This window comes from Sphingomonas sp. CD22 (assembly GCF_034556155.1).
Taxonomy (GTDB): Bacteria; Pseudomonadota; Alphaproteobacteria; order Sphingomonadales; family Sphingomonadaceae; genus Sphingomonas.
In genome coordinates, this window is sequence record NZ_JAYDYX010000001.1 from 394224 (window position 1) to 450162 (window position 55939).

57 protein-coding genes and 2 tRNA genes (2 of these 59 only partly in view) are annotated in these 55939 nt (G+C 67.4%); 45 read left to right on the forward strand and 14 right to left on the reverse strand.

Annotation, left to right across the window (positions count from 1 at the left end; all coding sequences use genetic code 11):
• The 5 genes from SFC76_RS01740 to SFC76_RS01760 all read left to right on the forward strand — a co-directional run.
• On the forward strand, window positions 1–857 hold the 3' portion of the coding sequence (locus SFC76_RS01740) for a CgeB family protein (RefSeq protein WP_322847765.1). The gene continues 223 nt to the left of window position 1, outside the view; only the last 857 of its 1080 coding nucleotides appear in the window; its start codon lies beyond the left edge, outside the window; its stop codon occupies window positions 855–857.
• A 143-nt stretch (window positions 858–1000) separates the two neighbouring features.
• Window positions 1001–1687 (forward strand): Crp/Fnr family transcriptional regulator, encoded by a 687-nt coding sequence (locus tag SFC76_RS01745; protein ID WP_322847766.1) that lies wholly within the window; start codon window positions 1001–1003, stop codon window positions 1685–1687.
• Complete coding sequence (locus SFC76_RS01750; protein ID WP_322847767.1) at window positions 1684–1887, forward strand: hypothetical protein; 204 nt, start codon at window positions 1684–1686, stop codon at window positions 1885–1887. The genes SFC76_RS01745 and SFC76_RS01750 overlap by 4 nt, the downstream gene beginning before the upstream one ends.
• Window positions 1888–1938: 51 nt before the next feature.
• Window positions 1939–4068, forward strand: a complete 2130-nt coding sequence (locus tag SFC76_RS01755) for a M3 family metallopeptidase (protein ID WP_322847768.1) — start codon at window positions 1939–1941, stop codon at window positions 4066–4068.
• Window positions 4065–5345 (forward strand): MFS transporter, encoded by a 1281-nt coding sequence (locus tag SFC76_RS01760; protein ID WP_322847769.1) that lies wholly within the window; start codon window positions 4065–4067, stop codon window positions 5343–5345. The genes SFC76_RS01755 and SFC76_RS01760 overlap by 4 nt, the downstream gene beginning before the upstream one ends.
• A gap of 414 nt (window positions 5346–5759) precedes the next feature.
• On the opposite strand, the gene SFC76_RS01765 is transcribed toward SFC76_RS01760, so the two are convergent.
• The 5 genes from SFC76_RS01765 to SFC76_RS01785 form a co-directional block, all read right to left on the reverse strand.
• The gene (locus SFC76_RS01765; RefSeq protein ID WP_322848055.1) at window positions 5760–7091 is read right to left on the reverse strand and encodes a HAMP domain-containing sensor histidine kinase; all 1332 of its coding nucleotides are present in this window, start codon (window positions 7089–7091) and stop codon (window positions 5760–5762) included.
• Between the two features lie 71 nt (window positions 7092–7162).
• The gene (locus SFC76_RS01770; protein WP_179508821.1) at window positions 7163–7882 is read right to left on the reverse strand and encodes a response regulator; all 720 of its coding nucleotides are present in this window, start codon (window positions 7880–7882) and stop codon (window positions 7163–7165) included.
• 71 nt (window positions 7883–7953) lie between these two features.
• A complete protein-coding gene (locus SFC76_RS01775) occupies window positions 7954–8400 on the reverse strand; it encodes a hypothetical protein (protein ID WP_322847770.1) in 447 nt (148 codons plus the stop codon).
• 149 nt (window positions 8401–8549) lie between these two features.
• The gene (locus tag SFC76_RS01780; RefSeq protein WP_322847771.1) at window positions 8550–9320 is read right to left on the reverse strand and encodes a thioesterase family protein; all 771 of its coding nucleotides are present in this window, start codon (window positions 9318–9320) and stop codon (window positions 8550–8552) included.
• Entirely contained in the window at window positions 9317–10567 is a 1251-nt protein-coding gene (locus SFC76_RS01785) for a TetR/AcrR family transcriptional regulator (protein ID WP_322847772.1), read from the reverse strand. Before SFC76_RS01785 ends, SFC76_RS01780 begins: the two co-directional genes overlap by 4 nt.
• Window positions 10568–10721: 154 nt before the next feature.
• On the opposite strand from SFC76_RS01785, the gene SFC76_RS01790 reads away from it, so the two are divergent.
• The 5 genes from SFC76_RS01790 (at window position 10722) to SFC76_RS01810 (ending at window position 16269) form a co-directional block, all read left to right on the forward strand.
• Complete coding sequence (locus SFC76_RS01790; protein ID WP_322847773.1) at window positions 10722–11984, forward strand: acyl-CoA dehydrogenase family protein; 1263 nt, start codon at window positions 10722–10724, stop codon at window positions 11982–11984.
• 127 nt (window positions 11985–12111) lie between these two features.
• Window positions 12112–13194: a Zn-dependent alcohol dehydrogenase gene (locus SFC76_RS01795; RefSeq protein ID WP_322847774.1), complete on the forward strand. Its 1083-nt coding sequence runs from the start codon at window positions 12112–12114 to the stop codon at window positions 13192–13194.
• Between the two features lie 43 nt (window positions 13195–13237).
• Complete coding sequence (locus tag SFC76_RS01800) at window positions 13238–14290, forward strand: phosphotransferase family protein (protein WP_322847775.1); 1053 nt, start codon at window positions 13238–13240, stop codon at window positions 14288–14290.
• 4 nt (window positions 14291–14294) lie between these two features.
• On the forward strand, window positions 14295–15110 hold the full coding sequence (locus SFC76_RS01805; RefSeq protein ID WP_322847776.1) for an SDR family oxidoreductase: 816 nt from the start codon (window positions 14295–14297) through the stop codon (window positions 15108–15110).
• A gap of 40 nt (window positions 15111–15150) precedes the next feature.
• Window positions 15151–16269 (forward strand): energy transducer TonB, encoded by a 1119-nt coding sequence (locus tag SFC76_RS01810; RefSeq protein ID WP_322847777.1) that lies wholly within the window; start codon window positions 15151–15153, stop codon window positions 16267–16269.
• Here SFC76_RS01810 and SFC76_RS01815 read toward each other — a convergent pair.
• The 5 genes from SFC76_RS01815 to SFC76_RS01835 form a co-directional block, all read right to left on the reverse strand.
• Window positions 16266–17144: an acyl-CoA thioesterase gene (locus SFC76_RS01815; protein ID WP_322847778.1), complete on the reverse strand. Its 879-nt coding sequence runs from the start codon at window positions 17142–17144 to the stop codon at window positions 16266–16268. The genes SFC76_RS01810 and SFC76_RS01815 overlap by 4 nt on opposite strands.
• A complete protein-coding gene (locus tag SFC76_RS01820; protein WP_322847779.1) occupies window positions 17144–18268 on the reverse strand; it encodes an acyl-CoA dehydrogenase family protein in 1125 nt (374 codons plus the stop codon). Before SFC76_RS01820 ends, SFC76_RS01815 begins: the two co-directional genes overlap by 1 nt.
• Before the next feature lie 97 nt (window positions 18269–18365).
• Window positions 18366–19556 (reverse strand): acyl-CoA dehydrogenase family protein, encoded by a 1191-nt coding sequence (locus tag SFC76_RS01825; protein ID WP_322847780.1) that lies wholly within the window; start codon window positions 19554–19556, stop codon window positions 18366–18368.
• A 100-nt stretch (window positions 19557–19656) separates the two neighbouring features.
• Window positions 19657–21669 (reverse strand): 3-hydroxyacyl-CoA dehydrogenase NAD-binding domain-containing protein, encoded by a 2013-nt coding sequence (locus tag SFC76_RS01830; protein WP_322847781.1) that lies wholly within the window; start codon window positions 21667–21669, stop codon window positions 19657–19659.
• A gap of 21 nt (window positions 21670–21690) precedes the next feature.
• Entirely contained in the window at window positions 21691–22911 is a 1221-nt protein-coding gene (locus tag SFC76_RS01835; RefSeq protein WP_322847782.1) for a serine hydrolase domain-containing protein, read from the reverse strand.
• A 186-nt stretch (window positions 22912–23097) separates the two neighbouring features.
• Here SFC76_RS01835 and SFC76_RS01840 point away from each other — a divergent pair, with 186 nt between their 5' ends.
• The 4 genes from SFC76_RS01840 to SFC76_RS01855 all read left to right on the forward strand — a co-directional run bounded on the left by SFC76_RS01840 (window position 23098) and on the right by SFC76_RS01855 (window position 26389).
• Window positions 23098–24804: a class I adenylate-forming enzyme family protein gene (locus SFC76_RS01840; RefSeq protein WP_322848056.1), complete on the forward strand. Its 1707-nt coding sequence runs from the start codon at window positions 23098–23100 to the stop codon at window positions 24802–24804.
• A 52-nt stretch (window positions 24805–24856) separates the two neighbouring features.
• The gene (locus SFC76_RS01845) at window positions 24857–26092 is read left to right on the forward strand and encodes an AI-2E family transporter (protein WP_322847783.1); all 1236 of its coding nucleotides are present in this window, start codon (window positions 24857–24859) and stop codon (window positions 26090–26092) included.
• Window positions 26093–26144: 52 nt separating this feature from the next.
• A tRNA-Asp gene (locus tag SFC76_RS01850) sits at window positions 26145–26221 on the forward strand.
• A gap of 91 nt (window positions 26222–26312) precedes the next feature.
• Window positions 26313–26389 (forward strand) — tRNA-Asp (locus tag SFC76_RS01855).
• A 45-nt stretch (window positions 26390–26434) separates the two neighbouring features.
• Here SFC76_RS01855 and SFC76_RS01860 read toward each other — a convergent pair.
• From SFC76_RS01860 to SFC76_RS01875, 4 genes are all read right to left on the reverse strand, one after another.
• Entirely contained in the window at window positions 26435–26641 is a 207-nt protein-coding gene (locus tag SFC76_RS01860) for a DUF2842 domain-containing protein (RefSeq protein ID WP_322847784.1), read from the reverse strand.
• Window positions 26638–27174 carry a 5-formyltetrahydrofolate cyclo-ligase gene (locus SFC76_RS01865; protein WP_322847785.1) on the reverse strand — a complete coding sequence of 179 codons (537 nt, stop codon included), beginning with the start codon at window positions 27172–27174 and terminating at the stop codon, window positions 26638–26640. The genes SFC76_RS01860 and SFC76_RS01865 overlap by 4 nt, the downstream gene beginning before the upstream one ends.
• Window positions 27175–27427: 253 nt before the next feature.
• A complete protein-coding gene (locus tag SFC76_RS01870; protein WP_322847786.1) occupies window positions 27428–27733 on the reverse strand; it encodes a cell division protein ZapA in 306 nt (101 codons plus the stop codon).
• A complete protein-coding gene (locus SFC76_RS01875; protein WP_322847787.1) occupies window positions 27733–27915 on the reverse strand; it encodes a hypothetical protein in 183 nt (60 codons plus the stop codon). The genes SFC76_RS01870 and SFC76_RS01875 overlap by 1 nt, the downstream gene beginning before the upstream one ends.
• Window positions 27916–28090: 175 nt before the next feature.
• On the opposite strand from SFC76_RS01875, the gene gap reads away from it, so the two are divergent.
• The 31 genes from gap to SFC76_RS02030 form a co-directional block, all read left to right on the forward strand.
• Window positions 28091–29101 (forward strand): type I glyceraldehyde-3-phosphate dehydrogenase, encoded by a 1011-nt coding sequence (gene gap / locus SFC76_RS01880; RefSeq protein WP_322847788.1) that lies wholly within the window; start codon window positions 28091–28093, stop codon window positions 29099–29101.
• A gap of 4 nt (window positions 29102–29105) precedes the next feature.
• The gene (locus SFC76_RS01885) at window positions 29106–29588 is read left to right on the forward strand and encodes an MOSC domain-containing protein (protein ID WP_322847789.1); all 483 of its coding nucleotides are present in this window, start codon (window positions 29106–29108) and stop codon (window positions 29586–29588) included.
• An 11-nt stretch (window positions 29589–29599) separates the two neighbouring features.
• Complete coding sequence (locus tag SFC76_RS01890; protein WP_322847790.1) at window positions 29600–30793, forward strand: phosphoglycerate kinase; 1194 nt, start codon at window positions 29600–29602, stop codon at window positions 30791–30793.
• 607 nt (window positions 30794–31400) lie between these two features.
• A complete protein-coding gene (locus tag SFC76_RS01895) occupies window positions 31401–31625 on the forward strand; it encodes a ribbon-helix-helix protein, CopG family (protein WP_322847791.1) in 225 nt (74 codons plus the stop codon).
• Window positions 31616–31942 (forward strand): type II toxin-antitoxin system PemK/MazF family toxin, encoded by a 327-nt coding sequence (locus tag SFC76_RS01900; protein ID WP_322847792.1) that lies wholly within the window; start codon window positions 31616–31618, stop codon window positions 31940–31942. The genes SFC76_RS01895 and SFC76_RS01900 overlap by 10 nt, the downstream gene beginning before the upstream one ends.
• A 26-nt stretch (window positions 31943–31968) precedes the next feature.
• Window positions 31969–32892: a class I fructose-bisphosphate aldolase gene (locus SFC76_RS01905; RefSeq protein WP_322847793.1), complete on the forward strand. Its 924-nt coding sequence runs from the start codon at window positions 31969–31971 to the stop codon at window positions 32890–32892.
• A gap of 4 nt (window positions 32893–32896) precedes the next feature.
• Complete coding sequence (locus SFC76_RS01910; RefSeq protein WP_322847794.1) at window positions 32897–33427, forward strand: hypothetical protein; 531 nt, start codon at window positions 32897–32899, stop codon at window positions 33425–33427.
• Window positions 33424–34107, forward strand: coding sequence for a thiamine phosphate synthase (gene thiE, locus SFC76_RS01915; RefSeq protein ID WP_322847795.1), 684 nt, complete (start codon window positions 33424–33426; stop codon window positions 34105–34107). The genes SFC76_RS01910 and thiE overlap by 4 nt, the downstream gene beginning before the upstream one ends.
• 162 nt (window positions 34108–34269) lie before the next feature.
• Window positions 34270–35292, forward strand: coding sequence for a L,D-transpeptidase (locus tag SFC76_RS01920; RefSeq protein WP_322847796.1), 1023 nt, complete (start codon window positions 34270–34272; stop codon window positions 35290–35292).
• Between the two features lie 259 nt (window positions 35293–35551).
• Complete coding sequence (locus tag SFC76_RS01925; protein ID WP_322847797.1) at window positions 35552–36136, forward strand: M23 family metallopeptidase; 585 nt, start codon at window positions 35552–35554, stop codon at window positions 36134–36136.
• Between the two features lie 64 nt (window positions 36137–36200).
• Window positions 36201–36764, forward strand: a complete 564-nt coding sequence (gene efp / locus SFC76_RS01930; RefSeq protein ID WP_037530700.1) for an elongation factor P — start codon at window positions 36201–36203, stop codon at window positions 36762–36764.
• Window positions 36765–36911: 147 nt separating this feature from the next.
• Entirely contained in the window at window positions 36912–37724 is an 813-nt protein-coding gene (locus tag SFC76_RS01935) for an inositol monophosphatase family protein (RefSeq protein ID WP_038660333.1), read from the forward strand.
• 544 nt (window positions 37725–38268) lie between these two features.
• Window positions 38269–38643 carry an NADH-quinone oxidoreductase subunit A gene (locus tag SFC76_RS01940; protein WP_322847798.1) on the forward strand — a complete coding sequence of 125 codons (375 nt, stop codon included), beginning with the start codon at window positions 38269–38271 and terminating at the stop codon, window positions 38641–38643.
• Window positions 38644–38648: 5 nt separating this feature from the next.
• Window positions 38649–39200, forward strand: coding sequence for a NuoB/complex I 20 kDa subunit family protein (locus SFC76_RS01945; RefSeq protein WP_322847799.1), 552 nt, complete (start codon window positions 38649–38651; stop codon window positions 39198–39200).
• Window positions 39197–40051: an NADH-quinone oxidoreductase subunit C gene (locus SFC76_RS01950; protein ID WP_322847800.1), complete on the forward strand. Its 855-nt coding sequence runs from the start codon at window positions 39197–39199 to the stop codon at window positions 40049–40051. The genes SFC76_RS01945 and SFC76_RS01950 overlap by 4 nt, the downstream gene beginning before the upstream one ends.
• Before the next feature lie 59 nt (window positions 40052–40110).
• A complete protein-coding gene (locus SFC76_RS01955) occupies window positions 40111–41322 on the forward strand; it encodes an NADH-quinone oxidoreductase subunit D (protein WP_038666501.1) in 1212 nt (403 codons plus the stop codon).
• Window positions 41319–41546, forward strand: coding sequence for a hypothetical protein (locus tag SFC76_RS01960; protein ID WP_322847801.1), 228 nt, complete (start codon window positions 41319–41321; stop codon window positions 41544–41546). The genes SFC76_RS01955 and SFC76_RS01960 overlap by 4 nt, the downstream gene beginning before the upstream one ends.
• Entirely contained in the window at window positions 41546–42214 is a 669-nt protein-coding gene (locus SFC76_RS01965) for an NAD(P)H-dependent oxidoreductase subunit E (RefSeq protein ID WP_322847802.1), read from the forward strand. Before SFC76_RS01960 ends, SFC76_RS01965 begins: the two co-directional genes overlap by 1 nt.
• Entirely contained in the window at window positions 42211–42441 is a 231-nt protein-coding gene (locus SFC76_RS01970) for a hypothetical protein (protein WP_322847803.1), read from the forward strand. Before SFC76_RS01965 ends, SFC76_RS01970 begins: the two co-directional genes overlap by 4 nt.
• Complete coding sequence (nuoF, locus tag SFC76_RS01975; protein ID WP_322847804.1) at window positions 42441–43745, forward strand: NADH-quinone oxidoreductase subunit NuoF; 1305 nt, start codon at window positions 42441–42443, stop codon at window positions 43743–43745. Before SFC76_RS01970 ends, nuoF begins: the two co-directional genes overlap by 1 nt.
• On the forward strand, window positions 43745–45748 hold the full coding sequence (nuoG, locus tag SFC76_RS01980) for an NADH-quinone oxidoreductase subunit NuoG (RefSeq protein WP_322847805.1): 2004 nt from the start codon (window positions 43745–43747) through the stop codon (window positions 45746–45748). Before nuoF ends, nuoG begins: the two co-directional genes overlap by 1 nt.
• Before the next feature lie 26 nt (window positions 45749–45774).
• Window positions 45775–46800: an NADH-quinone oxidoreductase subunit NuoH gene (gene nuoH, locus SFC76_RS01985; protein WP_322848057.1), complete on the forward strand. Its 1026-nt coding sequence runs from the start codon at window positions 45775–45777 to the stop codon at window positions 46798–46800.
• Between the two features lie 124 nt (window positions 46801–46924).
• Window positions 46925–47410, forward strand: coding sequence for an NADH-quinone oxidoreductase subunit NuoI (gene nuoI, locus SFC76_RS01990; protein ID WP_038660298.1), 486 nt, complete (start codon window positions 46925–46927; stop codon window positions 47408–47410).
• Between the two features lie 43 nt (window positions 47411–47453).
• Window positions 47454–48065 (forward strand): NADH-quinone oxidoreductase subunit J, encoded by a 612-nt coding sequence (locus tag SFC76_RS01995; protein ID WP_322847806.1) that lies wholly within the window; start codon window positions 47454–47456, stop codon window positions 48063–48065.
• Window positions 48062–48367, forward strand: coding sequence for an NADH-quinone oxidoreductase subunit NuoK (gene nuoK / locus SFC76_RS02000; RefSeq protein ID WP_038660292.1), 306 nt, complete (start codon window positions 48062–48064; stop codon window positions 48365–48367). The genes SFC76_RS01995 and nuoK overlap by 4 nt, the downstream gene beginning before the upstream one ends.
• A gap of 6 nt (window positions 48368–48373) precedes the next feature.
• Window positions 48374–50533, forward strand: coding sequence for an NADH-quinone oxidoreductase subunit L (nuoL, locus tag SFC76_RS02005; protein WP_322847807.1), 2160 nt, complete (start codon window positions 48374–48376; stop codon window positions 50531–50533).
• Window positions 50530–52059 carry an NADH-quinone oxidoreductase subunit M gene (locus SFC76_RS02010; protein ID WP_322847808.1) on the forward strand — a complete coding sequence of 510 codons (1530 nt, stop codon included), beginning with the start codon at window positions 50530–50532 and terminating at the stop codon, window positions 52057–52059. The genes nuoL and SFC76_RS02010 overlap by 4 nt, the downstream gene beginning before the upstream one ends.
• The gene (gene nuoN / locus SFC76_RS02015; RefSeq protein ID WP_322847809.1) at window positions 52059–53513 is read left to right on the forward strand and encodes an NADH-quinone oxidoreductase subunit NuoN; all 1455 of its coding nucleotides are present in this window, start codon (window positions 52059–52061) and stop codon (window positions 53511–53513) included. Before SFC76_RS02010 ends, nuoN begins: the two co-directional genes overlap by 1 nt.
• A complete protein-coding gene (locus tag SFC76_RS02020) occupies window positions 53510–54217 on the forward strand; it encodes a biotin--[acetyl-CoA-carboxylase] ligase (RefSeq protein WP_322847810.1) in 708 nt (235 codons plus the stop codon). The genes nuoN and SFC76_RS02020 overlap by 4 nt, the downstream gene beginning before the upstream one ends.
• Window positions 54218–54219: 2 nt before the next feature.
• On the forward strand, window positions 54220–55002 hold the full coding sequence (locus tag SFC76_RS02025; RefSeq protein WP_322847811.1) for a type III pantothenate kinase: 783 nt from the start codon (window positions 54220–54222) through the stop codon (window positions 55000–55002).
• Between the two features lie 57 nt (window positions 55003–55059).
• Window positions 55060–55939 carry the 5' portion of a ribonuclease J gene (locus SFC76_RS02030; RefSeq protein WP_322847812.1) on the forward strand. It continues 776 nt past the right edge of the window, so only the first 880 of its 1656 coding nucleotides appear in the window; the start codon lies at window positions 55060–55062; its stop codon lies off the right edge, out of view.

Below are 55939 nucleotides of genomic sequence, written 5' to 3' on the forward strand. Positions count from 1 at the left end.
CTCAGATCGCCGCTGCCGACGCGGTGATCGTCGGCTCCTACGTGCCCGAAGGCGTCGCGGTCGGCCGTTACGTGCAGCGGCAGGCGAGGGGCACCACCGCCTTCTACGACATCGACACCCCGGTGACGCTCGCCAAGCTCGCCCGCGGCGACTTCGAATATCTCGACCCGGCGATCATCCCCGGCTACGACGTCTATCTCAGCTTCACCGGCGGCCCGACGCTCGACCGGTTGGAACGCGACTTCGGCTCGCCTGCCGCCCGCGCCCTGTTCTGCTCGGTCGACCCCGCCGCCTATCATCCGCTCGACGTGGCCAAGCGGTGGGACCTCAGCTATCTCGGCACCTATAGCGACGATCGCCAGCCGACGCTCACTCGCCTGCTGATCGACGTCGCCCGCGCCCAGCCGCAGCGGCGCTTCGCCGTCGCCGGCCCGCAATATCCCGCCGGCATCGATTGGCCGGCGAACGTCGAGCGGATCGACCATCTCCCGCCCGCCGATCACGCCGCTTTCTACTCCGCCTCGCGCTTCACCCTCAACGTCACCCGCGCCGACATGATCGCCGCCGGCTGGTCGCCCTCGGTGCGCCTGTTCGAGGCGGCGGCGTGTGGGACGCCGATCATCTCGGATCGCTGGCCTGGGCTAGACGCGATCCTCGTCGACGGCAGCGAGATCATCCTCGCCGACACCAGCGCAGACGTCGTTGCCGTGCTCGACCGCGACGCCGCCGTGATCGGCCACGCCGCGCGCGCGCGCGTCCTTGCCGAACACAGCGCTGACACCCGAGCCGCCCAGCTCGAAGCGCATCTCGGCGTCAGGACAGACACGCCGGCGAGGCTGGCTTGCGCAGCGACGTGAAGCTTGCGATGGAACGTTACGCCACCGACCCGTGTTAGAGTGTATCGATGAGAGACGACCCGAAGGATAGTGCATCGACCCAGGACGATGTCGCGCAATTCCCACGAACCGGCCGCTTCCTGATGGGTCGGGGACGCACGGGTATGACGATCGAAGAGCGCCGCGTGCTCGAAGAGGCGGCGACGACGGTGAAGGACTATCCTGCGCGTCATCAACTGGTCCGCCGCGGCGAGCCGGTCGAAACCAGCATGATGCTGATCGACGGCTACGTCACCCGCTACATGGACGATCGCGAAGGCTATCGGCAGCTCGTGTCGGTCCATATCCCGGGCGACTTCGTCGATCTCCACGGTTTTCCGACCGGACGGCTCGATCATGACGTCGGCACGCTCGGGCCGGTCAGGATGGCGCTGTTCGATCATCAGACGCTGGTCGGGATCACCGAGCGTCATCCGACGCTGACCCGCTTCCTGTGGTTCGCGACCCTGATCGACGCGGCGATGCACCGCGAGTGGATCTTCCGTCTCGGCCGCCTCGGCGCCGACGGGCGACTGGCCCACTTCTTCTGCGAGCTGTACGCGCGGTTGCAGATGGTCGGGCTGGCACGCGACGGACGCTTCGACCTGCCGCTCACCCAGCCCGATCTCGCGGAGGGGTGTGGGTTGACGGGTGTGCATGTCAATCGCACTCTGCGGACGTTGCGGGAACGGGCGTTGCTCACCTTCAAGAACGGGCGGGTGGAGATACTGGACCTTCCCGGCCTGTGCGCCGTCGCCGAATTCGCCAGCGACTATCTCTATTCGGATGCCGGCGCGTGGAAGACGGGATGACGCCGAGCGACGATCCCGCCGGCCGGCCCTATCGCGTCAATACCGAAGCCGGCATCGTCACCGTGGAACACGGACAGGTCCTCCTCGACGGCCCCGGCGGCGTCGCGGTGGCGATGACGCCGGCGGCGGCGGCCGAGACCGGTCGCCGCCTGCTCGCCGCGGTGCACGAGGCGCAGCTGCAGGCCAATCAGCCGGGGTGACGTGCCGGGATCAGCGGCTATGCTAGGCGGCCGAACGATCCGGAGAACGTCTTGCTGCATATCCTCGTCGCCGCCGCATCAGCCCTGCCCATCCTCGCCGGAGCCGGTACGCTGATCGCCACCGATGCCACGGCGCAGACGCCCGCCGCCAACCCGCTGCTCGCCGACTGGACCGGCCCATACGGCGGCGTTCCCCCCTGGGATAAGGTGAGGCCCGAACTGTTCCCGGCGGCGTTCGAAGCCGCGCTCGCCGAACGTGCCGCCGATTATCGCCGCATCGCCGACGATCCCGCCGCGCCGACCTTCGCCAACACCTTCGTGCCGATGCAGCTCGCCGGCCAGCGTTATGGCCGGGTGATGACGCTGTTCGGCGTGATGACCGGCAATATGAACAGCCCGGCCTATCAGGCGCTCGACCGCGAATGGTCGCCCAAATTCGCCGCCGCGTCGGACGCGATCACCTTCGACCCCAAGCTCTTCGCCCGCATCGAGGCGGTCTACAAGGCACGGGGCAAGCTCGACGCGCAGCAGCAGCGGCTGGTGACGCGCACCTATGACAGCTACGTCCGCCAGGGCGCGCGGCTGAACCCCGCGCAGAAGGCCCAGCTGTCGGCCTACAACCAGCAGCTCGCCAGCGCGTTCAGCGACTTCTCGAAGCGCCTGCTCGCCGACGAAGGCACCGCGATCCTCGTCACCGACGAGGCGCAGCTCGCCGGCGTCCCCGACAGCGTCAGGGCGGTCGCCAAGGCCGCCGCCGCCGAACGCGGCCAGACCGGCTGGGCGATCGTCAACACGCGCTCGGCGGTCGACCCCGTCCTCACCTTCGCCAGCGACCGCGGCCTGCGCGAGAAGGTGTGGCGCGCCTTCACCAACCGCGGCGACAACGCCGACGCGAACGACACCAATGCGGTGATTGCGCAGATCGTCAAACTGCGTGCCGACCGCGCCCATCTGCTCGGCTTCAGGACGCATGCGGATTGGCGGATGCAGGACACGATGGCGAAGACGCCCGCCGCGGCGATGGACCTGATGCTGCGCGTCTGGCCCGCCGCCAAGGCGCGGGTCGGCGAAGAGGTCCGCGACATGCAGGCGATCGCCGACAAGAGCGGCGCGAAGATCACGATCGAGCCGTGGGACTATCGCTTCTATCAGGAGCAGGTGCGCAAGGCCCGCTACGACCTCGATCAGGCGCAGCTCAAACCCTATTTCGAACTCAACAATATCATCCAGGGTTCGCTCTACGCCGCCAACCGGCTGTACGGGCTGAATTTCAAGGAGATCACCGGCACCGTGCCGGTGTTCGAGCCGAACATGCGCGTTTGGCACGTCACCGACCGCAACGGCAAGGAAGTCGGCCTGTTCTACCGCGACGATTTCGCGCGGACGGGCAAGCGCTCGGGCGCCTGGGCCAATACCTATCGCAGCCAGCGCAATCTCGCGCCGGCGCAGACGGTGCTGTCGTCGAACAACAACAATTTCGCGCGTGGCGCGAAGGGCGAACCGATCCTCATCAGCCTCGACGATGCGCAGACGCTGTTCCACGAATTCGGCCACGCGATCCACGCGATGCTGCAGAACGTCACCTATCCGGGCCTCGCCGGCACGCCGCGCGACTTCGTCGAATATCCCAGCCAGGTGAACGAGCATTGGCTGCTCACCCGCGACGTGCTCGACAAATATGCGCGCCATTATCAGACCGGCGCGGCGATGCCGCAGGCCTTGCTCGACAAGATCGAGGCGTCGAAGACCTTCAACCAGGGCTTCGCCACCACCGAATATCTGTCGTCGGCGATCGTCGACATGAAGCTGCACACGGTCGCCGACGGTGTCGTCGATCCCGACGCATTCGAGCGCAAGACGCTCGCCGAAATCGGCATGCCGCGCGAGATCGTGATGCGGCACCGCCTGCCGCAGTTCAATCACCTGTTCTCGTCGGACAGCTATTCGGCCGGCTATTACAGCTACCTCTGGTCGGAGACGATGGACGCCGACACGTTCGCCGCGTTCGAGGAGGCGGGCAGCCCGTGGGACAAGCCGACCGCGGACCGCTTCGCCAAGATCCTGCTCTCGACCGGCAACGAAACCGACCGCGCCGAGGCCTATCGCGCCTTCCGCGGTCGCGATCCCGACGTCAACGCGCTGCTGAAGAAGCGCGGCTTCCCGGCCGGGGCGGCCAAATGAGCGGGACGGCGGCGCCGGCGGGGCGGCTGAAATCGATCCTCGGCGGCTCTGCGGGCAATCTGGTCGAATGGTTCGACTGGTACGTCTATTCCGCCTTCGGCCTCTATTTCGCGCCGCATTTCTTTCCGAAGGGCGATCCGACCGCGCAATTGCTCAACACCGCCGCGGTGTTCGCGGTCGGCTTCGTCATGCGGCCGATCGGCGCGTGGATCATGGGCATCTACGCCGACCGCCGCGGCCGCAAGGCGGGGCTGACGCTGTCGGTGACGCTGATGTGCGCCGGCGCGTTCCTGATCGCGATCTGCCCGAGCTATGCGACGATCGGCTGGGGGGCGCCTGCCTTGCTGGTCTTCGCGCGGTTGATGCAGGGCCTGTCGGTCGGCGGCGAATATGGCGCGAGTGCGGTCTATCTGTCGGAGATGGCGGGGAAGAACCGGCGCGGCTTCTTCTCGTCCTTCCAATATGTCACGCTGATCGCCGGGCAGTTGCTCGCGCTGTTCACCCTGCTGCTGCTGCAAGGCGTGTTGAGCGAGGCCGAGCTCGAAGAATGGGGCTGGCGCCTGCCGTTCGCGCTCGGCGGCCTGCTCGCGATCGTCGTCTTCCGCATCCGTCGCGGGCTGATGGAGACCGAGGCGTTCACCAATGCCAAGGACAAGCCCAAGTCGAGCGGCTGGCTGCTCTTCTCCAAACATCCGCGACAGGCGGCGACGGTGGTGCTGCTCACCGCCGGTGGTACGCTCGCCTTCTACGCCTACACCACGTACATGCAGAAGTTCCTGGTCAACACCAGCGGCTTCAGCCGCGAAACCGCGACCTGGGTTATGACCGGGGCGCTGGCGCTCTATGCGGCGTTGCAGCCGCTGGCGGGGGCCTTGTCCGATCGGATCGGCCGTCGGCCGCTGATGATCGGCTTCGGCATCGCGGGTGTGCTGGCGACGGTGCCGATCTTCACCGCGCTGGAGACGGTGAAGAACCCGCTCGCCGCCTTCGCGCTGGTGATGGCCGCGCTGGTGATCGTGACCGGCTATACCGCGATCAACGCGGTGGTGAAGGCGGAGCTGTTCCCGGCGCATATCCGCGCGCTCGGCGTGGCGCTGCCCTATGCGCTCGCCAACACCGCGTTCGGCGGCACGGCGGAATATGTCGCGCTCTGGCTCAAGGACGCGCACATGGAACGCGCCTTCTACTGGTATGTCACTGCGATGATCGCGGTGTCGTTGATCACCTATTGGCGGATGCGCGACACGCAGGCGCACAGCCAGATCGCGGAGGACTAGGCGGGATCGACCTTCCGTCGAATTCCTCGCCCTGGCGGGCAGGGGTATCGCATATGACCCTCACGGTAAGTCGTACGCCCTCCAAATCCACTTCGTCACCCCGGCCTTGCGCCGGGGTCCCGCTTCTTTGGACGGCGCGAAGAAGCGGGATGCCGGATCAAGTCCGGCATGACGGGGATGGGAAGCCGTTGCAGCACCCCAATGGCCATATGCGATCGCCCTGCCCTAGTGGGGGAGGTGGCAGCACAAAGCGCTGACGGAGGGGGAGGACACGGAACAGACGTGTCGCTTACCTCCCCCTCCGTCATGCCTTCGGCATGCCACCTCCCCCTGGCGGGGGAGGAATTTTGCTAAGATTCCGAATGTCGATCCGGCCGAAGCCATATGCATGCGCCCCGCGCAGCGGGGGAACGGTCAGCCGCGCGGCAGTTCGATCGTCGCGCACAGGCCGCCGCCGTCGCGGTTCGCCAGCCGCACGTCGCCGCCCGCCTCGCGCACGATCGTCCGGGCCAGCGCCAGCCCCAGCCCGATCCCGCCGGTATCGCGGTTGCGCGAGGTTTCCAGCCGGGTGAACGCCTCGAACACGTCGCCCAGCCGCGCCTCGGGGATGCCCGGCCCGCGATCCGCCACCTCGATCCGCACCGCCGTCGCCTCCGCGACCAATCGTACCTCGGCGCCGTCGCCGTATTTGACCGCATTCTCGATCAGATTGCGGATCGCCCGCCGGATCAGCGACGGCCGCAGTCGCATCCGCAGCCGGTCCGCCTCCTCGAACGCGACGTCCTGGCCGAGATCGCGGAAGTCCTCGACCACCGCATCGACCAGCGCGGCGAGATCGACCTCGGTCAGCGGTTCGCTCGGCCGCCCCATCCGTGCCAGCGACAGGATGTCGTCGAGCGTGCGGTTCATTTCGGCGATCGTGTCCGCCATCCGCGCGCGGTCGTTGTCGTCCTCGACCGATTCGATCCGCACCCGCAGCGCGGCGAGCGGCGTGCGCAGATCGTGGCCGATCGCGCCGAGCATCCGATCCTTCTCGTCGAGCATCGCGGTAACGCGCAATTGCAGCGCGTTGAACGAGCGCACCAGCCCGACGATATCCGCCGGCCCGTGCTCCTCGACCGCGACCGGCGTCTCGCTGCCGCCGCGGCCGAAGCGCTGCGCCGCGGCGGTCAGTTCGCGCAGCGGCCGCGAGATACGCCGTGCGATCCACAAGACCGGCAGCAAGACGACGCCATAAAGGATCAGCGTCTGCGCGAACAATCGCCAGAACAGGTGCATGCCGCCGTCGTCGCCCCACGGCACGATCACCGCCAGCCAGCCCGAATGCGGTCGCTCGATCGCGATCAGCAGCGCCTGTTCCGGCCGGTCGCCGGCGCGCCGGGTCCGGTTGGCCCGCGGAACGCTGCGGCCGAGCACGGCATCGTCCACCGCCGTCCAGTCGCGCACGCCGGTGTCGATCCGTCCGACCTCGACCCCCTGTTCGCGCAACTGGTCGCGCAGCTCGCTCGCCAGTTCGGGCAAGCGCGGCAGCCCGGCGGGGATGTCGTTGCGGTCGGCGCGCCGGATCCGGCCATGGTCGCGCGGGATCGGCCGGCCGCCCTGTGCCTCCCGCTCCATCGCATCGGCGATGCGGATCGCGACGGGCCGCGTCGCCTGCGCCAGCCGGAACGCCGCACGCTCGCGCAGCGCCAGCCCGAAATTCACCGCCTGCGCGACGAACAACGCCAGCGCGATCAGGACCGCCATCTGCCCGGCAAGGCTGCGCGGCCAGAGTCTCACAGCATCTGTCTCACAGCATCGAGCTCACGGTGTCAGTCTCACAGGCGGGTGACCTCCGCCGCGAGCGTATAGCCGCCGCCCCACACCGTCTTGATGATCTCGGGCAGTTTGGCGTCCGTCTCGATCTTGCGGCGCAGGCGGCTGATCTGATTGTCGATCGCGCGATCGAACGCCGCCGCCTCGCGCCCCTGCGTCAGGTCGAGCAACTGGTCGCGGGTCAGCACCTGCCGCGGCCGCGTCACCAGCGCGAGCAGCAGATTGTATTCGCCCGTCGACAGCGGCACCGACACGCCCTCGCGATCGACCAGCGCGCGCTCGCCGGTCTTGAGCACCCAGCCGGCAAAGGCATAGGAGCCGCTTTCCGGCGCATGCTGGCGCGCGCCGCCGGCGGTCAGCCGCCGCAGCACGACCTTGACCCGCGTCGCCAGTTCGCGCGGCGAGAAGGGCTTCACGACATAATCGTCCGCGCCCATTTCCAGCCCGACGATGCGGTCGGTCTCCTCCGCCTTGGCGGTGAGCAGGATGACGGGCGTATCGCTGGTCGCGGCGATGTGCCGGCACAGCGACAGGCCGTCCTCGCCCGGCATCATCACGTCGAGGATGACGAGATCGATCGCATAAGCGGCGAGCCGGGTCCGCGCGCTCTCGGCATCCGCCGCCTGGGTGACGCGAAACCCCTGTTTGGTGAGATATTGCGCGAGCGGTTCGCGGATCGATCGCTCGTCGTCGACGAGCAGCAGGTGCGGCATGTCTCCCATCGGTTCGGCATTAGCCACGGCGCACCCTTCCTGCAAAGCCCGGACGGGCAATCGCCCGCCCGGTCAAGATGTTACTGGGCCGGCGGGGCGGGCGGGGGCGTGTCGCCGCCGCCGCGCGGGCCGCGCATCGGCCGTGCTGCCGCGAGTTCGGCCGCATCGAGCTTGCCGTCGTGGTTGGTGTCGAGCCGATCGAAGCGCTGGCCGGCGCGCGCGAGCGTCTCGGCGCGGGTCATCTCCCGATCGCCGCCGCCGCGCGGGCGATTACCGGCGCCGCGCCATTGCGGACGCGCCGCATCGCGTTCCGCGGGCGTCACCTTGCCGTCCTTGTCGGCGTCCATCGCGGCGAAGCGCGCTTCCGCCTCCGCGATCATCTCCGGTCGGGTGATGACGCCGTCGTGGTTCGCGTCGAGCCGCATCATGCCGCCGCCGGGCGGCGGGGCAGGGGGCACGGTCTGCGCGACCGCGGCCGTCGCCAATAGCCCGCTCGCGATCGCGAGCCCGAAACGCATCGATGTCATGACGTCCTCCACCCCCGGCGGGCCGATCCCTGCCGCACCATCTCCTTATGGCAGGCGGGTGTCGCGGCCGTATGTCGCGTGCGGTGGAATTTGTCGCAACCTGTCGCATGATCCTCCCCCTGATCGCGGGAGCGGGGGGGGGGGGCGGATCAGGCGAAGACCGCGACGCTCTGCATCTGCTCGGCGACCGGCGTGCCGTCCGCCGCCCAGATCGCCATCGCCTGGCTCGAACTGCCCGCGCGCGCGTAATCGCTGGCCGAGCGCAGCAGCCACCAGCCGTCCTGCGTCACCGGCGCCTCGCCGAGCAGGTTGAGCTGCCACGTCATCGAACTGACCGGAGCCGGCCGGCCGAGCAGCTTCAGCGCCACCGGCGGCAGACAATCCGCGACCGCGATCAGCGCGACCAGCGGATCCACCCCGGTGCGATCGGTCAACCGCACCCAGCGCAGCCATTCCGCCGGCCCCGCCTCCTGCCGCTCGACCATCTCGAAATGCTGCGAGAAGGCGACCGCCGGATGGCCGCGCATGACGGTGTCCGCAGGCCCCGGCACCGCGACCCCCGGCGTCGACCCGGCGCGATGGTCCACCGCCGATTCGACCGCGCGCATGAAGACGAAGGTGGCGCGCAATCCCAGGCCCGCCTCGCCCGAGACGTCCGCCTGCACGAACGCCGCATTGCGCCCGCGGCGCAGCACCTCGGCGCGGACCGTGATCGCGCCGCTCAGCGGCCCGACGAACGCCACCAGCGCCGATCGCAGCGGCGGCAGGTCGGCATCCGCCCCCATCGCGGCATGCAGTGCGAGCGCCGCCGACAATCCGCCATAAGCGGTCCGCCCCTGCAGCCACGTCTCGGGCACAATGCCGCGCCAGCCCTGCGCGACCGGCTCCAGCCCGGCGATCACCTGGCCGAGCGTCGTCACCGCAACGCTCGGTCGTCGAACAATCCGAACAGCAAGGTCGAGGCGTACATCGCCACCGCCCGCTCGCGCGGCATCGCGGCGGCCCATTTGCGCATGTCGAACGCGGCATTCTGCAACGCCATCAACGCCTGCGCCGCGACCAGCGCATCGACCGCGCGGATCGATCCTTCGGCGATCCCGTCCATCATCGTGCCCGCGAACCGCCGCGCGATCCGGTTCGACCGGTCGACCATCGCGGTGCGCACCACCCCGGGCAGGCCCGACAGCGCCGTCGTCCGCAGCAACGGCGTCCGCTCGGCGAACTGCACGTCGAGCAAGGTCGCGATCGTGCTCGACAGCCGCTGCCAATGCGATCCGCCCGCCTCGTCCGCCAGCCGCTGCGCGTCGGAGATCGTGTCGAAGCTGCGCCGGTAGCAGGCGATGACGAGATCGTCCTTGGCGTCGAGATGGTGGTAGAAGCTGCCCTTGGTGACGTTGAGCTCCGCCGCGATCCGCTGCACCGAGGCACCGCGATAGCCCAGCTCGTTGATCAGCCGCGTCGCGGCGAGCAGGAAGGCGGCGCGGCCCGGCTCGCTCTCCTCGTGCGTCAGGTCGATCGGCTGCGGCGCCCAGCGGCCGTCCGGGATCGCGATGCCATGGTCGAACACGTCCATCAGCCGCGCCTCGACGCGGGCATATTGGTCGGGCTCGTAACGGACCAGCCAGACCGGCAGCCAGAAGGTGTTTTCGAGCAGCACGTGCGCACGCGCGCCGAACAGATCGGTCTCCGCGCGATTGGCCGCCGCGCCCCACAGGCCGCGCGTCCGCCGGAACACTTCGCGCCAGCGATTCATCAATCGGGTACGGTTGGGCTCCTCGGTGGCGCGCAGGTCGGACAGCACCGCCATCGCGCGTTCCTCGCCGCGCTGCACCCGCGCCAGCCGCTCCATGTTGAGCGCCAGATAGCGGCGCACCCGCTCGCGCGGGGTGGCCGCGGCGCTCGCCTCGTCGATCATCGCCAGCAACTGGTCGAGCGTGTGCTCGAACGCCGCCGCCGCGAGGTCCTCCTTGCGCTTGAAATAATAAGTGACGCTGGTGGTGTTGAGCCCGACGCGCCGCGCCACGTCGGCGAAGGTCATCCCCTTCGCGCTCTGTTCGTTGATCGCCTCGGCGGCGGCGGACAGGATCGCGTCGCGTTTCGCGCGGAAACGCTTCGTGCCCTGTTCCTCGTCAGCGCCGGCGCTGCCCACGTCCTCCGTCTGGTCCATCCGACCCGTCTATCAATGCCGGTTTAGAAGAAACAGTGTTTTCTCTCGGCGATGCGATCAGGCGTGGAAAAGCGGCGACCCGCCGCGTCACGCCACTTTACCGAATGTGCGGTACGGCCTAGACCATCGCCAAAGACACGTCGGAGAGAGGCGCATGGACTTCACGCTGAGCGAACGCGAGACCTATTTCCGCGACCGGGTGCGCACCTTCATCGACCAGGAGATCCGCCCGCGCCAGGCCGAGCATGACGCACAGGCGCATGCCGGCGAACGCTGGAAGGTGATCCCGGTCATCGAAGAATGCAAGCATAAGGCCAAGGCCGCGGGCCTGTGGAATTTCTTCATGCCGCCGAACTCGGGCCAGACGCATGTCGACGACAGTTTCGCGTTCGAGGGCACGCAGCTCAGCAATCTCGAATATGCGCTTTGCGCCGAGGAGATGGGCAGGATCGACTGGGCGTCGGAGGTGTTCAATTGCTCCGCGCCGGACACCGGCAATATGGAGGTGTTCCACCGTTACGGCACCCGCGAGCAGAAGGAACGCTGGCTCGGGCCGCTGATGCGCGGCGAGATCCGCTCCGCCTTCCTGATGACCGAACCCGCGGTCGCCTCGTCCGACGCGACCAATATCGAGACGTCGATGGTCCGTGAGGGCGACCATTACGTCATCAACGGCCGCAAATGGTGGTCGAGCGGCGTCGGCGATCCGCGCTGCAAGGTCGCGATCGTGATGGGCAAAACCGATACGACGGCAAAGCGGCACGCGCAGCAGAGCATGATCCTGGTGCCGATGGACGCGCCCGGCGTCACCATCGAACGGATGCTCAGCGTCTATGGCTACGACCACGCCCCCCACGGTCATGGCGAAGTGGTGATGAAGGACGTGCGCGTGCCGGTGGAGAACGTGCTGCTCGGCGAGGGCAGGGGGTTCGAGATCGCGCAGGGGCGGCTCGGGCCGGGGCGCATCCACCATTGCATGCGCACGATCGGCGTCGCCGAGACGGGGATCGAGGCGATGGCCAAGCGGCTGCTGTCGCGCGTCGCCTTCGGCAAGCGCATCGCCGATCAATCGGTGTGGGAACAGCGGATCGCCAAGGCGCGCATCGATATCGAGATGACGCGGCTGCTCTGCCTCAAGGCGGCGGACATGATGGACAGAGCGGGCAACAAATCGGCGCAGGTCGAGATCGCGATGATCAAGGTCGCCGCGCCCAACATGGCGTTGCAGATCCTCGACGATGCGGTGCAGGCGCATGGCGGCGGCGGCGTGTCGCAGGATTTCCACCTTGCCCATGCCTGGGCGGCGATGCGGACGCTGCGCTTCGCCGACGGCCCCGACGAGGTCCACAACCGCGCGATCGCCCGGGCCGAGTTCGGCAAATACGGGGACTATGCGGCGGAGCGGCCGGCGCGGTAACCGACCTCACCCTCACCCTTCCGACGCTTCGCGTCTCCCTCCCTCTCCCGGCGGGAGAGGGAAGAGCCGGCGGAGCCGGCGATGGGTGAGGGTGCGCGCGATCCGCTGATTGCGAAAGGAACATCCCATGAAAGCCGCCATCCTCATCGAACCGAAAGAGCCGCTCAGCATCGAGGACGTCACCGTCGCGGCGCCCGCCGCGCACGAAGTGCTCATCCGCACCGCCGCGGTCGGCGTCTGTCGTTCCGACCTGCATTTCGTCGATGGCCTCTACCCGCACGCGCTGCCCACCATTCCCGGTCACGAGGCCGCCGGCGTGGTCGAGGCGATCGGCAGCGAGGTGCGCACGGTCAAGGTCGGCGATCACGTCGTCACCTGCCTGTCGGCCTATTGCGGCCAATGCGAATTCTGCGTCACCGGCCGCATGGCGCTGTGCGTCGACGCCGCCGTCCGCCGCCCCAGGGGGGCGCCGCCGCGGCTGATGCTCGGCGACCGGCCGGTCGCGCAGATGCTCAACCTTTCGGCCTATGCCGAACAGATGCTGATCCACGAACATGCCTGTGTCGCGATCGATCGCGACATGCCGCTCGATCGTGCCGCTTTGCTCGGCTGCGCGGTGACCACCGGCGCGGGCGCGGTGTTCAACACCACCGACGTGACGCCGGGCGAAACGGTGTGCGTCGTCGGCTGCGGCGGCATCGGCCTCGCCGCGGTCAATGCCGCGAAGATCGCCGGCGCCGCGCGGATCATCGCGCTCGATCCGGTGGCGGAAAAGCGCGCGCTCGCCGAAAAGCTCGGCGCGACGCACAGTATCGACGCGGCGTCGCCGACCGCGGCCGACGAGGTGATCGAGATCACCCGCGGCGGCGTCCATCACGCGATCGAGGCGGTCGGCCGGCCGCAGAGCGCCGCCACCGCGGTCAAGGTGCTGCGCCGCGGCGGCACCGCGACGATCCTCGGCATGCTGCCGCCGGGCGAGACGGTCGGCCTGTCGGCGATCGACCTGCTGTCCGGCAAGCGGCTGCAGGGCGGATTGATGGGGAGCAATCGTTTCCCGGTCGATATCCCGCGCCTCGTCGACTTCTACCTGCGCGGCGCGCTCGATCTCGACACGATCATCGCCGAGCGCCTGCCGCTCGACCGGATCAATCACGCCTTCGCCGAACTCCGCAAGGGCGACGCGACGCGCACCGTGATCACCTTCGGGTGAGGATCATTTCCTTCACCGTCTTGGCGGCGAGGAGCCGAGCATCATGACCATCGCATCCGACACCATCCCCGTCGCCGGCAAGGATCGCCTCGACGAGGCCAGTCTCACCGCCTGGATGGAGGCGAACGTCGCCGGCTTCACCGGCCAGCTGACCTACGCCAAATTCGCCGGCGGCCAGTCCAACCCGACCTATCGGATCGACAGCCCGTCGGGCGCCTACGTCCTGCGCCGCAAGCCGTTCGGCGTGCTGCTCCCCTCCGCACATGCGGTCGACCGCGAATATCGGCTGATCGCCGGCCTCCACCCCACCGGCTTTCCGGTCGCCAGGCCTTATGGCCTGTGCACCGACGAGAGCGTGATCGGTGCGATGTTCTACGTCATGGCGCTGGTCGAGGGCCGCAACCTGTGGGACGGCACGCTGCCCGATTACGCCCCGGCCGAGCGCACCGGCCTCTACAACGCAATGGTCGATACGCTCGCCGACCTGCACACGACCGATCACGTCGCCGCCGGCCTCGGCGATTACGGCAAGCCCGGCAATTATTTCGCGCGGCAGGTCGAACGCTGGACGAAGCAATATCGCGCCAGCGAGACCGAGCCGATGCCAGAGGTCGAACGCCTCATCGCCTTCCTGCCGCGCACCGTTCCCGAGCAGACGCGCACGTCGATCGTCCACGGCGACTATCGTATCGACAATATGATCTTCCATGCCACCGAGCCGCGGGTCGTCGCAGTCCTCGACTGGGAGCTGTCGACACTCGGCGATCCGCTCGCCGATTTCTCCTATTTCCTGATGAGCTGGGTGACCGAGCCCGAGGGGCGATCGGGCGTGAAGGGGCAGACCGGGCCGGAGACGGGCATCCCGACGATCGAGGAGATGGTGCAGCGTTATTGCGCGCGCACCGGGCGCGACGGCGTGCCCGACCTCAATTGGTATTTCGCCTACAACCTCTTCCGCCTGACCGGCATCGTCCAGGGCATCAAGAAGCGGATCGTCGACGGCACCGCGTCGAGCGCGCAGGCGGAGCGATCGGCGGCGCAGGTCCATCGCCTCGCCGCGGCGAGCTGGCATTTCGCGCAAGCCGCAGGAGCCTGACGCCATGACCCGCTTCACCGACCGATCGATCATCGTCACCGGCGCGGGCAGCGGCATCGGTCGCGCCGCGGCCCTGCTCTTCGCCGCGGAGGGCGGCCGCGTCATCGTCGCCGATCGCACCGAAGGCGCCGACGAGACCGCCGCGCAGATCGCCGCCGCCGGCGGCACCGCGCATGCGATCCGCATCGACGCGGGCGACGAGGCCGACGTGATCCGCACGATCGCGCTCGCCCGCGACGCGTTCGGGGGGCTCGACGTGATGTTCGCCAATGCCGGCATCTCGGGCGGCATGGCCAATCTCTTCGACACCGACGTCGCGCTGATCACCGAGGTGCTGCGCGTCAATCTGATCGGTCCCTTCCTCGCGATCAAACATGCCGCACCCCTCATCGCCGAACGGGCCAAAGAGACGGGGCGAAGCGGCGCGATCGTGCTCACCGCCAGCGTCGCCGGCATCCGCTCCGGCGCGGGCTCGCCGGCGTATTCGGCATCCAAGGCCGGCGTCATCAACCTCGCCGCGGTCGCCGCGCAGCAGCTTTCCGGCAGCAACGTCCGCGTCAACGCGCTGTGCCCCGGCCTGACCGAGACCGGCATGACGCAGCCGGTGTTCGATTATGCCCGCGACGCGGGCAAGGTGGACCGGATCGGCCGCCTCAACCCGCTGCGTCGTGGCGCGCAGCCGGAGGAACTGGCCAAGGTCGCGCTGTTCCTCGCCTCCGACGACGCCAGCTACGTCAACGGCCAGGCGATCGCGGTCGACGGCGGCCTGTCGTCGAGTCATCCGGTGACGCGGCAGGAGTATGGAAAGACCGCGGTATGAGTGACTTGCAGCCGTAACCTGTCGCGCGCAGAATGCGGGCATGACGATCATCCTGACCACCGCGATCGCGCTTGCCGCCCTCCAGAGCGACCGGCCCCCGCCGGTCGTCACGACATCGCCATATGCCGTGCCAGCCGCCCCCAAGCCGGACAACACGCTTCTGCGTTGGGTGATGAGCCCCGTCATCTGTCGTGACGGCGGCGGCCAGCCGCCGGTCGTCCAGTCGCCCCCGCGCCGGACGGGCTCCGCCTATCGCATCGGATCGCCCGCAGCGGTCGCGCTCGACTTCTCGATCGATGCGAGCGGCCGGCCGCTGTCGATCGCCCGTCGCGGCTCGGCTTATGTCGCCAATGCCGACGATGTCGTCCCCGCGTTCGCCGCGACGCGTTTCGCACCGGGCACGGTACGCCGCGGGTGCGTCGTGACGTACACCGGCGACGTCATGCCGCTCGCCGCTGCGCCGATAGAGGAGGTGATGGCGTTGTTCATGCTGCCGGGGAACCGTCTGTCGCGGGCGGTATGGGACCGCATCCATGCCGCCGGCGATTGCGGCGATCCCGCGCCCGCAGCGCTGTTGCGCGGCTATCCGGACTTCAAGGCGTTGCCCGACCAGCCGGGCTATCCGAGCTGGACGATGATCGAATACTCCATCGCTCGTAACGGCCACCCGCAGCACCTCCGCACCGCAGGCGGCAGCGGCTCGGTGGATCTCGATCGTGCCGGCCGTAACGCCGTTGCGCGCTCGCGTTTCGAGCGGGGATCGCATGGCGGCTGCATGTCCGGCTATTTCAAGAGTGCGACGATCCTCCCCGCCCCGCCATCGCCCGTGGAAGCCAATTGGCGCCCCGCCAACGCCACCTGTCCGCGCGAACACACATGGAAACGGCCGCCGCAGCTGGTCTATCCTGGCAATTATCAGGCGCGCAGCATCGAAGGCTGGGCGATGGTGACGTTCGACGTGGCACCTTGGGGCGAGATCGGGAACGTCCACGCCCAGCAGGCCGAGCCGACCGCGGATTTCGGTACGGCGGCCGAACGGATCGTCCGCGGTGCCGCCTTCAACCCGGGCGGTCCGGGCTATGTCGGCTGTGTCGAGCGCGTCCGCTACGTCATCCGCAAGCCCGGCATGCCCCCGGCTGCCGATATCGCGCCGGATTAACCCGCCCGCCGGCGGATCAGCCCCTCCTGCGCGGTGCTCGCGACCAGCCGGCCGTCCTGCGTGAAGATGCTCCCCCGGTTCATGCCGCGGGCGTGGCCCGCCCAGGGACTGTCGGTGGTGTAGAGCAGCCATTCGTCGGCGCGGAACGGTTCGTGGATCCACAGCGCATGGTCGAGGCTGGCGGTCTGCATCTCGGGCATCAGCCAGTTGACGCCGTGCGGCATCATCGAGGTCGCGAGCAGCGCCATGTCGGACGCGTAGGCGAGCGCGGCGCGATGCACCGCCGGATCGTCGCCGATCCCCGCCGCGGTGCGGAACCAGGCGGCGTTGTTCGGCGCGCGCTTCTCCGGCGCGAACCAGCTGCGCGGATAGAGCGGTCGCATCTCGATCGCATTCTGCCGCCGGGTGAAGAAGTCGCGGTATTTCTCGGGTACCTGATGCGCGATCGCGAGGCGCAGTTCGCGTTCCGACTTGAGCGTCTCGGGACCCGGCACGTCGGGCATCGCATCCTGGTGGTGCAGCCCCTCTTCCGCCGTCTGGAACGAGGCGGCGAGGTTGAGGATCGGCTGGCCCTTCTGCACCGCCACGACGCGCCGCGTCGCGAAGCTGCGCCCGTCGAAGTCGCGCATCACCTGGAAGATGATCGGGAAGTTCTCGTCGCCCGGACGCATGAAATAGGCGTGGAGCGAATGCGCGTCCTTGCCCGCGACCGAGCGCTGCGCCGCCTGCAGCGCCTGCGCGATCACCTGTCCGCCGAACACCCGGCCGCGCCCGCCCGGCTGGCGCGAACCGCGGTACAGATCGGTATCGATCTCCTCGACGTCGAGCAGCGTGACGAGCATCGCCGCCAGCTCTTCCGGCGTGCGCTCGCCCATCAATAGCCTGCCGCTTTCGCCAGCCGGTCGGCGTGGAAGCCGACGTCGCCGAACATCTCGGCGAGCACGCGGGCGCGCTTCATGTAGAAGCCGATGTCATATTCGTCGGTCATGCCGATGCCGCCGTGCATCTGGATCCCCTCCTGCACGCTGAGCGTCGTCGCCATGCCGGTCATCGCCTTGGCGATCGATACCGCATCGTCGGCCTCGGCGCCGGAGTCGAGCAATTGCTGCGCCTTGAGCACCGCGGCGCGCGCCACCTCCATCTCGGCATAGAGATGCGCGGCGCGATGCTGCAACGCCTGGAAGCTGCCGATCGCGACGCCGAACTGCTTGCGCTCCTTGAGATAGCCGACGGTCATGTCCATCGCGCCGCCGCCGACGCCGAGCAGTTCCGCCGCCGCGCCGGTCCGCCCCGCGCGCAGCAACCGGCCGAGCGGATCGCGACCGCCATCGACCTCGCCGATCACCGCATCGGCATCGACCTCGACGCCTTCGAACGCGATCCGCGCGGCGAGGCTCGAATCCGCCAGCCGCTCGGGCGTCGCGGTGAGGTTGGCGGCGTCCTTCGGCACCGCGAACAGCGTGACGCCCTCGGCATCGTCGGGCGATCCCGCGGTGCGCGCCGCGACGATCAGCAGATCGGCGATATGGCCATGGGTGACGAACTGCTTGGCGCCGGTCAGGCGGAAGCCGTTGCCGGAGCGTTCCGCGGTCATCGCGATCCGGTCGCGATGCTTGGCGCCCTCGTCGATCGCCAGCGCCGCCACCGTCTCGCCGGAGACGATGCCGGGGAACCAGCGCTCGGCCTGCGCCGAACCCTTCAGCGCCTCGACCGCCGCGACCGCGGTGGCGAGGAAGGGGGAGGGGGACAGGTTGCGCCCGATCTCCTCCAGCACCACGCCCGCCTCGACATGGCCGAGGCCGAGGCCGCCCTGCGCTTCGGGGATCAGCACGCCGTTGAGGCCCATCTCGGCGAACTGCTTCCACAGGTCGCGGCTGAAGCCGGTCGGGTCGTTGCCGTCGCGCAAGGACCGCAAATGCCCGACGGGGGCGTGTTCGGCGATGAAGTCCTTCGCGGTATCGCGGAGCATCGTCTGTTCGTCGTTGAGGTAGAGGGGCATCGGGAAACTTTCGTGTTCCGGCGGAAGCCGGAACCCAGGGTTCCCAGCGTTCCGCTCTGTGGCTCCGGGCTCCTGCCTGCGCAGGAGCACAAGGGGATCAGGCGCCGGGCAGCTCCAGGATCCGCTTGGCGATGATGTTGAGCTGGATCTCGCTCGTCCCGCCCTCGATCGAATTGGCCTTGGTGCGCAGCCAGGCGCGCGGCATCGCGCCGGTACGCGAACGCTCGCTCTCCCATTCCAGCGCGTCGGAGCCGCCCGAGGCCATCATCAATTCGTAGCGATCCTTGTTCAGCTCGGTGCCGACATATTTCATCATACTCGGCTGCGCCGGATGCGCGCGCCCCGCCTTCAGCTCGTCGATAAATCGTTCGGACATCGCCGCGAACGCCTTCGCCCGCACCTCGAACAAAGCGATCTGGGTGCGCAGCACCGGATCGGCGAGCCGTCCGTCATGATCGAGCCCGATCGTCGCGATCGCGCCCTCGACCAACGGATTGCGCCCGCCGGTCGCCAGCCCCATCCCCGAGATCATCTCGCGCTCGTGGCCGAGCAGATATTTGGCGACGTCCCAGCCCTTGTTCTCGTCGTGGATGCGGTTCGCCTTGGGCACCTTCACATCGTCCATGAAGGTCTCGCAGAAAGGCGAATAGCCGCTGATCAGCAGGATCGGCTTGGTCGACACGCCGGGCGAGGCCATGTCGAACAGCACGAAGCTGATCCCGCCCTGTTTCGACGCCTTGCTGGTCCGCACCAGGCAGAAGATCCAGTCGGCCTTGTCGGCGTAGCTGGTCCACACCTTCTGGCCGTTGACGATATAATGGTCGCCCGCATCCTCGGCGCTGGCGGCGAGGCCGGCGAGGTCGGACCCGGCATTGGGTTCGGAATAGCCCTGGCACCAGCGGATCTCGCCGCGGGCGATCTTGGGCAGATGCTCGAGCTTCTGCTCTTCGGTGCCATATTTGAGCAGTGCCGGCCCGAGCATCGAGATGCCGAACGAATTGAGCGGATTGCGCGCGCGGATCGCCGCCATCTCCTCGCGCAGGATCTTGGTCTGCGCCGCCGATAGCCCACCGCCGCCATAGGCCTTGGGCCAATCGGGCACGGTCCAGCCGCGCGCCGCCATCCGGTCGAGCCAGTCCTTTTGCGCCGGGGACGACGGTTTGAAATTGCGCCCGCCCCAGCACACGTCGGTATCGGCGCGGACCGGCTCGCGCATCTCGGGCGGGCAATTCTCCGCCAGCCAGGCCCGGGTTTCGGCGCGGAAGGTATCGAGGTCGGTGTCGGTCATGTCGGAATTCCCTTTTCGTCACCCCGGCCTTGCGCCGGGGTCCCGCTTCGCGCGGGCAAGAGTTGGCGGGACCCCGGCTCGGGACCGGGGTGACGGACTGTTACTTGATGCTGCCGCTCTTCAGGCTCCTGGCGACCGGGAAGCCGTGCTTCTCCAGCCCGGCGACGACCTCGTCATAGCCCTCGGTCTTCGCCCAGAACATCGGCCCACCGCGATAGACCGGCCAGCCGTAACCGTAGATCCACACGACATCGATGTCGGATGCGCGCTGCGCCATCCCCTCTTCGAGGATCAGCGCGCCCTCGTTGACCATCGTGTAGAGCGTGCGCTCGATGATCTCCTCGTCGGTGACGTCATGCTGCGGCGTGTCGGTCTTCGCCCGCCATTCGTCGATGATCTCGGCGACGCGGGACGAGGGGGTGGGGTTCCGCTTCTCGTCGTAATCGTAGAAGCCCGCCTGTTTCTTCTGTCCCCACCGCCCCTCGGCGGCGAGCGCGTCGCGGATATTCTCGATCCGACCGGGATCGCGGTGCCAGCCGATATCGACGCCGGCGAGGTCGGCCATTTGGAAGGGGCCCATGGGCATGCCGAATGCGACGTGGACGCGGTCGATCTGCTCCGGCGTTGCGCCTTCGAGCAGCAATTTGTTCGCTTCGACCTGGCGCGGCATCAGCATGCGGTTGCCGATGAAGCCATAGGTGACCCCGGCGACCACCGCGACCTTCCTGATCCTCTTGGCGAGGTCCATGACCGTCGCGAGCACGTCGGGCGCGGTCCTGGCGCCGCGCACGACCTCGAGCAGCTTCATGACGTTGGCCGGCGAGAAGAAGTGCATGCCGACGACGTCCTGCGGCCGCGCCGTGCAGGCGGCGATCTCGTCGATATCGAGATAGGAGGTGTTGGAGGCGAGGATCGCGCCGGGCTTGGCGATGCCGTCGAGCCGGGTGAAGATCTCCTGCTTCACCTCCATATTCTCATAGACCGCCTCGATGATGAGATCGCACTCGCCCAGCGCGTCGAAGTCGAGCGTCGGGCTGAGCGCGGCCATCGCCGCCTCGACCTGTTGGGGTTTCATCCGGCCCTTGGCGGCGGTCGCCTCGTAATTCTTGCGGATCGTCGCGACGCCGCGGTCGAGCGCCTCCTGCTGCATTTCGACGATCGTCACCGGGATGCCGGCCGACAGGAAGTTCATCGAGATGCCGCCACCCATCGTGCCGGCACCGATCACGCCGACGCGGTTGATCGGGCGGCGCACTGTATCGGCGGGTACGTCGTCGATCTTCGCGGCCTGCCGCTCGGCGAAGAAGATGTGGCGCTGCGCGGCGGACTGGTTGCCCATCATCAGCCGCATGAATTCCTGCCGCTCGAAGGCGATGCCCTCGGCGAACGGCATTTCGGTCGCCTTGACGACGCAGGCGATATTGGCGGCGGGGGCGTCGAAGCCACGGAAGCGGCGGGCATTCTCCTTCTCGAACGCGGCAACCGCCTCGGGATCGGGCTTCGCCTCGCGCTCGGACGCGCGCGGGATCGGGCGCTTGGCCTTGACCTCGCGCGCGAAGGCGATCGCATCGGCCTCCAGACTGTCCTCACCGACGATCCGGTCGATCAGCCCGGCCGCCTGCGCTGTCTTCGCCGGCATCGGATCGCCCTTGGCGGTCAGTTCGAGCGCGACGCGCACCCCGGCGATCCGCGGCAGCCGCTGCGTGCCGCCCGCTCCGGGGAGCAGGCCGAGCTTCACCTCGGGCGTACCGATCTTCGCCGACGGCACCGCGACGCGATAATGACAGCCCAGCGCCACCTCGCAGCCGCCGCCGAGCGCGGTGCCGTGGATCGCCGCGACCACCGGCTTGGTCGAAGCCTCGATCATGTCGACCACCGCGGGCAGGCCGGGCTCGACCATCGGCTTGCCGAATTCGGTGATATCGGCGCCGGCGAAGAAGGTGCGGCCGTCGCAGCGGATCACCATCGCCTCGACCGTCGCATCGGCGACGCCTTCCTTGATCGCCGCCTCGAGGCCCTGCCGCACCGCGGCGCCGAGCGCGTTGACCGGCGGATTGTCGGAAATGATGACGAGCACCTCGCCATGGCGTTCGGTGCGGATCGGTGAAGTCATGGAACGGTCCTTCGCTAATCGTCAGTTGAGCGCGGCGTAGATCATCGTCTTCAGCTCGCGGCGGATCGGATAGAGGCTCGACGGCGTGAACTGCGTCATGAACACCATGTGCAATCGCTCGACGGGATCGATGAAGAAGGCGGTCGAGAACATGCCGCCCCAATAATATTCGCCGCGCGAACCGGGCATCATCGTCTTCGCCACGTCCTGCGTCACCGAGAAGCCCAGGCCGAAGCCGGTGCCGGCATTCTGCGTTTCGCTGAACAGCGACCGCGACAGGCCGGCGAGGTCCTGGCCGCCGGGCAGATGGTTCATCGTCATCAGTTCGAGCGTCTTGCGCCCGACGATGCGCACGCCGTCCAGCGTCCCGCCATTCTCGCACATCCGGCAGAAACGATGATAGTCGAGCGCGCTCGACACCAGCCCGCCGCCGCCCGACAGCAGTCGCGGCGGCCGGCTCCACGCACTCGCCGCGCCGCGGTCGTAGATCACGCGCTGGCCATCCGCATCGAGCGCATGGCAATCGGTCAGCCGGTCGATCTTGTCCGCGGGCACCTGGAAGAAGGTGTCGTGCATGCCAAGCGGCGCGAAGATGCGCGTCGCGAAAAACTCGTCGAGCCGCTGCCCCGACACCCGTTCGACCACCGCGCCGAGCACGTCGGTGGCGACCGAATAATTCCAGCCCTCGCCGGGCGAGAATTCGAGCGGCAGCCTGGCCAGTGCGGCAACGAAGCCGTCGAGATCGAGATCGCCATGCCAGCGCTCGATTTTCAGCGCGCGATAGGCGGCATCGATGTTGGAGCGGTTCTGGAATCCGTAGGTGAGGCCGGCGGTGTGGCGCAGCAGGTCGAGCATCCGCATCGGCGCGTTCGTCGGCCGGGTGGCGAACGGCACGCCGCCACCGCCGCTATGATAGATACCGACGCCCTCGAATTCGGAAAGCACGTGATGGACCGGTGTATCGACGGCGACCAGCCCCGCCTCGACCAGCATCATGAACGCGATCGAGGTGATCGGCTTGGTCATCGAGGCGATGCGGAACAGCGAGCCTTCGTCCACCGGCGCGCCGCCGTCGCGGGCCGGCCCCTGATGCGAGAAATGGACGATCTCGCCGTCGCGCGCGATCAGCAATTGCGCGTGCGGCAGCAGCCCGGTGTCGAGATAGCGCGCCTTCACAAAGGCATCGACCGCCGCGAGCCGCTCGGGTGCGAAGCCGTGGCTGGGCGGGACCGTATCTGTCATCTCTCTGCCATACCCCGGTTTCTAACTTTGACTCCATATCGCCTTGAGCGATGCCGGAATCAACAGTAACCTTTCATCGAAACGCAAAGGTCGCTTGCCGGTGGCGGCGATCGTGGAAAGGACGCTCCCTTGGCTAACGATCCGCTCGTCGCTCCCGTCGTGCCGCTGCCCGCCTGCTGGCCGGCGATGGCGATGCCGCAGGTGCGGGCGCTGCTCACCGCGCCGGGCGCGCGCTTCGAGATGGAGGAGGTGACGATCGGCGGCGTGCCGACGCGGGTGTGGAAGAACGCGCCACCGACGATGCGCCATCTGATCGAGGCGAGTCGCGCGCATGGCGAGCGATTGTTCGTGATCCACGAGGACGAACGGATCAGCTACGACGCCAATCATCGCGCCGTCGCGGCGCTGGCGGCGCGACTGCTCGAACTGGGCGTCGGCCGCGGCGACCGCGTCGCGCTGGCGATGCGCAATCTGCCCGAATGGCCCGTCGCCTTCTTCGCGGCGGCATCGATCGGCGCGATCGTCGTGCCGCTCAACGCGTGGTGGACGGGCGCCGAGCTGACCTATGGCCTGCGCGATTCCGGCGCGTGCGTGCTGATCGTCGACGGCGAACGCCATGCCCGGCTCGCGGCGCTGTACGGCGACCTGCCGGGGCTGCACCATGTCATCGTCGCCCGCGCGACGACGCCGCTCGGTGCCGCGATCGGGCTGGAGACGCTGATCGGCACGCCGCACGACTGGGCGATGCTGCCCGATGCCGACCTGCCCGCCGTCGCCGCGCTCGCGCCCGACGACGAGGCGACGATCTTCTACACCAGCGGCACCACCGGGGCGCCCAAGGGGGCGATCGGCACCCATCGCAACTTCATGACCAACGTGATGTCGAGCGGCTATGCCGCGGCGCGCGCCTGCCTGCGCCGCGGCGAGACGCCGCCCGAACCGACGCCGCGGGTCTCGCTGACCGTGATCCCGCTGTTCCACGTCACCGGCTGTTCGGCGGGGATGATGGGGACGATCGCGACCGGATCGGCGATGCTGCTGCTGCGCAAATGGGACACGATCCGCGCGCTGGAGATCATCGAGCGCGAGAAGGTCAACATGACCGGCGGCGTGCCGACGATCGCGTGGCAATTGCTCGAACACCCCGACCGTGCCCGCTACGATCTGTCGTCGCTCGATTCGATCGCCTACGGCGGCGCGCCCTCGGCGCCCGAGCTGGTCCGCCGCATCCATGCCGAATTCGGCGCGCTGCCCGGCAACGGCTGGGGCATGACCGAGACGACCGCGACGGTGACCTCGCTGAGCGGCGAGGACTATCTCGCCCGGCCGGACAGCGCCGGCGCGCCGGTCGCCGCGGCCGATATCGAGGTTCGGGCCGAGGACGGCGTCACCGTGCTGCCGCCGGACACGCTGGGCGAACTCTGGGCGCGGGGACCGATGGTGGTGAAGGGCTATTGGAATCGCCCCGACGAGAGCGCCGCGACCTTCGTCGACGGCTGGGTGCGGACCGGCGACATCGCCCGCATCGATCCGGAAGGGTTCCTGTTCATCGCCGACCGCGCCAAGGACATCGTCATCAGGGGCGGCGAGAACATCTATTCGATCGAGGTCGAGAACGTCCTCTACGCGCATCCCTCGGTCACCGACGCCGCGCTGGTCGGCATCCCGCACCGCACGCTCGGCGAGGAGCCCGCAGCGATCGTCCACCTGTGCCCCGGCTGCACCGCGACCGAGGCGGAGTTGCAGGCGTTCGTCCGCGACCGGATCGCCGGGTTCAAGGTGCCGGTCGCGATCCGCTTCCTGCCCGAGCCGCTGCCGCGCAACGCCAACGGCAAGATCCTCAAGACGACGCTCAAGGACCTGTTCGCCGACCGGGTGGCGGCCGCCGCCTAAGGGCGCGCAAGAAGCAGGATGGCGGCGACCGAAAATGCGCTAGAGCAGTCGGATGGCCGACGCTTCCAATCCCGTTCCGAGTCCGATCACGCCCGAGGAACAGGTGGCACTCGGCGCGCCCCTGATGCCGAATTCGCGGAGCGAGATCGGGCGGATCGCGCAGCGTCGCGACCGGCTGCTCGCCGCGCTGACGCTGATCGCCGGCATCGGCCTGACGCTCGGCATTCCGTTCGCGCTGAAATCGGGCGCCGAATTCTTCATGCCGCTGACCATCGCATTGGTCATCGCGATCGCGCTGGTGCCGGTGCTCGAATGGCTCGAACGGCGGCGCATCCCCTCGGCGATCGCGGCGCTGTTCTGCGTCCTCGTCTTCCTCATCATCGTCAATGTCGTGATCGCCGCGATCGTCGTGCCCGCGACCGACTTCTTTCAGCTGCTGCCCAGCCGGATCAGCCGCATCCAGCACAATCTGTCGCCGTTGCTCGACCTCTATTCGACGCTGGAGAAGTCGGTGAACAAGATGTTCCGGCAGATCGCCTCGACGCCGGTGCGCCAGCCGCAGACCGCCGCGGTGGCGCCGCCCAGCTCGATCCTCGAACTCGCCGCCACCTCGGCGCCGACGGTGATCGTCCAGTTCTTCTTCGGCATCCTGATCGTCTTCTTCTTCCTGTCCGGCTGGACCGGCATGCGCAAGAAGACGATCACCGGCCGCACCAGCTTCGACGGCGCGATGGCGACCGCGCGGGTGATCCAGGACGTCGTCGACGACGTCTCGGCCTATCTCGGCACGATCACGCTGATCAACCTGACGCTCGGCGGCGTCGTCGCCGGCGCGCTCTATTTCATCGGCATGCCCTCGCCGCTGATGTGGGGCGGGATCGTCGCATTGCTCAACTACATCCCCTATTTCGGGCCGATCATCGCCGCCTTCCTGCTCGCGATCGGCGGGATGATGACCTTCACCGACATCTGGGTGGCGATGCTGCCGCCGGCGGTGATGATAGGCTGCCATTTCCTCGAAGCCAATGCGATCACGCCGCTGATCGTCGGCCACCGGCTGACGATCAGCCCGCTGATGATCCTCGTCTCGATCAGCTTCTGGGGCTGGGTGTGGGGGACGGCGGGCGCGCTGCTCGCGGTGCCGCTGCTGATCATCATCCAGACCGTGCTCGGCGCGGCGGGCAAGCCCGACATCGCCGGCTTCCTGTTCGAACACGGCACGCTGGTGCAGCAGGAGCGCGCCCGGCGGAAGCGCAACGAGGACGACAGCGACGCGGCGCGCGAATAGGCAATTGACACCCCCCGATCGCTCGCCTAGTTGGCGCGCCTCAACGCTTTCAGCGGGTGTAGCTCAGTTGGTTAGAGCGCCGGCCTGTCACGCCGGAGGTCGCGGGTTCGAGCCCCGTCACTCGCGCCATTCCCTCCTCGGGAACGGGAAAGTCTTCGGAACATGCGGGAGTATGTCGCGTCGCCGGTCGGGCGGACGATCTGCTCCGACCGCGTATCACGCGGGTGTAGCTCAGTTGGTTAGAGCGCCGGCCTGTCACGCCGGAGGTCGCGGGTTCGAGCCCCGTCACTCGCGCCATCCGGTTCACGGATGCCGCCCCCCCCGATCCCTAAGGCCAGCGCCCTATCGCCAGCGCCCGGTTTCCATCCAGAGCAGCAGCGGCCGCATCGGCATGATCCACACGATGCCGGTGACGAGATAGAAGGGCAGTTGCAGCCACCACGGCCAGCCGCCGACGATCCCCGCCGCGCTGACGATGATCGCGCACCACAGCCCGATCAGCACGAGGATGAGCAGCACGCCCGCGGGTTTGCGCCAACTGGGGGTCATGGGACGATCCAATCCGATTCGGTAGCGATGGCGTGCAGCGGCACGTCCCACGGGTCGGCGGGGCAGGCATCGACCTGCTGTACCGACCAGGCGACGCCGACGCGCCATGCGTCTGGCAACAAAGCAAAGGCGCGGTCGTAATAGCCCGCCCCCTGGCCCAGGCGATGACCGGCGCGATCGAACCCGAGCAGCGGCGTCAGCACGATGTCGGGCCGCAGCGCGGGGGCATCCGCAGGGGGCTGCAACAGGCCGTAGGGCCCGGCGACGAGCGGCGTCCCGTCGTCCCAGTCGAGAAAGCGCATCGGCGCGTCACGGCCGGTGACATGGGGCAGGACGAGCCGGCAGCCGGCGTCGCGCGCGGCGGTGGCGAGCGGGGCGGGGTCCGCCTCGCTGCCCAATGGCATATAGCTGGCGACGATGCGCGCCCGGGCCAGCCGCGCGCGGAACGCGTCCGGCACCGCGATCGCCCGGTCGCGCGCCAAGCCGTCGCGGGCAGCCCGCAGGCGGGCGCGGAGGGCGAGCTTGTCGGTCATCGCCTCGGTTCGCGGGGCAGGAGGGAAGGGGCGGGTGGCGGGACCGCCGTGGCCGTGTGCCAAAGTATCCGCCGACGCCTGTTAACGTCAGGTGGGGACCATATACTTCGGACCAGGGTCCTAGCAGGGACAGCCCCCTTGGATGATGAATAGCCTCAGGGATAAAGTAAGGCTCGTACCGGGCAGAACCCGCCACGGCATGACTTAGTGCGTCGCGGGGGTGGTGGCAATGGGTGCGGCCACGTATCCCGCCTCACCCCGCCGGATCGCGCTCCAGCGCGTTGGCGAGCGCCTCCAGCCGGTCGGCGATCCGCGCCAGCGCGGGTTCGCTCACCGCCGCGCCCTCGGGCGGGCGCTGCCGGATCTCGTCGAGATCGTCCGCCAGCATCAGCGCGACGAACAGCATCGCCCGCTCGCCGGGGATGTTCGCGGCGGCGCGCAGGCCGGCGGGCCAGCGCTCGTCGAGCATCCGGCCGAGCTGTTGCAGGCGGGCTTCCTCGCCGTCGCGGCAGGCGACGGTGAACGGCCGGGAGCCGATCGTCAGCGTGACATTGGCCATCAGGATGCCGAGCCGCGCGCGATGACGTCGTCGAGCGCGCTCACCGCCTCGGCCATCCGGGCCTTGAGCGCGGCATGACGCCGGGCGAGCGCGTCGCCGGCCCTGGCGCGGGCGTCGATGGCGGATTCGATTCGGGCGATCGCGGCATCGATGCGATCGACCGCACTGGGAGTGTCGGACATGGCGAGCGACGTAGGCGCGGCCGTGACGAGCGGCAAGCCGGCATAACCCGTCGCGCAATCGGCCCGGCGCACGCCACGCGCGGTTGACAGACCGGGGCGCGGCCTCGCAAAGGCTGGCACGCCCGGCGCGGCCCCATGTCGTCGCGCAGCTCATGCATACGCGAGGAGAGACCAGATGACGGTGAAGGTTGCGATCAACGGCTTCGGACGCATCGGACGTCTCGTGGCGCGCGCGATCATCGAGCGGAACGCCGGCGAGCTGGAACTCGTCGCGATCAACGATCTCGCCGACGCCAAGTCGAACGCCTGGCTGTTCAGCCGCGACAGCGTCCACGGCAAATATCCCGGCACCGTCGCTGCAGAGGGCAACGACCTCGTCATCGACGGCAAGCGCATCCGCGTCACCGCCGAGCGCGATCCCGCCAATCTGCCGCACAAGGAACTGGGCGTCGAGCTGGTGCTCGAATGCACCGGCTTCTTCACCGACAACGTCGCCTGCCAGAAGCATATCGACGCCGGCGCCAAGAAGGTGCTGATCTCGGCACCCGGCAAGGGCGTCGACCTGACCGTCGTCTATGGCGTCAACCACGACAAGCTGACCGCCGAGCACACGATCGTCTCGAACGCCTCGTGCACCACCAACTGCCTCGCGCCGGTCGCCAAGGTGCTCAACGACGCGATCGGCATCGAGCGCGGCCTGATGACCACGGTCCACGCTTATACCAACGACCAGAAGATCCTCGACCAGATCCACCCGGACCTGCGCCGCGCCCGCGCCGCCGCGATGTCGATGATCCCGACCACCACCGGCGCCGCCCGCGCGGTCGGCGAGGTGCTGCCCGAGCTCAAGGGCAAGCTGGACGGTTCGGCGATCCGCGTGCCGGTGCCCGACGTCAGCCTGATCGACCTGACCTTCACGCCGAAGCGCGACACCACCAAGGACGAGGTCAATGCGATCCTCAAGGCGGCGTCGGAAGACGGGCCGCTGAAGGGCGTGCTGGTCTATTCGGACGAGCCGCTCGTCTCGATCGACCTGATGCACTCGCCGCAGTCGTCGACGATCGACAGCCTCGAAACCGCGGTGCTCGACGGCAAGCTGGTGCGTGTCGTCAGCTGGTACGACAACGAATGGGGCTTCTCCAACCGCATGGTCGACACCGCGACCGTGATGGCGAGCTTCCTCTAAGCCGATGGCGACGGTGGGCGGCGTGCTGGTCGGTATCGCCCGGCGCGCGCGTCCCAAGGCGCCGATGGAAGTGCTGGAGACGGTCGAGGTGACCGTCGACGGCGGCCTCGACGGCGATTGCCGCGGGCGGGTGAAGCCTAACGGCCGCGGCCGGCGTCAGGTGACGCTGATGGAACGTGGCGACTGGCAGGCGGCGATGGCCGAACTCGGTCAGGCGATCCCGTGGCAGGAGCGACGGGTGAATCTGCTGCTCGACGGCATCGACATCCCGCAGGTGCCGGGGACGCGGATCCGGATCGGCACGGTCGAGCTAGAGATCACCGTCGAATGCGATCCCTGTTTCCGCATGGAGGCGGTCGCGCCCGGGCTTGAGGCAGCGCTGACCCCCGACTGGCGCGGCGGCGCCTGTACGCGGGTCAAGGCGGGCGGGCGGATCGCGCTTGGCGACGCGGTGACGATCATTCCGCCTCAACAATTGCTCCTATGAAGGAAGACGATGTGACCAAGGCCTTCAAGACGCTCGACGATATGGGTGAGATCAGCGGCCGGCGCGTGCTCGTCCGCGAAGACCTCAACGTGCCGATGGCGGATGGCGCAGTGACCGACGATACGCGGCTGCGCGCGACGCTGCCGACCGTCACCGAACTCGCCGACCGCGGCGCGATCGTGCTGATCCTCGCGCATTTCGGCCGCCCCAAGGGGGTGCCGAGCCCCGATATGTCGCTGGCGATGCTGGCGCGGCCGTACAGCCATGTGCTCGGCCGCGAGGTCCGCTACATCGACTGGGAGGGCGCCGAGGATGCGGTCGCGATGCTCCAGCCCGGTGACATCGCCATTCTGGAGAACACGCGCTTCTTCGGCGGCGAAGAGAAGAACGACCCGCAAGTCGTTGAACGTTTTGCAAAACTCGGCGACCTCTACGTCAACGACGCGTTCTCCGCCGCGCATCGCGCGCACGCCTCGACCGAAGGCCTCGCCCATGTGCTGCCCGCCTTCGCCGGGCGTGCGATGGAGGCCGAACTCGATGCGCTCGAAAAGGCGCTCGGCAATCCCGAACATCCCGTCGCCGCGGTGGTCGGTGGTGCGAAGGTGTCGACCAAGCTCGACGTGCTCAAGCATCTCGTCACCCGCGTCGATCACCTCATCATCGGTGGCGGCATGGCGAACACCTTCCTCGCCGCGCGCGGCGTCAACGTCGGCAAGTCGCTGTGCGAGCACGACCTCACCGGCACCGCCGAGGAGATCCTCGAAGCCGCGGATCGCGCCAATTGCACCGTCCATCTGCCTTACGACGTCGTCGTCGCGAAGGAATTCCGCGCCAATCCGCCGGTGCGTACCGTCAACGTCCATGAGGTCGCCGCCGACGAGATGATCCTCGACGTCGGTCCCAGCGCGATCGAGGCATTGGGCGACGTGCTCAAGAATTGCCGCACGCTCGTCTGGAACGGCCCGATGGGCGCGTTCGAGACGCCGCCGTTCGACGTGGCGACCGTCAGCCTCGCGCGCACCGCCGCGGCGCTGACGCAGGACGGCAGCCTCGTCTCGGTCGCCGGCGGCGGCGATACCGTTGCCGCGCTCAATCAGGCGGGGGTCGCCGACCGCTTCACCTTCGTCTCGACCGCGGGCGGCGCCTTCCTCGAATGGATGGAAGGCAAAGATTTGCCCGGCGTCGCCGCGCTGATCGGCCGCTAGGCGGGATCGATCTTTCCGGTCCTGACGAAAGTCCTCCCCCGGCAGGGGGAGGTGGCATTCCGCAGGCATGACGGAGGGGGAGGAAAGGAAAACATCGGTTCCGTGTCCTCCCCCTCCGTCACGGCTTCGCCGCGCCACCTCCCCTTGGCGGGCAGGGCGATCGCATATGGCCATTGGGGTGTTGCAACGGCTTTCCCATCCCCGTCATGCCGGACTTGATCCGGCATCCCGCTTCTTCGCGCCGTCCAAAGAAGCGGGACCCCGGCGCAAGGCCGGGGTGACGGAATGGATTTGGAGGGCGAACGACTTACCGGGAGGGCCATATGCGATAGCCGTGCCCTGGCGGGGGAGGAATTGTCATGATCAGCGTCAGCTCGAACGCGGGCGCCGGCTTGCCGATCAGCCCGGATCGCGGTGCCGCATCCGCCGCCAACAGGGGCGCCGTCGCCAGTGCCATGGCCGAAGCCAGATGAAGCCACCGCATGATCGTCTCTCCCCCCGACGGCGACTGATCACGACATCCGCGGGATCGTCAATATCGCCGACCTAAACAGTTGATCGTCCGACGGGTCCGGCCTATGTTAAACGCGTTTAACAGGCAGGTGGCATGCTCGGCGTACGACTCGATACGGAATTGGAAGAGCGGCTTGCCGCGGTTGCGCGCACCCAGGGGCGCAGCAAGAGCGATATCGCACGCGAGGCGGTGCGCCGCTACGTCGATCTGCACGACGACGCCTATCGCCGCGAGGCACGCCGCCAGTCGACCCGCGCCTCCGCCCGCGCCTCGGTCGAGGGCGTCGTGTTCTGGCAGGACGGCGCCGCGTGGAGATAGCGCACGGCGCCATCGCCCTGGTCGACGGGCCTGCCGGGGAACCGGCGCGCCCCTGCGTCGTCGTCCAGTCCGACCTGTTCAATGCGACGCATGCGACGATCACCGTGTGTCCGCTGACCAACGTCATCGGCGGCGAGGCCTTGTTCCGGGTGGTGATGTCGCCGCGGGAGCACAATGGCCTGACCGCCGAATGCGAGGTGCAGATCGACCGCATCTCCAGCGTCGCGCGCGAGCGGATCACCCGGGTGATCGGCCACGCCAGTCCCACCCGCATGGAGCAGATCGACCAGGCGCTGCGCCGCTGGCTGATGCTCTGACCCTATCCGACCCAAGGAGCCGACCCATGACCACCAACGTCACCCCCGCCGTCAAGACGATCCTCGACAAATACGAAGCGACCAGCCCCGCGGTGAAGGCGAACCTCGCCCGCATCCTGATGCACGGCAAATTGGGCGGCACCGGCAAGCTGGTGATCCTGCCCGTCGATCAGGGCTTCGAACACGGCCCGGCGCGCTCCTTCGCGGTCAACCCGCCGGCCTACGACCCGCATTACCATTACCAGATCGCGATCGACGCCGGCCTGTCGGCCTATGCCGCGCCGCTCGGGCCGCTCGAGGCGGGCGCGGACACCTTCGCCGGGCAGATCCCGACGATCCTCAAGCTCAACAGCTCGAACAGCTGGGCGACCAGCATCGACCAGGCGGTGACCGCCAGCGTCTCCGACGCGCTGCGCCTCGGCTGCGCCGCGATCGGCTTCACCATCTATCCGGGGTCGGACGGCATCTTCGAGCAGATGGAGGAGATCCGCGAGCTCAGCGAGGAGGCCAAGTCGGTCGGCATCGCCACCGTGATCTGGAGCTACCCGCGCGGCGGCAAGCTGTCGAAGGACGGCGAACTGGCGCTCGACGTCGGTGCCTATGCCGCGCACATGGCGGCATTGCTCGGCGCGCACATCATCAAGGTGAAGCTGCCGTCCGCGCATATCGAGCAGGAAGAGGCCAAGCGCGTCTATGAGGGCACCGACTGGTCCAACCAGGCCGATCGCGTCCGTCACGTCGTCCAGGCGAGCTTCGCCGGCCGCCGCATCGTCGTCTTCTCGGGCGGCGCGGCCAAGGGCACCGATGCGCTCTATCAGGACGCGCGCGACATCCTCGCCGGCGGCGGCAACGGCTCGATCATCGGCCGCAACACCTTCCAGCGCAGCCGCGAGGACGCGCTCGACATGCTCGGCAAGCTGATCGCCATCTACAAGGGCGAGGCGGCCTGATCCGATGGCGGGCGCCGCACCGGACGCGGATCACGATCCGTCCGGCGCGGCGCCCGTCACCGTGCCGCTCCGCTTCGCCTATCATCGCGCGGTCGCCCCGCTGGTCTGGGCGATCGTCGCGGTCGGTCTGGTCGAGATGGCGGTCACGCACCTGCTGATCGCCTCGTGGAGCCGCACCGCGGCGCTGGCGCTGTCCGTCTTCACGCTCGGCGGGCTGGTCTGGCTGGTGCGGGCGCTGCTGGCGATGAAGCACCGTCCGGTGCTGCTCGATCGCGAGCGGCTGGTCCTGCAGGTCGGCACGATCCGCCGCGTCGACCTACCGCTGCACGCCATTGCGGGATTGCGTCCCTCGATCGAGCGTATTGCGATGAAGCAGCGTTCGGTGCTCAATCTCGCGCTGCTCGCTTATCCCAATCTCGTCGTCGATCTGGTCGCGCCCTTGCCCGGCCGGCGCGGCATCACCACGATCGTGCATCGGCTCGACGATCCCGCGGCTTTCGCCGCCGCGTGGAAGGCGCTAGGCGCTGGCGGATGACCGAAGACGATCCCCTCGGGCCGCTGGACCCGGACTTTGCCGCCAACTTCCGGCGCAACGACCGCCGGCCGCCGTGCCAGCTCTATCTGATCTCGCCGCTCGACGTCGGCGGCGCCTTCGCCGACCGGCTGGCGCGCGCGCTCGACGCCGGGCCGGTCGCCGCCTTCCAGTTCCGCGTCAAGGATGTCGACCAGCATGTCGCCGCCAAGCTCGCCGAGCCGTTGCAGCGCATCTGCGCCGACCATGAGGTCGCGTTCATCGTCAACGACAGCATCGCGCTCGCCAAGCGGCTCGGCGCCGACGGCGTCCACCTCGGCCAGGACGACGGCGACCCGCGCGAGGCGCGCGACCTGCTCGGCCCCGAGGTGCAGGTCGGCGTGAGCTGCCACGACAGCCGCCACCTCGCGATGGAAGCGGGCGAGCGCGGCGCGGATTACGTCGCGTTCGGCGCCTTCTACCCGACAACGACCAAGGCGGTCGAGCACCACCCCGAACCGTCGATCCTGTCGTGGTGGGCATCGATGTTCGAGCTGCCGAGCGTCGCGATCGGCGGGATCACGCCGGTCAACGCGCCGCCGCTCGTCGCGGCGGGGGCGGACTTCCTCGCCGTCTCCGGCGCGGTGTGGGGTGGCGACGAAGCCGCCGCGGTACGTGCCTTCGCCGAGGTGCTCGGCGGCTGATCCGCAAGCGAGCGTTCGCGTTGGGTTCGTCGAAGGGCAGGTGGGTGCCACCGCGCTTCGGCGGACGCAGCACGACCGCTAAAGGATAAAATACGCCCGACGAAACTACCGCTGTTCCGAACCGTTTGATCCACAAGCGTAACGGTTAAAGGGAACGGCGATATGAAGAAGGTTCTGGCTATTGCGCTGCTCTCGGGCGCCGCGCTCGCCGCCCCGACGATCGCACAGCAGTCCGTCGTCCAGCCGGTCCCGCAGCCGGCATCCCCGGCGCTCGACCGCAACATCCTCCACGTTCAGGTGATCCTCGACTCGCTCGGCTTCGGCCCCGGCGTGCTCGACGGCAAGGGCGGCCAGTCGCTCACCGCCGCGCTCAAGGGCTTTCAGGAGGCCAAGGGCCTGCCGCGCACCGGCAAGCCCGACGCGGCGACGTTGCAGGCGCTCTACCCCTATCGCGCCAAGCGCCCCACCGCGCGTTTCGTGCTGACCCGCGAGGCGCTGGCCGGGCCGTATTACAACCCGCTGCCCAAGGATTACGGCGAACAGGCCAAGCTCCCCAGCCTCGGCTACGCCACGCCGATGGAGAAACTGGCGGAGATGTTCCACACCCAGCCCGCGGTGCTGATCGCGCTCAACTCGCCCGATACGCGGCTCAAGGTCGGCAATACGATCGTCGTGCCTAACGCGCTGCCCGCGAGCCGCGCCTATGACCCGAAGCTGCCCGATCACTGGCGCCAGACGCTCAACATGCTCAACGTCGACGCCAACCAGCCGGTCGCCGACCATATCGTCGTAGACAAATCGGAGAAGGTGCTGCGCGTCCTCGACAAGGACGACAAATTGATCGCGCAGTTCAGCGCGACGATGGGGTCGGAGCACGACCCGTTGCCGCTCGGCACGTGGAAGATCTACGGCGCCGACTATAATCCCAAGTTCCACTACAATCCGGCCTTGTTCTGGGATGCCAAGAAGGGCGACCAGAAGGAGATGCTGCCGCCGGGGCCGAACGGCCCGGTCGGCGTCGTCTGGCTCGATCTGTCGAAGGAGCATTACGGCATCCACGGCACCCCGCATCCCGAACTGATCGGCCGCACCGAAAGCCACGGCTGCATCCGCCTGACCAATTGGGACGTCGCGCGTTTGGCGCAGATGGTGAAGCCGGGGACCAAGGCGGTGTTCCAGGCGTGACGGCGGAGGAAGCGAGCAGAATTCCTCCCTCGCTTCAGCGGGGGAGGGGGACCGCCCGCATAGCGGGTGGTGGAGGGGGCGTTTCCGCATACGACCAACTTCGCCGTATCCTCCCCCTCCGTCACGCCTTCGGCGCGCCACAGTGCCGGGCCGGTCATGCCCCCGGCATGACCTTGAACGGCCGGGGGCCGTTCAACCCGGCACTCCCTGGCGGGGGAGGAATTAGGTACTCCGCACTTCCGATGGTCAGCCCCCGCGCATGACCCGCCTCGGCTGGACCATCCTAGTCGTCGTCCTCGTCCTCGGCGCCGCCTTCGCCGCGATGACCAGCGTCGGCACCGCCACCCGCGGCACGCCGCGCGTCGACGTCGCGGTCGGCGAGCCCGCCGCCGCGGACGATGCGCCGCTTGCCGTGCCCGTCGCGGGCGTGCGGCGCGAGACGATCGTCGACAGCTGGATGGACCCGCGGGGCGGCGGCACCCGCGGCCATCACGGTACCGACATCCCCGCCGCCGCCGGCACGCCGGTGATCGCCGCCGCCCCCGGCACGGTCGAGAAACTGTTCCAGTCCAACCTTGGCGGGACCACCGCCTATGTCCGCTCGCCCGACCGGCGTTGGATATATTATTACGCCCATCTCGCCGGTTACGCCCCCGGCCTGCACGAGGGGCAGGTGCTCAAGGCCGGTCAGCCGATCGGCTATGTCGGCGACACCGGCGATGCCGGCGCGGGCAATTACCACCTCCATTTCGGGCTGCAGCGGATGCAGCCGGCGGAGCGCTGGCACCAGGGCGAGGACGTCGATCCCTACCCCATGCTTGCCGCCCGCGCACGGGGACGGTAAAGGGGCGCCACCGGGCGCGCGCCAGCCGCGCGCCTATCTCGCTCTTTCCAATAGGTTCAGATCCATGAAGATCAGCGGCGTGGACATCCGTCCCGGCAACATCATCGAATATGAGGGCGGCATCTGGCGCGCCGTCAAGATCCAGCACACGCAGCCCGGCAAGGGCGGCGCGTACATGCAGGTCGAGATGAAGAACCTGATCGACGGCCGCAAGAACAACGTCCGCTTCCGCTCCGCCGAGACGGTCGAGCGCGTCCGCCTCGATACCAAGGACTTCCAGTTCCTGTTCCGCGACGGCGACGCGCTGACCTTCATGGACAAGGACAATTACGAGCAGATCACGCTCGACGCCGGCATCCTCGGCGATGCCGCCGCCTTCCTACAGGACGGCATGGACGTGGTGCTCGAACTCTACGACGAAAAGCCGATCTCGGTCGAACTGCCGAGCACGATCGAGGCGATGATCGTCGAGGCCGATGCCGTCGTGAAGGGGCAGACCGCCTCGTCGTCGTACAAGCCCGCGATCCTCGACAATGGCGTGCGCGTCATGGTCCCGCCGCATATCGGCGCGGGGACCCGCATCGTCGTCGACGTCTACGAACAGACCTACGTCCGCCGCGCGGATTGACCGATATCCCTCTCCCTGCGGGAGAGGGTGGCCGAGCGTAGCGAGGTCGGGTGAGGGCAGGGCCTTCCTTCGACCTCACCCTCCCACCGCCTGACGGCGGCGGGCCCCTCCCTTTCCCGAGCGGGAGAGGGGTATAGAGAAATCCCCATGCCCTCCCATTCCGGTCTCTTCACCGTCATCGAGCGCGCCGCCCGCAAGGCCGGCACGGCGCTGCGTCGCGACTTCAACGAGGTCTCGCACCTCCAGGTCAGCCGCAAGGGTCCGGCCGACTTCGTGTCGATCGCCGACAAGCGCGCCGAGCAGACCTTGTTCGAGGAGCTGCGCCGCGCCCGTCCCGACTGGGGCTTCCTGATGGAGGAGGGCGGCGAGGTCGCGGGCGATCCCGACAAGCCGCGCTTCATCATCGATCCGCTGGATGGCACGTCGAACTTCCTCCACGGCATCCCGCATTTCGCCATCTCGATCGCGGTCGAGGAGCCGACCCCGTCGGGCAAGCGTGAGATCACCACCGGCCTCGTCTACCAGCCGCTCACCGACGAGAGCTTCTGGGCCGAAAAGGGGCGCGGCGCATGGCTCACCGACCAGCGGCTGCGCGTCTCGGCACGGCGCGACCTGTCCGAGGCGCTGATCGCCACCGGCATCCCGTTCCTCGGCCATGGCGACTTCGTCCAGTGGAGCCGCATCTTCGGTGCGATCGCGCCGGAAGTCGCCGGCATCCGCCGGCTCGGCGCCGCGGCGCTCGATCTCGCCTGGGTCGCTGCCGGCCGGTTCGACGGCTATTGGGAATCGGGCCTCAAGCCGTGGGACACCGCGGCGGGCATGTTGCTCGTCAAGGAAGCCGGCGGCTACGTCACCGACTTCCGCGGCGCGGACAAGGCGATGGAGCGCAACGAGTTCCTCGCCGGCAACGACGGCCTCCACGTCAAGCTGCACAAGCTGGTCGCCGGCGCGCTGCGCTGAGCCGGATCGACGTCCGGCCTGTAAACTGCGCCGATTCCTCCCCCGCCAGGGCAGGGCGATCGCATATGGCCATTGGGGTGTTGCAACGGCTTTCCCATCCCCGTCATGCCGGACCTGATCCGGCATCCCGCTTCTTCGCGCCGTCCAAAGAAGCGGGACCCCGGCGCAAGGCCGGGGTGACGAAGTGGATTTGGAGGGCGTACGACTTACCGGGAGGGCCATATGCGATTACCCTGCCCGCCAGGGGGAAGTGGCATGCCGCAGGCATGACGGAGGGGGAAGTAAGCGACGACCTCGGTTCCGTATCCTCCCCCTCCGTCACGGCTTCGCCGCGCCACAGTGCCGGGTCGGTCATGCCCCCGGCATGACCTTGAACGGCCGGGGGCCGTTCAACCCGGCACTCCCTGGCGGGGGAGGAATTTTACCGGCTCGCCGATCGTCGCTCCACCAATTGAGAGTGATTCTCACAGCCTCCGCGGCCTTGCCCGCACCCCTCCGGGGGCCTAAAGCGACCCCCACATCCTTCGCACCTGCGAGAAGCCCCTTGGTCGATCTGTCGCAATATCTGCCTATCCTGCTGTTCCTGGGTGTCGCCCTGGCGCTGTCGAGCACGTTCGTGTTCCTGCCCATGGTCGTCGCGCGGCTGACCGGCACCAACAAGCCCACCGAACAGAAGCTGTCGGAATATGAATGCGGCTTCCCCGCCTTCGAGGACCCGCGCAGCCAGTTCGACGTGCGCTTTTATCTGATCGCCATCCTGTTCATCATCTTCGATCTCGAAGCCGCCTTCCTATATCCCTGGGCAGTATCGGTTTTCAGCATCGGCTGGACCGCATGGATCTCCATGATGATCTTCATCGGCGAGCTTGCCCTGGGCCTCGTCTATGCCTGGAAAAAGGGAGCGTTGGATTGGGAATGACCCCTATGTCCGGACCTGTCGAACTCGAACGCCCGGCGACCGCCTCGTCGCTGGTGCCGCCCGATCAGGGTTTCTTCGATAGCCTCAACGGCGAGCTCAACGACAAGGGCTTCCTCGTCACCTCGACCGAGGAGCTGTTCCAGTGGGCGCGTACCGGCTCGCTGTGGTGGATGACCTTCGGTCTCGCCTGCTGCGCGGTCGAGATGATCCACGTCAACATGCCGCGCTACGATCTCGAGCGTTTCGGCGCCGCGCCGCGCGCCTCGCCGCGCCAGTCCGACGTGATGATCGTCGCGGGTACGTTGTGCAACAAGATGGCCCCGGCACTCCGCAAGGTCTACGACCAGATGTCGGAGCCGAAGTACGTCGTCTCGATGGGCAGCTGCGCCAATGGCGGCGGCTATTACCATTACAGCTATTCGGTGGTGCGCGGCTGCGATCGCGTCGTGCCGGTGGACATCTACGTCCCCGGTTGCCCGCCGACCGCGGAAGCGTTGCTATACGGGATCATGCAGTTGCAGCGTAAGATCCGCCGCCAGGGGAGCGTGGAACGGTGAGGGCGCCTGCTCCCGCCTGGGCCGCCGACCTCAACGGCGAGACGATCGAGATCGTCCGGGCGACGCTCGGCTCGGCATTGCTCGACGCGGTCGATCAGGTCGGCGAGGTCGCGCTCTACGTCGAGCGGACCGCGATCGTCGACGCGCTCGCCAAGTTGCGCGACACGCCCGGCCTCGAATATCAGCAGCTGATGGAGATCGCCGGCGTCGATTATCCGGATCGTCCCGAGCGGTTCGAAGTGGTCTATTGCCTGCTCTCGCTGACCCGAAACCACCGGTTGCACGTCCATGTCGCCACCGACGACGTCAAGCCGGTGCCGTCGGTGACGGGCCTGTGGCCGGTCGCCGGCTGGCTCGAGCGCGAGGTGTACGACATGTACGGCGTGCTGTTTACCGGCAATGCCGATCTGCGCCGCATCCTCACCGACTACGGCTTCCGCGGCCATCCGCAGCGCAAGGACTTCCCGCTCTCGGGCTTCGTCGAGATGCGTTATTCGGAAGAGGCCAAGCGCGTGATCTACGAGCCGGTCAAGCTGGCGCAGGATTTCCGCAACTTCGACTTCCAGAGCCCCTGGGAGGGCGCGGCCTATGTGCTGCCCGGCGACGAGAAGGGCATGCTGCCCGAGGCGAAGGGCGCACCGACGCCGCTGAAGGCGGACGACATCGCCAAGGCCGATGCGGCGCGCTCGCCGACGCAGGCACCCAAGGCCGGCAGCGAGCCCTATGCCAAGAACGACACGACCGGCACCGCCAAGACCGGCGCCGGCGACGCCGATCCGGGCAATGCGGCGCAGGACAAGCCCAAGGATTCGGACGTCGTGCCGACCAAGGGCGGAGGACAGAATCAGTGAGCCAGGACCCGCATCTCGCGCCCGCCACCACCAGCGTCGATCCGTATGTCGACGAGCTGATGCACGTCACCAGCCCGGCGCACCCGACCGAGGGCGACGTCACGATCCAGAATTACACGATCAACTTCGGTCCCCAGCATCCCGCGGCGCACGGCGTGCTGCGGCTGGTGATGGAGCTGGACGGCGAGATCATCGAGCGCATCGATCCGCACGTCGGCCTGCTCCATCGCGGCACCGAGAAGCTGATCGAATACAAGACCTATGCGCAGGCGATCCCGTATTTCGATCGCCTCGATTATTGCTCGCCGATGTGCATGGAGCACACGTTCGTGCTCGCGATCGAAAAATTGCTCGATATCGAGGTGCCGATCCGCGCCCAGTATCTGCGCGTCTTCTTCGCCGAGCTGACCCGCATCTCGAACCACATGCTGAACCTCGGTTCGCACGTCATGGACGTCGGCGCGATGACGCCGAATCTGTGGATGTTCGAGATTCGCGAGGATTGCTACAATTTCCTCGAGCGTGCCTCGGGCGCGCGCATGCACCACAATTACATGCGCCCGGGCGGCGTCCATCAGGACGTGCCGCTCAAGCTGCTGACCGATATCGCCGACTGGCTCGACACGCGGCTGCCGCGCCTGTTCGAGGATGCGATCAGCCTCGTCGCGGACAACCGCATCTTCAAGCAGCGCAACGTCGACATCGCGACGGTCAGCCGCGAGGATGCGATCGCCTGGGGCTTCTCGGGGCCGATGATCCGCGCCGCGGGCATCCCCTGGGACCTGCGCAAGTCGCAGCCCTATGACGTCTACGACCGGATGGAGTTCGACATCCCCGTCGGCACGCGCGGCGATTGCTACGATCGCTTCATGGTGCGCGTCGAGGAGGTCCGCCAGTCGGCGCGGATCATGAAGCAATGCCTGCGCGACATGCCGGAGGGGCCGATCGCCTCGACCGACCGCAAGGTGGTGCCGCCCAAGCGCGCCGAGATGAAACAGTCGATGGAAGCGCTGATCCATCACTTCAAGCTGTATACCGAGGGCTATCACGTCCCCGCCGGCGAAGTGTATGTCGCGACCGAGAGCCCCAAGGGCGAGTTCGGCGTGTTCCTCGTCTCCGACGGCTCGAACAAGCCCTATCGCTGCAAGATCCGGCCGACCGCGTTCAGCCATCTCCAAGCGATGGACTTCATGAGCCGCGGCCACATGCTGGCCGACACCACCGCGATCCTCGGTGCGATGGACATCGTGTTCGGTGAGTGCGACCGGTGACGGGCAACGTCGAAAACCTGATCTTGGAGCGGTTGCGCCGGATCGATGAAGGACTTCAGGACCTGCGTGGCGATGTGCAGGACGTGAAGGTCCGCATGACAGCGATGGAAGAGCATATGCTCAGCTTGCAGACGAGTGTCGTTGGCTTGAACGGTAGGATGGATCGCTTTGACGAACGCTTGTCGCGCGTCGAGCGCCGCCTCGACCTGCGGGATGCCGGCTGATGGCTGAAGCACCGCAGATCCCCGACGAAGCCGAAACCCGCGCCCGCTGGGGCGGTTTTGCCTGGAACGAAGACAACCAGAAGAAGGCGAACGAGATCCTCGCGCGCTATCCGAAGGGTCGCGAACAGTCCGCGTCGATCCCGTTCCTCGACCTCGCGCAGCGCCAGGTCGGGGCCGAGACGCAGACGCAGGGCTGGCTGCCCGTGCCGGTGATCGAATTCGTCGCGAGGGCGATCGGCGTGCCGTATATGCGCGTGTTTGAGGTCGCGACCTTCTATACGATGTTCAACCTCGCGCCGGTCGGCCGCTATCACGTGCAGGTCTGCGGCACGACGCCGTGCATGCTGCGTGGTTCGGACGACGTGCTCGCCGCCTGCAAGAACCGCGGGCTGGTCAAGGGCGGGACGACGCCGGACGGCATGTTCACGCTGACCGAGGTCGAGTGCCTGGGCACCTGCGCCAATGCGCCGATGGTCCAGATCAACGACGACAATTACGAAGACCTCGACTACGATCGCACCGTCGCGGTGCTGGAAGCGCTCGCCAATGGCAATACGCCGAAGGCGGGTTCGACGATCGGTCGCCAGACGAGCTGCCCCGAGGGCGGCCCGACGTCGCTGACCGCCATGGTCGACGCCAACCACGATTATCGGGAGGAGTGGGCATGACCGTCGGAGATACCCGCTTCATCACCGAAATGCTCCGTGGCATCCGCGGTGATATGTCCGATGTGAAGGATCGGATGATCAATATGGAATTGCGTCAGACGGCGATGGAGCATCGCCTGCTCGGCATCGATACCCATCTGGCTGCGGTACAGCAGGGCGTCGACGGTCTGTCGAGCGACATGCGCCGGGTTAAGCAGCGCCTTGATCTCGTGGACGGACATGCCTGATGCTTGCCGATAAAGACCGCATCTTCACCAACGTCTACGGGTTCCAGCCGTGGAACCTGGACGCCGCGCTGAAGCGTGGCGACTGGGACAATACCAAGGCGCTTATGGCGCTCGGCCAGGACGCGATCATCGACGTCATCAAGGCGAGCGGACTGCGCGGCCGTGGCGGCGCGGGCTTCCCGACCGGCACCAAATGGTCGTTCATGCCCAAGGAACCCAAGCCGGACCGGCCGAACTTCCTCGTCATCAACGCCGACGAATCCGAGCCCGGATCTTGCAAGGACCGCGAGATCATCCGCCACGATCCGCACAAGCTGATCGAGGGAGCGCTGATCGCCGGTTATGCGATGCGCGCGCGTGCCGCGTACATCTATATCCGCGGCGAATATATCCGCGAGGCGGAGACGCTGTTCGCGGCGGTCGCAGAGGCTTACGACAAGGGGCTGATCGGCAAGAACGCCAGCGGTTCGGGCTATGACTTCGACGTCTTCGTCCATCGCGGCGCCGGCGCGTACATCTGCGGCGAAGAGACCGCGATGCTCGAAAGCCTCGAGGGCAAGAAGGGCCAGCCGCGGCTCAAGCCGCCGTTCCCGGCGGGCGCGGGGCTGTACGGCTGCCCGACGACGGTCAACAACGTCGAATCGATCGCGGTCGCGCCGACGATCCTGCGGCGTGGGGCATCGTGGTTCTCGAGCTTCGGCCGCGAGAACAACAAGGGCACCAAGCTCTACCAGATCAGCGGGCATGTGAATAAGCCCTGCGTGGTCGAGGACGCGATGGGCCTGACGTTCCGCGAGCTGATCGAGACGCATTGCGGCGGCATCCGCGGCGGCTGGGACAATCTGCTCGCGGTGATCCCGGGCGGCTCGTCGGTGCCGCTGGTGCCGGCCAAGGACATCATCGACGCACCGATGGACTTCGACGGCCTCAAGGCGGTCGGCTCGGGCCTCGGCACCGCCGCGGTGATCGTCATGGACAAGTCGACCGATATCGTCCGCGCGATCAGCCGCATCTCCTATTTCTACAAGCATGAGAGCTGCGGCCAGTGCACGCCGTGCCGCGAAGGCACCGGCTGGATGTGGCGGGTGATGGAGCGGCTGCGCACCGGCGACGCCGACATCGCCGAGATCGATACGCTGCATCAGGTCACCAAGCAGGTCGAAGGTCACACGATCTGCGCGCTCGGCGATGCCGCGGCATGGCCAATCCAGGGACTCATCAAGCACTTCCGCCCCGAGCTGGAGCGCCGGATCAACGAACGTAGCGGCGGCGATCTGACGCCGATGCAGGAAGCTGCCGAATAATGCCCAAGCTGAAAGTAGACGGGATCGAGGTCGAGGTGCCGCAGGGCGCGACGGTCCTCCAGGCATGCGAAGCCGCGGGCAAGGAAATCCCGCGCTTCTGCTATCATGAGCGGCTGTCGATCGCCGGCAATTGCCGCATGTGCCTCGTCGAGGTGAAGCCGGGGCCGCCCAAGCCGCAGGCGTCGTGCGCGTTGCCCGCGGCGGACAATCAGGAAGTGTTCACCACCACGCCGATGGTGAAGAACGCACGCGAGGGCGTGATGGAATTCCTGCTCATCAACCATCCGCTCGACTGCCCGATCTGCGATCAGGGCGGCGAATGCGATCTGCAGGACCAGTCGGTCGCTTATGGCAAGGGCCATAGCCGCTACACCGAGAACAAGCGGGCGGTGACCGAGAAATATATGGGTCCGATCGTCAAGACGATCATGACCCGCTGCATCCAGTGCACCCGCTGCGTCCGCTTCGCCGAAGAGGTCGCCGGGGTCGAGGAGATCGGCGCGATCTATCGCGGCGAGGATATGCAGATCACCAGCTATCTCGAACAGGCGGTGACCAGCGAGCTGAGCGGCAATGTCGTCGATCTCTGCCCGGTCGGCGCGCTGACCTCTAAGCCCTATTCGTACGAAGCGCGGCCGTGGGAGCTCAAGAAGACGCTCACGATCGACGTGCAGGATGCGGTCGGCACCAACATCCGCCTCGACAGCCGCGGCCGTCAGGTGCTGCGCTGCGTCCCGCGCATCAACGAGGACGTCAACGAGGAATGGGCGCACGACAAGACGCGTCACCATGTCGACGGCCTCGTCCGTCGTCGCCTCGATCGCCCCTTCGTTCGCCGCGACGGCAAGCTCGTCCCGGTAAGCTGGGACGAGGCGTTCGCGGTCATCAAGACCAAGGTCGAGGCTGCCGGCGCGAATGTCGCCGCGGTGGCGGGCGATCTGGTCGACTGCGAGACGATGTACGCCGCCAAGGCGCTGCTCGGAACGCTGGGCTCGTCGCTGCTCGAAGGGCGGCAAACGGGCATGGACTATGACACGTCGAGCCTTGCCGCGGTCAATTTCAACTCGACGATCGCCGGCGTCGAAGAGGCGGATGCGATCCTGCTGGTCGGCACCAATCTGCGCTGGGAAGCGCCGCTGGTGAACACCCGCATTCGCAAGGCGATCAAGAAGGGCGCCAAGGTCTTCGCGATCGGGCCGGAAACCGAGCTGACCTATGAGGTCGAATGGCTGGGCGCCGATCTGTCGCTGCTCGGCAATCTGCCGGAGGCGGTTGCCACGCTGTTCGGCGATGCCGCCAAGCCGATGGTCATCGTCGGTGGCGGCGCGCTCAAGGGCGGCCATGGTGCGGCGCTTGCCTTCGCCAAGCAGTTCAATCTGGTCCGCGACGGCTGGAACGGCTTCAACGTCGTCCATATGGCGGCGAGCCGGATGGGCGGGCTGATGCTCGGCTATGCGCAGAAGGGCGGCATCGCCGATCTGTCGCAGGCGGCGGTGACCTTCTTCCTCGGCGCGGACGAGGTGGATTACACCAGGTTCGGCGGGTTCAAGGTCTATGTCGGTCATCACGGCGACACCGGTGCGCATCATGCCGACGTCATCCTGCCGGGCGTGACCTATGCCGAGAAGTCGGGCACCTGGGTCAATCTCGAAGGCCGCGTCCAGCGTGGCGAGCGCGCGGTGTTCGCACCGGGCGATGCGCGCGAGGATTGGACGATCTTCCGTGCGCTGTCCGAAGTGCTCGGCGCCACGCTGCCGTTCGACAGCCTCGCCGGGCTGCGCGAGGCGATGACCGCCGAGGTCCCCGCGCTGCGCCACGTCGGCCAGCTCGCCGGCTTCGAGTGGAACCCGCCGGCGCTCGATGGCGCGGGGCAGGGGAGCCTCACCGGCTATCCGATCAAGGATTTCTATCTGACCAACGCCATTTGCCGCGCGTCCCCGACGATGCAGCGCTGTTCGGCCGAACTGGTCCGTGGCGAGACGTTCGCGGAGGCGGCGGAGTGACCGATTTCTTCAACTCGACCGTCGGCATGTCCTATGGCTGGGCGTGGTTCGTCGCGACGATCGTCGGCATCCTCGTCATCGCGCTGCCGCTGATGCTCGCGGTGGCGATGATCATCTACGCCGATCGCAAAATCTGGGCGGCGATGGCGCTGCGCCGCGGCCCCAACGTCGTCGGGCCGTTCGGCCTGCTCCAGTCGTTCGCCGACGGGCTCAAGGTCTTCCTGCAGGAAACGATCGTCCCCGCCGCGGCGAACCGGACCTTGTTCCTGCTCGCGCCGATCATCACCTTCACGGTGGCCTTGATCGTCTGGGCGGTGGTGCCGTTCGGGGCGGGCGTGGTGCTCGCCGACATCAACGTCGGCCTGCTCTACGTGCTCGCCGCCTCGTCGCTCGGCGTCTATGGCGTGATCCTGTCGGGCTGGGCGTCGAACTCCAAATATCCCTTCTACTCGGCGCTGCGTGCGGCCGCGCAGATGGTCAGCTACGAAGTCGCGATCGGCTTCATCCTGATCTCGGTGGTGATGTGGGCGGGGACGTTCAACCTCAGCGGCATCGTCCTGGCGCAGACCAGCACGCTCAACCTCCACATCAATGCGTTCGGCATCAACCCGTTGCTCTTCCCGATGGCGGTGATGTTCTTCATCTCCAGCCTCGCCGAGACGCAGCGCGCGCCGTTCGACCTGACCGAGGCGGAGAGCGAGCTCGTCGCCGGTTATCAGACCGAATACAGCTCGATGAGCTTCGCGCTCTTCTGGCTTGGCGAATATGCCAACGTGCTGCTGATGTGCGCGCTCAACGCGACGCTCTTCTGGGGCGGCTGGCTGCCGCCGATCGATTGGGCACCGCTCTATTACGTGCCCGGGATCATCTGGCTGTTCGCGAAGATGCTGTTCTTCTTCTTCGTCTTCAGCTGGGTCAAGGCGACCGTGCCGCGCTACCGCTACGACCAGCTGATGCGGCTGGGGTGGAAGGTGTTCCTGCCGCTGTCGCTGTTCTGGGTATTCCTGGTGTCGGGCGTGCTGATGCTGATGCGCGTGCCGGTCGGCGGATGAGCCGGGCCAGCGAATGGATGATCGCCCGCGGCCTTCGGCCGCAGGCGTTACGTGACCGGGCGCTCATGGGCGTCGGTATCGGAGTGTTGGTCGTCCTGATCGACCGAATGACGGGATTGAGCTCTTGAGCGTCGCACAGATCATCAAGTCGTTCACCTTGTGGGAGTTCGTGAAGGCGCACGCCCTCACGCTGAAGTATTTCTTCAAGCCCAAGGCGACGATCAACTACCCCTACGAGCGCAACCCGGTGAGTCCGCGGTTCCGCGGTGAGCATGTGCTGCGCCGCTATCCCAATGGCGAGGAACGCTGCATCGCATGCAAATTGTGCGAGGCGGTCTGCCCTGCGCAGGCGATCACGATCGAGGCCGAACCGCGCGACGACGGCAGCCGCCGCACGACGCGCTACGACATCGACATGACGAAGTGCATCTATTGCGGTCTCTGCCAGGAGGCGTGCCCGGTCGATGCGATCGTCGAGGGTCCGAATTACGAATTCTCGACCGAGACGCGCGAGGAGCTGATCTACGACAAGGCCAAGCTGCTCGACAATGGCGACCGCTGGGAAAGCGCGATCGCCGCGAACCTTGCCGCCGATGCGCCATACCGTTAATGCGCGCCGCATTCGATTCCGGGCTTAGGGGGCCGACCAACTCGTGATCCAGGCCATAGCCTTTTATCTCTTCGCGATCATCGTGATCGGTTCGGGGGCGATGACGATTTCGTCGCGCAATCCGGTCCATTCGGTGATGTGGCTGATCCTCGCCTTCTTCAACGCGGCGGGGCTGATGGTGCTCGTCGGGGCGGAGTTCATCGCGATGCTCCTCGTCATCGTCTATGTCGGTGCGGTCGCGGTGCTGTTCCTGTTCGTGGTGATGATGCTCGACATCGAGGTCGCGCAACTGCGCGCCGGTGTGGCGCGTTATGCCGCGCTCGGCCTGGCGCTTGCGGTCGCGCTGGCGGCGGAGATCCTGATCGGCATCGGCGCCTGGAGCGCCGGCGGCCTCAAGATCAGCCGCCGCATCGCGCCGATCGACGGCGACGTGCCCAACATCCAGGCGATGGGGCAGCTGCTGTATACGCGCTACCTCTTCGTGTTCGAGGCGGCGGGCTTTGTTCTGCTCGTCGCGATGATCGGCGCGATCGTGCTGACGCATCGCCAGCGTGGCGGCGTCCGCGGCCAGAACATCAGCCGCCAGAATGCGCGCCGTCCGCAGGATGCGACGCGCAACGTCCAGCCGCCGGTCGGCGAGGGGGTCCAGTTGTGATTGGGTTGACGCATTATCTGGTCGTGGCGGCGATCCTGTTCACGATGGGCGTGCTCGGCATCTTCCTCAACCGGAAGAATCTGATCGTCATCCTGATGGCGATCGAGCTGATCCTGCTCGCGGTGAACCTCAACCTCGTCGCCTTCTCCGCCTATCTCCACGATCTCGTCGGGCAGGTGTTCGCGATGTTCGTGCTGACCGTCGCCGCCGGCGAGGCGGCGATCGGGCTGGCGATCCTGGTGATCTATTTCCGTGGCCGCGGCACGATCGCGGTCGACGACGTCAATCGGATGAAGGGCTAAATACCGGTGACCTCCATCCTCTTCATCGTGTTCCTGCCGCTGCTGGCGGCGGTGGTCGCCGGCCTCGGCAACAAGGCGATCGGGTTCGTGCCCGCCAAGGCGATCACCACCGGCGCATTGTTCGCCTCGTGCCTGCTGAGCTGGCCGATCTTCCTCGGCTTCCTCGCCGGCACCAACAGCGCGACCGTCGTGCCGGTGCTCAAATGGATCGTCAGCGGCGACATGGCGGTCGACTGGTCGCTGCGCGTCGACCAGCTCACCGCGGTCATGCTGGTGGTGATCACCAGCGTCTCGGCGCTCGTCCACCTCTATAGCTGGGGCTATATGAGCGAGGACCCGGACCAGCCGCGCTTCTTCGCCTATCTGTCGCTGTTCACCTTCGCGATGCTGATGCTCGTCACCGCGGATACGCTGGTTCAGATGTTCTTCGGCTGGGAGGGCGTCGGTCTCGCCTCGTATCTGCTGATCGGCTTCTGGTTCCGCAAACCGTCGGCCAATGCCGCCGCGATCAAGGCGTTCGTCGTCAACCGCGTCGGTGATCTCGGCTTCATGCTCGGCATCTTCGGCACCTTCCTGGTGTTCGGCACCGTTTCGATCCCGGCGATCCTCGCCGCCGCGCCGACGATGGCGGGCTCGACGATCGGCTTCCTCGGCATGCGCGCCGATACAATGACGGTGCTCTGCCTGCTGCTGTTCGTCGGCGCGATGGGCAAGTCGGCGCAGCTCGGCCTGCACACCTGGCTGCCCGACGCGATGGAGGGCCCGACCCCGGTGTCGGCGCTGATCCACGCGGCGACGATGGTCACCGCGGGCGTCTTCATGGTCTGCCGCCTGTCGCCGATGTTCGAAATGTCGCCGACCGCGCTGCACGTCGTGATGGTCGTCGGTGCCGCGACCTGCCTGTTCGCCGCGACCGTCGGCATGGTGCAGACCGACATCAAGCGCGTCATCGCTTATTCGACCTGTTCGCAGCTCGGCTATATGTTCTTCGCCGCGGGCGTCGGCGCCTATGGCGCGGCGATGTTCCACCTGTTCACGCACGCTTTCTTCAAGGCGCTGCTGTTCCTCGGTGCCGGTTCGGTGATCCATGCGATGCACCACGAACAGGACATGCGCTATTACGGCGGCCTGCGTAAAAGCATCCCGCTCACCTTCTGGGGCATGATGATGGGGACGCTGGCGATCACCGGCGTCGGCCTGCCCGCGGTGTTCGGCAATCCGCTCGGCATCGGGTTCGCGGGCTTCCATTCAAAGGACGCGATCATCGAGGCCGGCTGGGCGGCGGGCGAGCCCGGTGTGTGGTTCGTCGGCGTGCTCGTCGCGCTGATCACGAGTTTCTATTCGTGGCGCCTGATGTTCCTCACCTTCTGGGGAACGCCGCGCTGGGCCGCGTCGGAGCATATCCAGCACGCGTTGCATGATGCGCACGGCCACGGCCACGACGATCATGCGCACGAAGCGCATGGTAACGATGCGCATCACGCCCACGGCCACGACGCGCACCACGCCGACGAGGCGCACGGCAACCCGGCGCAGGCCGAGGACAGCGGCGATCGTCCGTCGACGCACGGCGCGTCGCAGCAGGATCTGCCCGCGGGGACCGGCGGCTATCACCCGCACGAAAGCCCGTGGCCGATGCTGGTGCCGCTCGTCATCCTGTCGATCGGCGCGATCGCGGCGGGCTTCGTCTTCCACCGCTATTTCATCGAACCCGATGCGGGCGAGATGTTCTGGAAGGGCGACATCGCCTTCCGCGAGCATCTGATGCACGCGATGCACGAGGTGCCGGTGCCGATCAAATTGTCGGCGACGATCGCGATGCTGCTCGGCCTGTTCACCGCCTGGTACGCCTATATCAAGGCGCCGAGCTTCCCGGCGGCGGTCGCGGACCAGTTCCGCATCCTGTACCGCTTCCTCGTCCACAAATATTATTTCGACGAACTCTATCACCTGATCTTCGTCCGCCCCGCCTTCGCCATCGGCCGTCTGCTGTGGCATCGCGGTGACGAACAGACGATCGACCGGTTCGGGCCGAACGGCTCGGCCTGGGTGGTGCAGCTCTCCAGCCGGCTCGCGGGCCGGCTCCAGAACGGATATGTCTATACCTATGCCTTCGTCATGCTGATCGGTCTGACCGCCGTCGTCACCTGGGCGATCGCACAGTGACCGGGCTGCCCATCCTCTCGATCATGCTGCTGATCCCCGCGCTTGCGGCGATCGCCTGCCTGTTCGTTCCCGCCGCCACCGCCCGCATGCTGGCGCTGGCCGCCACCTTCGTCGATCTGGCGCTCGGCATCCTGCTGTGGGCCAATTACGACATCGGCGGTGCACAATGGCAGTTCGTCGAGCACGGCCCGTCGTTCGGCTTCTTCCGCTGGGACCTCGGCATCGACGGCTTCGCGTTGATGCTGATCATGCTCAGCGTGTTCCTGATGCCGATCTGCATCGGCGCGAGCTGGCGTTCGGTCACCAATCGCGTGCCCGAATATATGGCGGCGTTCCTGCTCACCGAAACGCTGATGATCGGCACCTTCGCGGCGCAGGATCTGTTCCTCTTCTACCTGTTCTTCGAGGCAGGGCTGATTCCGATGTATCTCATCATCGGCATCTGGGGCGGGGCGAACCGCATCTACGCCTCGTACAAATTCTTCCTCTACACCTTGCTCGGCTCGCTGCTGATGCTGATCGCGATGCTCTACATGGCGCAGACCGCCGGTACGTCGAGCATCCCGGCGTTGCAGGCCTATGATTTCCCCGCGCATGTGCAGACGTGGCTGTGGCTCGCCTTCTTCGCGTCGTTCGCGGTGAAGATGCCGATGTGGCCGGTCCACACCTGGCTGCCCGACGCGCACGTGCAGGCGCCGACCGCGGGGTCGGTGATCCTGGCGGGCGTGCTGCTCAAGCTCGGCGGCTACGGCTTCCTGCGCTTCAGCCTGCCGATGTTCCCCGAAGCGTCGGGCCAGCTCACCTGGCTGATCTTCGGCCTGTCGGCGGTGGCGGTGATCTACACCTCGCTCGTCGCGCTGGTGCAGTCCGACATGAAGAAGCTGATCGCTTATTCGTCGGTCGCGCATATGGCGATCGTCACCATCGGCCTCTTCGCCTTCAACCGGCAGGGGATCGAGGGCGCGATGATCATGATGCTCAGCCATGGTCTGGTGTCGGGCGCGCTGTTCCTGTGCGTCGGCGTCATCTACGACCGGCTGCACACGCGCGAGATCAGCCGTTACGGCGGCCTGGCGATCAACATGCCGCGCTACGCCTTGTTCTTCCTGTTCTTCACCATGGCGTCGATCGGCCTGCCGGGCACCAGCGGCTTCGTCGCCGAATTCCTGGCGCTGATGGGCACCTATCAGGTGTCGACCTGGATCGCCTTGCTCTGCACGACCAGCATCATCCTCGGCGCGGCCTATATGCTGTACCTCTATCGCCGCGTCGTCTTCGGTGAGATCAAGTCGGACGACGTGCGCGAGATGCAGGATCTGTCGCATCGCGAATTGTGGCTGCTCGCCCCGATCGCCGCCGTCGCCTTGTGGATGGGCGTCTATCCGGAGAGCTTCATGGCGCCGATGCGCAAGGACGTCGGCGTGCTGCTCGCCCGCATCGATCGCGCGACTCCGGTCTCCGATTCCCAGCCGACTGCCGGCAAGCCCCTCGCCACGGCGCCTGCCGCCCACGGAATTGCTCACTGATGGATTACGCCGCCAATCTCGCCATGACCCTGCCCGAGGTGATCCTCGGGGCGGGCGCCATCGTCCTGATGCTGGTGTCCGCCTGGGGCGGATCGGCATCGACGCGTGCCATTTCGTGGACCGCGGTCGCGGTGCTCGCCGGCGCCTGTCTCGCCTTGCTCGGCCCGGCCAGCTACGGCGGGGCGGCGTTCGACGGCCTGTATCGCGCCGACGCCTTCGCCGCCTTCGCCAAGGTGCTGATCTTCATCGCCGCGGCGGTGGGCATCATCATGGCGCCCGATTTCTTCCAGCGGACCCAGGGCGACGATCTTCGGCCGGAATATCCGGTGCTGATCCTGCTCTCCGCGGCGGGCATGGGCCTTATGGTGTCGGCGAGCGACATGCTGACGCTCTACGTCGGCCTCGAATTGCAGAGCCTTGCCGCCTACGTCCTCGCGAGCTTCATGCGTCGCGACACGCGCTCGGCCGAGGCGGGCCTCAAATATTTCGTGCTCGGCGCGCTGGCGAGCGGCATCCTGCTCTACGGCATCAGCCTGGTCTACGGCTTTTCGGGCACCACGTTGTTCAGCGGCATCGCCTCGGCCTATGCGGGTCCGCGGTCGCTCGGGCTGCTGTTCGGACTCGTCTTCGTCTTCGCCGGCATCGCGTTCAAGATTTCGGCGGTGCCGTTCCATATGTGGACGCCCGACGTCTACGAGGGCGCGCCGACCCCGGTCACCGCCTTCTTCGCGTCGGCGCCCAAGGTGGCGGCGATGGGGCTCGCGGTCCGCGTCGCGGTCGAGGCGATGGGTCCGGCGACCGATCAATGGCGCCAGATCGTGATCTTCGCCGCGCTCGCCTCGATCATCCTCGGTGCGGTGGCAGCGATCGGCCAGACCAACATCAAGCGGCTGCTCGCTTATTCGTCGATCAACAACGTCGGCTTCGCGCTGGTCGGTCTCGCCGCTGGTACGCCGGAGGGCGTGTCGGGCGTGTTGATCTATATGACGATCTATATCGCGATGACGCTGGGTTCGTTCCTGATCGTCCTGCAGATGCGCGACGACGATGGCCAACCCGTCGAAAGCATCGCGGCTTTGTCCGGCATGTCGCGCACCCGCCCGGGACTGGCGGCAGCACTCGCCATCTTCATGTTCAGCCTCGCCGGCATCCCGCCGCTGTTCGGCTTTTATGCGAAGTTTGCGGTGTTCGACGCCGCGGTGCGCGCCGGCCTGTTCCCGCTCGCGGTGATCGGTATCGCCGCCTCGACGATCGGTGCCTATTATTACCTCCGCGTCGTCAAGACGATGTACTTCGACGAGCCGGCGCCGGCCTTCCCGAAGGGCAACAACCCGGTCGAGGGCGGGTTGATCGTTCTCACCGCCGCCTTCGTCTCGCCGCTCGGCTATCTCGCGATCCCGCTGCTCGGCGGCTGGACGATGGCCGCCGCCCGCGCGCTGTTCCCGGCGATTTGACGATCCGGACCGTCGCCGAGACGGGCTCGACCAACGCCGACATGCGCCTCCTCGCGCGCCAGGGCGCCGAGGAGGGGCTCTGGCTCCGTGCCGAGCGCCAGACCGCGGGCAAGGGGCGCCTCGGCCGCCAGTGGGTGTCCGAGCCCGGTAATCTCTACGCCAGCACGCTGGTCCGCCTGCGCCCCACCGATCCTGCACCTGCGACGCTGGCGCTGGTCGCCGCGGTGGCGCTGCACCGGGCGGTCGGCGTCTTCCTGACCGACGTCGCGCGGCTGAAATGGCCCAACGACCTGTTGCTCGGCGACGCCAAACTGTCGGGCATCCTGCTCGAACGCAGCGAGGATGCGGTGGTGGTCGGCATCGGCGTCAATTTGGCGCATCACCCCGATCTTCCCGACCGTGCGACCACCAGCCTCGCCGCCGCCGGCGCAATGGTGACTGCGGAGGCGTTCCTCGACGTGCTCGCCGAAGCGTTCGGCCGCTGGCTGACGGTCTGGCGCGGGCAGGGGCTTGCCGCGATCCGCGACGCCTGGCTCGCCGCGGCGCATCCGGTCGGCACTGCGCTCACCGTCCGGCTGCCCGACGGCGGCAGGCAGGACGGCCTATTCGACGGGCTCGACGCCGATGGTGCGCTCATCCTGCGCTTGGCGTCGGGCGAACGGCATGTCATTCACGCTGCCGACGTTTTTGTCCTGAAGGATTGACGATGCTGCTCGCGGTGGATGCCGGCAATACCAATGTCGTCTTCGCACTGGTCGAGGGGCGGACGATCAAGGCGCGCTGGCGCATCGCCACCGATCCGCGCCGCACCGCGGACGAATATGCCGTCTGGCTCAGCCAATTGCTCGCGCTCGAAGGCTATGACCGCAGCCAGATCGACGCCGTCATCATCGCCACCGTCGTGCCCCGCGCGCTGCACAATCTTCAGGTGCTGGCGCAGAAATATTTCCGCAGCGAGGCGCTGATCGCCGGGCGTGCGCCGGTCGAATGGGGCATCGTCCTCGACGTCGACGAGCCGCAGAGCCTCGGCGCCGATCGCGCGGTCAACACGATCGCGGCGCACGCCTTGCACGACGGCGACCTGATCGTGATCGACTTCGGCACCGCGACGACCTTCGACGCGAGCGATTATTCGGGCGCCTACAAGGGCGGGATCATCGCGCCGGGCATCAACCTGTCGCTCGACGCGCTGGTCAGCGCCGCCGCCAAGCTGCCGCGCATCGCGATCGAGGCGCCCAAGAACAACGGCAGCGTGATCGGCCGTAACACCGTCGATCAGATGAACATCGGCATCTATTGGGGCTATATCGCGATGATCGAAGGGCTGGTCGGACGGATGAAGGCGGAGATCGGCCGCCCGGTCAAGGTGATCGCCACCGGCGGCCTTGCCACGCTGTTCGAACAGCATACCGACGTGTTCGATGTCATCGAGCCGGACCTGACGATACAGGGGCTGGCGATCATGTACCAAAACGCCCATATTGGCTGAGACGCGCTCGCGCCATCCATCGGCCCGCCGGGCGCTCCATTTCTTTGAAAGACCTAAATGACTCCCAAGACCAACGAACTTCTCTTCTGTGCTCTCGGCGGCTCCGGCGAGATCGGCATGAACGTCAATCTCTATGGCCACGCCGGCAAATGGCTGATGGTCGATTGCGGCGTGACCTTCGCCGATGCGGCCTATCCCGGCATCGACCTCGTGCTCCCCGACCTGTCGTTCATCGAGGATCGCATCGACGATCTGGTCGGCATCGTGCTGACCCACGGGCATGAGGATCATATCGGCGCGCTGCCGTATCTCGCCGAGGACCTCGGCGTGCCGCTCTACGCGACGCCGTTCACGGCCGGGCTGATCCGCGGCAAGCTGGAGGAAGAGGGCAACGCCAATCGCGTCAAGCTGCGTGTCATCCAGCCGGGCAAGGACGGCGGCATCGCCGGCGTGCAGATCGGGCCGTTCGGGGTCAGCTTCATCGAGCTGTCGCACTCGATCCCCGAACCCAATGCGCTCGTCATCGAGACCAAGGCGGGCCGCGTCTTCCACACCGGCGACTGGAAGCTCGATCCCACCCCGGTGATCGGCAAGCCGACCAGCCCGGAACAGCTCAGCCGCATCGGCGATGCCGGCGTCGACGTGCTCGTCTGCGATTCGACCAACGTCTTCAACAAGGACGCATCCGGGTCGGAGGCATCGGTGCGGGTCGGTCTCGCCGAACAGGTCGCCAAGGCCAAGGGCCGGGTGCTCGTCACCACCTTCGCCTCGAATGCGGCGCGGCTGCACACGCTCGGGCAGGTCGCCCGCGAGACCGGACGCAAATTGTGCGTCACCGGCCGCTCGCTCGACCGGATCCTCAAGGTCGCACGCGCGACCGGCTATCTCGGCGACTTCCCCGAGACGTTCGATCCCGAGACGGCGATGCGCCTGCCCA

Excerpts from the sequence above, each read along its gene's own strand:
- SFC76_RS01865 (WP_322847785.1), bottom strand. The coding sequence starts at position 27,174 with ATGACCGACAAGCTCGCCCTCCGCGCCCGCCTGCGGGCTGCCCGCGAC.
- SFC76_RS01785 (WP_322847772.1), bottom strand. The coding sequence starts at position 10,567 with ATGGACCAGACGGAGGACGTGGGCAGCGCCGGCGCTGACGAGGAACAG.
- SFC76_RS01885 (WP_322847789.1), top strand. The coding sequence starts at position 29,106 with ATGGCGACGGTGGGCGGCGTGCTGGTCGGTATCGCCCGGCGCGCGCGT.
- SFC76_RS01840 (WP_322848056.1), top strand. The coding sequence starts at position 23,098 with ATGGCGATGCCGCAGGTGCGGGCGCTGCTCACCGCGCCGGGCGCGCGC.
- SFC76_RS01835 (WP_322847782.1), bottom strand. The coding sequence starts at position 22,911 with ATGACAGATACGGTCCCGCCCAGCCACGGCTTCGCACCCGAGCGGCTC.
- SFC76_RS01965 (WP_322847802.1), top strand. The coding sequence starts at position 41,546 with ATGGCTGAAGCACCGCAGATCCCCGACGAAGCCGAAACCCGCGCCCGC.
- SFC76_RS01895 (WP_322847791.1), top strand. The coding sequence starts at position 31,401 with ATGCTCGGCGTACGACTCGATACGGAATTGGAAGAGCGGCTTGCCGCG.
- efp (WP_037530700.1), top strand. The coding sequence starts at position 36,201 with ATGAAGATCAGCGGCGTGGACATCCGTCCCGGCAACATCATCGAATAT.
- nuoG (WP_322847805.1), top strand. The coding sequence starts at position 43,745 with ATGCCCAAGCTGAAAGTAGACGGGATCGAGGTCGAGGTGCCGCAGGGC.
- nuoN (WP_322847809.1), top strand. The coding sequence starts at position 52,059 with ATGGATTACGCCGCCAATCTCGCCATGACCCTGCCCGAGGTGATCCTC.
- SFC76_RS01790 (WP_322847773.1), top strand. The coding sequence starts at position 10,722 with ATGGACTTCACGCTGAGCGAACGCGAGACCTATTTCCGCGACCGGGTG.
- SFC76_RS01820 (WP_322847779.1), bottom strand. The coding sequence starts at position 18,268 with ATGCCCCTCTACCTCAACGACGAACAGACGATGCTCCGCGATACCGCG.
- thiE (WP_322847795.1), top strand. The coding sequence starts at position 33,424 with ATGACCGAAGACGATCCCCTCGGGCCGCTGGACCCGGACTTTGCCGCC.
- SFC76_RS01770 (WP_179508821.1), bottom strand. The coding sequence starts at position 7,882 with ATGGGAGACATGCCGCACCTGCTGCTCGTCGACGACGAGCGATCGATC.
- SFC76_RS01920 (WP_322847796.1), top strand. The coding sequence starts at position 34,270 with ATGAAGAAGGTTCTGGCTATTGCGCTGCTCTCGGGCGCCGCGCTCGCC.
- SFC76_RS01860 (WP_322847784.1), bottom strand. The coding sequence starts at position 26,641 with ATGACCCCCAGTTGGCGCAAACCCGCGGGCGTGCTGCTCATCCTCGTG.
- gap (WP_322847788.1), top strand. The coding sequence starts at position 28,091 with ATGACGGTGAAGGTTGCGATCAACGGCTTCGGACGCATCGGACGTCTC.
- SFC76_RS01875 (WP_322847787.1), bottom strand. The coding sequence starts at position 27,915 with ATGTCCGACACTCCCAGTGCGGTCGATCGCATCGATGCCGCGATCGCC.
- SFC76_RS01955 (WP_038666501.1), top strand. The coding sequence starts at position 40,111 with ATGCACGTCACCAGCCCGGCGCACCCGACCGAGGGCGACGTCACGATC.
- SFC76_RS01795 (WP_322847774.1), top strand. The coding sequence starts at position 12,112 with ATGAAAGCCGCCATCCTCATCGAACCGAAAGAGCCGCTCAGCATCGAG.
- SFC76_RS01910 (WP_322847794.1), top strand. The coding sequence starts at position 32,897 with ATGGCGGGCGCCGCACCGGACGCGGATCACGATCCGTCCGGCGCGGCG.
- SFC76_RS01805 (WP_322847776.1), top strand. The coding sequence starts at position 14,295 with ATGACCCGCTTCACCGACCGATCGATCATCGTCACCGGCGCGGGCAGC.
- SFC76_RS01765 (WP_322848055.1), bottom strand. The coding sequence starts at position 7,091 with ATGGCGGTCCTGATCGCGCTGGCGTTGTTCGTCGCGCAGGCGGTGAAT.
- SFC76_RS01945 (WP_322847799.1), top strand. The coding sequence starts at position 38,649 with ATGTCCGGACCTGTCGAACTCGAACGCCCGGCGACCGCCTCGTCGCTG.
- SFC76_RS01845 (WP_322847783.1), top strand. The coding sequence starts at position 24,857 with ATGGCCGACGCTTCCAATCCCGTTCCGAGTCCGATCACGCCCGAGGAA.
- SFC76_RS01810 (WP_322847777.1), top strand. The coding sequence starts at position 15,151 with ATGACGATCATCCTGACCACCGCGATCGCGCTTGCCGCCCTCCAGAGC.
- SFC76_RS01760 (WP_322847769.1), top strand. The coding sequence starts at position 4,065 with ATGAGCGGGACGGCGGCGCCGGCGGGGCGGCTGAAATCGATCCTCGGC.
- SFC76_RS01970 (WP_322847803.1), top strand. The coding sequence starts at position 42,211 with ATGACCGTCGGAGATACCCGCTTCATCACCGAAATGCTCCGTGGCATC.
- nuoF (WP_322847804.1), top strand. The coding sequence starts at position 42,441 with ATGCTTGCCGATAAAGACCGCATCTTCACCAACGTCTACGGGTTCCAG.
- SFC76_RS01830 (WP_322847781.1), bottom strand. The coding sequence starts at position 21,669 with ATGACTTCACCGATCCGCACCGAACGCCATGGCGAGGTGCTCGTCATC.
- SFC76_RS02025 (WP_322847811.1), top strand. The coding sequence starts at position 54,220 with ATGCTGCTCGCGGTGGATGCCGGCAATACCAATGTCGTCTTCGCACTG.
- SFC76_RS01745 (WP_322847766.1), top strand. The coding sequence starts at position 1,001 with ATGACGATCGAAGAGCGCCGCGTGCTCGAAGAGGCGGCGACGACGGTG.
- SFC76_RS01775 (WP_322847770.1), bottom strand. The coding sequence starts at position 8,400 with ATGACATCGATGCGTTTCGGGCTCGCGATCGCGAGCGGGCTATTGGCG.
- SFC76_RS01815 (WP_322847778.1), bottom strand. The coding sequence starts at position 17,144 with ATGGGCGAGCGCACGCCGGAAGAGCTGGCGGCGATGCTCGTCACGCTG.
- SFC76_RS01925 (WP_322847797.1), top strand. The coding sequence starts at position 35,552 with ATGACCCGCCTCGGCTGGACCATCCTAGTCGTCGTCCTCGTCCTCGGC.
- SFC76_RS01825 (WP_322847780.1), bottom strand. The coding sequence starts at position 19,556 with ATGACCGACACCGACCTCGATACCTTCCGCGCCGAAACCCGGGCCTGG.
- nuoH (WP_322848057.1), top strand. The coding sequence starts at position 45,775 with ATGTCCTATGGCTGGGCGTGGTTCGTCGCGACGATCGTCGGCATCCTC.
- SFC76_RS01870 (WP_322847786.1), bottom strand. The coding sequence starts at position 27,733 with ATGGCCAATGTCACGCTGACGATCGGCTCCCGGCCGTTCACCGTCGCC.
- SFC76_RS01905 (WP_322847793.1), top strand. The coding sequence starts at position 31,969 with ATGACCACCAACGTCACCCCCGCCGTCAAGACGATCCTCGACAAATAC.
- SFC76_RS01750 (WP_322847767.1), top strand. The coding sequence starts at position 1,684 with ATGACGCCGAGCGACGATCCCGCCGGCCGGCCCTATCGCGTCAATACC.
- SFC76_RS01800 (WP_322847775.1), top strand. The coding sequence starts at position 13,238 with ATGACCATCGCATCCGACACCATCCCCGTCGCCGGCAAGGATCGCCTC.
- SFC76_RS01935 (WP_038660333.1), top strand. The coding sequence starts at position 36,912 with ATGCCCTCCCATTCCGGTCTCTTCACCGTCATCGAGCGCGCCGCCCGC.